The 54,000-nt window shown below is 63.6% G+C and carries 61 protein-coding genes (2 of these 61 running past the window's edge); 9 read left to right on the top strand and 52 right to left on the bottom strand.

What is annotated here, in order from left to right; all coding sequences use genetic code 11:
- Positions 1 to 664, top strand: the 3' portion of a protein-coding gene (gene ahcY, locus QZ647_RS12460; protein ID WP_291272478.1) for an adenosylhomocysteinase. It extends 734 nt beyond the left edge of the window; the window shows 664 of its 1,398 coding nt (coding positions 735–1,398); its start codon lies off the left edge, out of view; it ends in the stop codon at positions 662 to 664.
- Between the two features lie 71 nt (positions 665 to 735).
- Here the strand turns inward: ahcY and QZ647_RS12455 are convergent, their stop codons facing one another.
- Complete coding sequence (locus QZ647_RS12455) at positions 736 to 1,614, bottom strand: caspase family protein (protein WP_291272477.1); 879 nt, start codon at positions 1,612 to 1,614, stop codon at positions 736 to 738.
- A gap of 210 nt (positions 1,615 to 1,824) precedes the next feature.
- Between QZ647_RS12455 and QZ647_RS12450 the strand changes: the two genes are divergently transcribed.
- Positions 1,825 to 2,355, top strand: coding sequence for a DUF4337 domain-containing protein (locus tag QZ647_RS12450; RefSeq protein WP_291272476.1), 531 nt, complete (start codon positions 1,825 to 1,827; stop codon positions 2,353 to 2,355).
- A complete protein-coding gene (locus QZ647_RS12445) occupies positions 2,355 to 2,798 on the top strand; it encodes an NUDIX hydrolase (RefSeq protein ID WP_291272475.1) in 444 nt (147 codons plus the stop codon). The genes QZ647_RS12450 and QZ647_RS12445 overlap by 1 nt, the downstream gene beginning before the upstream one ends.
- 4 nt (positions 2,799 to 2,802) lie before the next feature.
- On the opposite strand, the gene QZ647_RS12440 is transcribed toward QZ647_RS12445, so the two are convergent.
- Positions 2,803 to 3,324 carry a DUF4199 domain-containing protein gene (locus QZ647_RS12440; protein WP_291272474.1) on the bottom strand — a complete coding sequence of 174 codons (522 nt, stop codon included), beginning with the start codon at positions 3,322 to 3,324 and terminating at the stop codon, positions 2,803 to 2,805.
- Entirely contained in the window at positions 3,321 to 3,824 is a 504-nt protein-coding gene (locus QZ647_RS12435) for a DinB family protein (protein WP_291272473.1), read from the bottom strand. The genes QZ647_RS12440 and QZ647_RS12435 overlap by 4 nt, the downstream gene beginning before the upstream one ends.
- A 42-nt stretch (positions 3,825 to 3,866) precedes the next feature.
- Here QZ647_RS12435 and QZ647_RS12430 point away from each other — a divergent pair, with 42 nt between their 5' ends.
- Positions 3,867 to 4,778 carry a glutaminase gene (locus QZ647_RS12430; protein WP_291272472.1) on the top strand — a complete coding sequence of 304 codons (912 nt, stop codon included), beginning with the start codon at positions 3,867 to 3,869 and terminating at the stop codon, positions 4,776 to 4,778.
- 13 nt (positions 4,779 to 4,791) lie between these two features.
- Here QZ647_RS12430 and QZ647_RS12425 read toward each other — a convergent pair whose 3' ends face one another.
- From QZ647_RS12425 to QZ647_RS12255, 35 genes are all read right to left on the bottom strand, one after another.
- Positions 4,792 to 5,115, bottom strand: coding sequence for a hypothetical protein (locus QZ647_RS12425; protein ID WP_291272471.1), 324 nt, complete (start codon positions 5,113 to 5,115; stop codon positions 4,792 to 4,794).
- Between the two features lie 69 nt (positions 5,116 to 5,184).
- Positions 5,185 to 5,571: a hypothetical protein gene (locus QZ647_RS12420; protein WP_291272470.1), complete on the bottom strand. Its 387-nt coding sequence runs from the start codon at positions 5,569 to 5,571 to the stop codon at positions 5,185 to 5,187.
- Positions 5,572 to 5,620: 49 nt separating this feature from the next.
- Positions 5,621 to 6,604: a 23S rRNA (adenine(1618)-N(6))-methyltransferase RlmF gene (rlmF, locus tag QZ647_RS12415; RefSeq protein WP_291272469.1), complete on the bottom strand. Its 984-nt coding sequence runs from the start codon at positions 6,602 to 6,604 to the stop codon at positions 5,621 to 5,623.
- A gap of 28 nt (positions 6,605 to 6,632) precedes the next feature.
- Positions 6,633 to 7,034: a hypothetical protein gene (locus QZ647_RS12410; protein WP_291272468.1), complete on the bottom strand. Its 402-nt coding sequence runs from the start codon at positions 7,032 to 7,034 to the stop codon at positions 6,633 to 6,635.
- A gap of 102 nt (positions 7,035 to 7,136) precedes the next feature.
- A complete protein-coding gene (locus tag QZ647_RS12405; protein WP_291272467.1) occupies positions 7,137 to 7,706 on the bottom strand; it encodes a hypothetical protein in 570 nt (189 codons plus the stop codon).
- A gap of 9 nt (positions 7,707 to 7,715) precedes the next feature.
- A complete protein-coding gene (locus QZ647_RS12400) occupies positions 7,716 to 8,264 on the bottom strand; it encodes a dihydrofolate reductase family protein (RefSeq protein ID WP_291272466.1) in 549 nt (182 codons plus the stop codon).
- 31 nt (positions 8,265 to 8,295) lie between these two features.
- Complete coding sequence (locus QZ647_RS12395) at positions 8,296 to 8,826, bottom strand: GNAT family N-acetyltransferase (protein WP_291272465.1); 531 nt, start codon at positions 8,824 to 8,826, stop codon at positions 8,296 to 8,298.
- A gap of 28 nt (positions 8,827 to 8,854) precedes the next feature.
- Positions 8,855 to 9,406: a GNAT family N-acetyltransferase gene (locus tag QZ647_RS12390; RefSeq protein ID WP_291272464.1), complete on the bottom strand. Its 552-nt coding sequence runs from the start codon at positions 9,404 to 9,406 to the stop codon at positions 8,855 to 8,857.
- A gap of 135 nt (positions 9,407 to 9,541) precedes the next feature.
- A complete protein-coding gene (locus QZ647_RS12385; RefSeq protein WP_291272463.1) occupies positions 9,542 to 10,075 on the bottom strand; it encodes a flavin reductase family protein in 534 nt (177 codons plus the stop codon).
- Positions 10,076 to 10,081: 6 nt separating this feature from the next.
- A complete protein-coding gene (locus tag QZ647_RS12380) occupies positions 10,082 to 10,621 on the bottom strand; it encodes a hypothetical protein (protein WP_291272462.1) in 540 nt (179 codons plus the stop codon).
- A 53-nt stretch (positions 10,622 to 10,674) separates the two neighbouring features.
- Positions 10,675 to 11,076, bottom strand: coding sequence for a hypothetical protein (locus QZ647_RS12375; protein ID WP_291272461.1), 402 nt, complete (start codon positions 11,074 to 11,076; stop codon positions 10,675 to 10,677).
- 21 nt (positions 11,077 to 11,097) lie between these two features.
- Positions 11,098 to 11,577 carry a hypothetical protein gene (locus QZ647_RS12370; protein ID WP_291272460.1) on the bottom strand — a complete coding sequence of 160 codons (480 nt, stop codon included), beginning with the start codon at positions 11,575 to 11,577 and terminating at the stop codon, positions 11,098 to 11,100.
- Between the two features lie 86 nt (positions 11,578 to 11,663).
- Entirely contained in the window at positions 11,664 to 12,182 is a 519-nt protein-coding gene (locus QZ647_RS12365) for a CarD family transcriptional regulator (protein ID WP_291272459.1), read from the bottom strand.
- Positions 12,183 to 12,360: 178 nt separating this feature from the next.
- Positions 12,361 to 12,747: a VOC family protein gene (locus QZ647_RS12360; protein ID WP_291272458.1), complete on the bottom strand. Its 387-nt coding sequence runs from the start codon at positions 12,745 to 12,747 to the stop codon at positions 12,361 to 12,363.
- Between the two features lie 84 nt (positions 12,748 to 12,831).
- Positions 12,832 to 13,239, bottom strand: a complete 408-nt coding sequence (locus QZ647_RS12355; RefSeq protein WP_291272457.1) for a DUF3788 family protein — start codon at positions 13,237 to 13,239, stop codon at positions 12,832 to 12,834.
- A gap of 720 nt (positions 13,240 to 13,959) precedes the next feature.
- Positions 13,960 to 14,556 carry a hypothetical protein gene (locus QZ647_RS12350; protein ID WP_291272456.1) on the bottom strand — a complete coding sequence of 199 codons (597 nt, stop codon included), beginning with the start codon at positions 14,554 to 14,556 and terminating at the stop codon, positions 13,960 to 13,962.
- 161 nt (positions 14,557 to 14,717) lie between these two features.
- Positions 14,718 to 15,923 (bottom strand): kelch repeat-containing protein, encoded by a 1,206-nt coding sequence (locus tag QZ647_RS12345; protein ID WP_291272455.1) that lies wholly within the window; start codon positions 15,921 to 15,923, stop codon positions 14,718 to 14,720.
- A 261-nt stretch (positions 15,924 to 16,184) separates the two neighbouring features.
- Positions 16,185 to 16,760, bottom strand: a complete 576-nt coding sequence (locus tag QZ647_RS12340) for a DinB family protein (protein WP_291272454.1) — start codon at positions 16,758 to 16,760, stop codon at positions 16,185 to 16,187.
- Between the two features lie 95 nt (positions 16,761 to 16,855).
- A complete protein-coding gene (locus QZ647_RS12335) occupies positions 16,856 to 17,386 on the bottom strand; it encodes a DUF664 domain-containing protein (protein ID WP_291272453.1) in 531 nt (176 codons plus the stop codon).
- 180 nt (positions 17,387 to 17,566) lie between these two features.
- The gene (locus tag QZ647_RS12330; RefSeq protein WP_291272452.1) at positions 17,567 to 17,887 is read right to left on the bottom strand and encodes a DsrE family protein; all 321 of its coding nucleotides are present in this window, start codon (positions 17,885 to 17,887) and stop codon (positions 17,567 to 17,569) included.
- 201 nt (positions 17,888 to 18,088) lie between these two features.
- A complete protein-coding gene (locus QZ647_RS12325) occupies positions 18,089 to 18,442 on the bottom strand; it encodes a DUF1801 domain-containing protein (protein WP_291272451.1) in 354 nt (117 codons plus the stop codon).
- A gap of 214 nt (positions 18,443 to 18,656) precedes the next feature.
- Entirely contained in the window at positions 18,657 to 19,520 is an 864-nt protein-coding gene (locus QZ647_RS12320) for a methyltransferase domain-containing protein (RefSeq protein ID WP_291272450.1), read from the bottom strand.
- A 139-nt stretch (positions 19,521 to 19,659) separates the two neighbouring features.
- Positions 19,660 to 19,962: a hypothetical protein gene (locus tag QZ647_RS12315; RefSeq protein WP_291272449.1), complete on the bottom strand. Its 303-nt coding sequence runs from the start codon at positions 19,960 to 19,962 to the stop codon at positions 19,660 to 19,662.
- A 127-nt stretch (positions 19,963 to 20,089) separates the two neighbouring features.
- Positions 20,090 to 20,836 (bottom strand): class I SAM-dependent methyltransferase, encoded by a 747-nt coding sequence (locus QZ647_RS12310; protein WP_291272448.1) that lies wholly within the window; start codon positions 20,834 to 20,836, stop codon positions 20,090 to 20,092.
- Positions 20,837 to 21,020: 184 nt separating this feature from the next.
- A complete protein-coding gene (locus QZ647_RS12305; protein ID WP_291272447.1) occupies positions 21,021 to 21,362 on the bottom strand; it encodes a hypothetical protein in 342 nt (113 codons plus the stop codon).
- Positions 21,363 to 21,556: 194 nt separating this feature from the next.
- Positions 21,557 to 22,132, bottom strand: coding sequence for a PAS domain-containing protein (locus QZ647_RS12300; RefSeq protein WP_291272446.1), 576 nt, complete (start codon positions 22,130 to 22,132; stop codon positions 21,557 to 21,559).
- A gap of 192 nt (positions 22,133 to 22,324) precedes the next feature.
- Positions 22,325 to 22,834 carry an isochorismatase family protein gene (locus QZ647_RS12295; protein WP_291272445.1) on the bottom strand — a complete coding sequence of 170 codons (510 nt, stop codon included), beginning with the start codon at positions 22,832 to 22,834 and terminating at the stop codon, positions 22,325 to 22,327.
- 360 nt (positions 22,835 to 23,194) lie between these two features.
- A complete protein-coding gene (locus QZ647_RS12290; protein WP_291272444.1) occupies positions 23,195 to 23,899 on the bottom strand; it encodes a hypothetical protein in 705 nt (234 codons plus the stop codon).
- A 772-nt stretch (positions 23,900 to 24,671) separates the two neighbouring features.
- On the bottom strand, positions 24,672 to 25,508 hold the full coding sequence (locus tag QZ647_RS12285; protein WP_291272443.1) for a hypothetical protein: 837 nt from the start codon (positions 25,506 to 25,508) through the stop codon (positions 24,672 to 24,674).
- Between the two features lie 176 nt (positions 25,509 to 25,684).
- Positions 25,685 to 26,158 (bottom strand): hypothetical protein, encoded by a 474-nt coding sequence (locus QZ647_RS12280; protein ID WP_291272442.1) that lies wholly within the window; start codon positions 26,156 to 26,158, stop codon positions 25,685 to 25,687.
- 1,168 nt (positions 26,159 to 27,326) lie between these two features.
- On the bottom strand, positions 27,327 to 27,764 hold the full coding sequence (locus QZ647_RS12275; protein ID WP_291272441.1) for a hypothetical protein: 438 nt from the start codon (positions 27,762 to 27,764) through the stop codon (positions 27,327 to 27,329).
- Positions 27,765 to 28,165: 401 nt separating this feature from the next.
- The gene (locus QZ647_RS12270) at positions 28,166 to 28,549 is read right to left on the bottom strand and encodes a hypothetical protein (RefSeq protein WP_291272440.1); all 384 of its coding nucleotides are present in this window, start codon (positions 28,547 to 28,549) and stop codon (positions 28,166 to 28,168) included.
- A gap of 170 nt (positions 28,550 to 28,719) precedes the next feature.
- On the bottom strand, positions 28,720 to 29,175 hold the full coding sequence (locus tag QZ647_RS12265) for a hypothetical protein (protein WP_291272439.1): 456 nt from the start codon (positions 29,173 to 29,175) through the stop codon (positions 28,720 to 28,722).
- 625 nt (positions 29,176 to 29,800) lie between these two features.
- Entirely contained in the window at positions 29,801 to 30,187 is a 387-nt protein-coding gene (locus QZ647_RS12260) for a hypothetical protein (protein ID WP_291272438.1), read from the bottom strand.
- A gap of 160 nt (positions 30,188 to 30,347) precedes the next feature.
- Positions 30,348 to 30,926: a hypothetical protein gene (locus QZ647_RS12255; RefSeq protein ID WP_291272437.1), complete on the bottom strand. Its 579-nt coding sequence runs from the start codon at positions 30,924 to 30,926 to the stop codon at positions 30,348 to 30,350.
- A 270-nt stretch (positions 30,927 to 31,196) separates the two neighbouring features.
- Here QZ647_RS12255 and QZ647_RS12250 point away from each other — a divergent pair, with 270 nt between their 5' ends.
- From QZ647_RS12250 to QZ647_RS12240, 3 genes are all read left to right on the top strand, one after another.
- Positions 31,197 to 32,207 (top strand): integron integrase, encoded by a 1,011-nt coding sequence (locus tag QZ647_RS12250; protein WP_291272436.1) that lies wholly within the window; start codon positions 31,197 to 31,199, stop codon positions 32,205 to 32,207.
- A gap of 118 nt (positions 32,208 to 32,325) precedes the next feature.
- Complete coding sequence (locus QZ647_RS12245; RefSeq protein ID WP_291272435.1) at positions 32,326 to 32,697, top strand: metallopeptidase family protein; 372 nt, start codon at positions 32,326 to 32,328, stop codon at positions 32,695 to 32,697.
- A gap of 100 nt (positions 32,698 to 32,797) precedes the next feature.
- Complete coding sequence (locus QZ647_RS12240) at positions 32,798 to 33,685, top strand: acyltransferase (RefSeq protein ID WP_291272434.1); 888 nt, start codon at positions 32,798 to 32,800, stop codon at positions 33,683 to 33,685.
- Between the two features lie 28 nt (positions 33,686 to 33,713).
- Here the strand turns inward: QZ647_RS12240 and QZ647_RS12235 are convergent, their stop codons facing one another.
- The 9 genes from QZ647_RS12235 to QZ647_RS12195 form a co-directional block, all read right to left on the bottom strand.
- Complete coding sequence (locus QZ647_RS12235) at positions 33,714 to 35,408, bottom strand: hypothetical protein (RefSeq protein ID WP_291272433.1); 1,695 nt, start codon at positions 35,406 to 35,408, stop codon at positions 33,714 to 33,716.
- Positions 35,409 to 35,573: 165 nt separating this feature from the next.
- Positions 35,574 to 36,674, bottom strand: coding sequence for a 3-phosphoserine/phosphohydroxythreonine transaminase (gene serC / locus QZ647_RS12230; protein WP_291272432.1), 1,101 nt, complete (start codon positions 36,672 to 36,674; stop codon positions 35,574 to 35,576).
- A gap of 11 nt (positions 36,675 to 36,685) precedes the next feature.
- Positions 36,686 to 37,558 (bottom strand): D-isomer specific 2-hydroxyacid dehydrogenase family protein, encoded by an 873-nt coding sequence (locus tag QZ647_RS12225; protein ID WP_291272431.1) that lies wholly within the window; start codon positions 37,556 to 37,558, stop codon positions 36,686 to 36,688.
- A 12-nt stretch (positions 37,559 to 37,570) separates the two neighbouring features.
- Entirely contained in the window at positions 37,571 to 38,812 is a 1,242-nt protein-coding gene (locus tag QZ647_RS12220; RefSeq protein ID WP_291272430.1) for a DUF1015 family protein, read from the bottom strand.
- A 162-nt stretch (positions 38,813 to 38,974) separates the two neighbouring features.
- Entirely contained in the window at positions 38,975 to 39,706 is a 732-nt protein-coding gene (locus QZ647_RS12215) for a response regulator (RefSeq protein WP_291272429.1), read from the bottom strand.
- 21 nt (positions 39,707 to 39,727) lie between these two features.
- Entirely contained in the window at positions 39,728 to 40,987 is a 1,260-nt protein-coding gene (locus tag QZ647_RS12210) for a hypothetical protein (RefSeq protein ID WP_291272428.1), read from the bottom strand.
- A gap of 46 nt (positions 40,988 to 41,033) precedes the next feature.
- Positions 41,034 to 42,197 (bottom strand): hemolysin family protein, encoded by a 1,164-nt coding sequence (locus QZ647_RS12205; RefSeq protein WP_291272427.1) that lies wholly within the window; start codon positions 42,195 to 42,197, stop codon positions 41,034 to 41,036.
- Positions 42,198 to 42,291: 94 nt separating this feature from the next.
- On the bottom strand, positions 42,292 to 43,752 hold the full coding sequence (locus QZ647_RS12200) for a heparan-alpha-glucosaminide N-acetyltransferase domain-containing protein (protein WP_291272426.1): 1,461 nt from the start codon (positions 43,750 to 43,752) through the stop codon (positions 42,292 to 42,294).
- A 137-nt stretch (positions 43,753 to 43,889) separates the two neighbouring features.
- Positions 43,890 to 45,398, bottom strand: coding sequence for an amino acid permease (locus tag QZ647_RS12195; protein WP_291272425.1), 1,509 nt, complete (start codon positions 45,396 to 45,398; stop codon positions 43,890 to 43,892).
- A gap of 126 nt (positions 45,399 to 45,524) precedes the next feature.
- Here QZ647_RS12195 and QZ647_RS12190 point away from each other — a divergent pair, with 126 nt between their 5' ends.
- A complete protein-coding gene (locus tag QZ647_RS12190) occupies positions 45,525 to 46,256 on the top strand; it encodes a phosphoribosyltransferase family protein (RefSeq protein WP_291272424.1) in 732 nt (243 codons plus the stop codon).
- 18 nt (positions 46,257 to 46,274) lie between these two features.
- On the opposite strand, the gene QZ647_RS12185 is transcribed toward QZ647_RS12190, so the two are convergent.
- Both QZ647_RS12185 and QZ647_RS12180 read right to left on the bottom strand, forming a co-directional pair.
- On the bottom strand, positions 46,275 to 47,369 hold the full coding sequence (locus QZ647_RS12185) for an NADH:flavin oxidoreductase/NADH oxidase (RefSeq protein WP_291272423.1): 1,095 nt from the start codon (positions 47,367 to 47,369) through the stop codon (positions 46,275 to 46,277).
- 74 nt (positions 47,370 to 47,443) lie between these two features.
- The gene (locus tag QZ647_RS12180; protein ID WP_291272422.1) at positions 47,444 to 48,763 is read right to left on the bottom strand and encodes a cyclic 2,3-diphosphoglycerate synthase; all 1,320 of its coding nucleotides are present in this window, start codon (positions 48,761 to 48,763) and stop codon (positions 47,444 to 47,446) included.
- 154 nt (positions 48,764 to 48,917) lie between these two features.
- Between QZ647_RS12180 and QZ647_RS12175 the strand changes: the two genes are divergently transcribed.
- The gene (locus QZ647_RS12175; protein WP_291272421.1) at positions 48,918 to 51,785 is read left to right on the top strand and encodes a DUF748 domain-containing protein; all 2,868 of its coding nucleotides are present in this window, start codon (positions 48,918 to 48,920) and stop codon (positions 51,783 to 51,785) included.
- Here the strand turns inward: QZ647_RS12175 and QZ647_RS12170 are convergent.
- From QZ647_RS12170 to QZ647_RS12160, 3 genes are all read right to left on the bottom strand, one after another.
- Entirely contained in the window at positions 51,778 to 53,091 is a 1,314-nt protein-coding gene (locus QZ647_RS12170; protein ID WP_291272420.1) for an FAD-dependent oxidoreductase, read from the bottom strand. The two genes, QZ647_RS12175 and QZ647_RS12170, sit on opposite strands and share 8 nt — an antisense overlap.
- Positions 53,092 to 53,096: 5 nt before the next feature.
- Positions 53,097 to 53,708 carry a lysophospholipid acyltransferase family protein gene (locus tag QZ647_RS12165; protein ID WP_291272419.1) on the bottom strand — a complete coding sequence of 204 codons (612 nt, stop codon included), beginning with the start codon at positions 53,706 to 53,708 and terminating at the stop codon, positions 53,097 to 53,099.
- Between the two features lie 95 nt (positions 53,709 to 53,803).
- Positions 53,804 to 54,000 carry the 3' portion of a peroxiredoxin gene (locus QZ647_RS12160; RefSeq protein WP_291272418.1) on the bottom strand. 385 nt of this gene lie beyond the right edge of the window, so the window shows 197 of its 582 coding nt (coding positions 386–582); the start codon falls outside the window, past its right edge — the gene reads right to left on this strand; it ends in the stop codon at positions 53,804 to 53,806.

Below are 54,000 nucleotides of genomic sequence, written 5' to 3'. Positions count from 1 at the left end.
GGTCGCCGGCAAGGTCGCCGTGGTCTGCGGCTACGGCGATGTCGGCAAGGGCAGCGCCCAGGCCCTGCGCGCACTGTCGGCCCAGGTGTGGGTCACCGAGATCGATCCCATCTGCGCCCTGCAGGCGGCCATGGAGGGCTACCGCGTGGTCACCATGGACGAAGCCTGCGACAAGGCCGACATCTTCGTGACCGCCACGGGCAACTTCCATGTGATCACCCACGACCACATGGCCCGCATGAAGCACAACGCCATCGTCTGCAACATCGGCCACTTCGACAGCGAGATCGATGTCGCGGGCATCGAGAAGTACCAGTGGGAGGAGATCAAGCCCCAGGTGGACCATGTGATCTTCCCCGACGGCCACCGCATCATCCTGCTGGCCAAGGGCCGCCTGGTGAACCTGGGCTGCGGCACGGGCCACCCCAGCTATGTGATGAGCAGCAGCTTCGCCAACCAGACCCTGGCCCAGATCGAGCTGTGGACGAAGAAGAGCGACTACCCCGTGGGCGTCTACACCCTGCCCAAGCACCTGGACGAGCAGGTGGCGCGCCTGCAGCTGCAGACGCTGAACGCCCGGCTCTCGACCCTGCGCCCCGACCAGGCCAAGTACATCGGGGTGCCGGTCGAAGGCCCGTACAAGGCTGACCACTACCGGTACTAGGCTGAAGCGCTGCGCGTTTCCGCAAACAGGGCGCCGAAAGGCGCCCTGTTCATGTCAGGTGGGAATCCCGGTCAGGTCGGCATGTCCGTGGGCAGGGGCGCCACATTGGCAGGCACTGCTTCGGCCTTCATGACGGCGTGACGGGTGACGGCCTCGCAGTCCAGCTGCGGCGTCTGCGTGAAGTGGGCGACGCCGAGGTCCGAGCGGATCTTGGCGAGCACCTTGGCACGGGAGAGGTGGTTGCCGCTGGCCCGGGCCTCCCGGCAGAAGTGGTAGGTGAAGGCGCCGTGCCAGGCCCCGTCGAGGAAGGCATCCGCGGCGGTCTGGTTCTGCTTGCAGGCGGTCCAGAGGATGTGGTGCGACAGGCCCTTTTCCAGCAGCTTCTGGTGGGCGGGACGGGCGTGGCGGTATTCGATGTCTCGGAAGGCTTCAATAGACGGCGGCGGCAGGTAGCGGGGCCGGCGGTCCATCAGCAGATCCGCGGCCCGGAGCCCCGTGCCGCTGTGGCAGGTGTCGAGCAGCACCTCGAGGATCACGGTCGAGGGCAGCTGCACGAACAGGTCGTGGAGCTCGTCATCCACGATGAGGTGATCGCGGTCCCACTGGGGCCCGCTCGGGGCCAGGTCGTGCGGGCAGAAGGCCTCGTCCGCCCGGTCGAATTCATCGAGATTCAGGTCGGGCACCTGCGTGCCATGACCGGAGAAGGTGAAGACCAGATGGTCGTACCGGCCGGCCAGCGCGCCCTCCACCATGCGCTTCAGCTCGTGCATGATGTTGGCCTTCGTGGCGGCTTGATCGGACAGCCGGGTGATGTCGGAATCCTCGAAGCCCAGCAGATCCTTCAGCAGCGACGCCATGTCCTGGGCATCGTTGACGCAGCCGCTCAGAGTGGCCGAGGGGAAGTGCTGATACTGGTTGATCCCGATGCAAAGCGCTGTGCGGTGGAGCATGGAAACCTCCTTGGCTTCGCCCGGGGCGCATGGGGCACGGGGAACTTGCTCGTCGTGGCAACGGAGGGCACGCGCCGGATCAGGGGAGGACTGCGGCACACCACGCACATCCCAGATGGCTCCAGCACCTACGATAGGCCGCACGGGAGCTGGGGCAAGCGCCGGGTCGCGGTTCCATGGAATGATGAAGCCTTGTTGCGGCGGAGTCCCATGAGCGATGAGAAGAAGGAACCCTGGCTGAACCTGTTGGCCCTGACCACGGTGGTGCTGGCCGTCTGCGCGACCCTGGCGACCTTCAAGGGGGGCGGCTATTCCACCCGCGCCGTGCTGAGTCAGAGCCAAGCGTCGGATCAGTGGGCCTACTACCAGGCCAAGGGCATCAAGGGGAACCTCTATGAGCTGGAGGCCCTCCGGCTCAGGCGCGAGCTGCAGTTGGCACCGAAGGCGGCCCTGCCGCTGCTGGAGCAGAGCCTCGCGGATGTGGAGAAGAAGACGGCGAAATACGAAGGCGAGAAGGCGGAGATCCAGAAGGAGGCTCGGCGCTTCGAGGCGGTGAAGACTGAGGCGCAGGGCCACGGCACGGCCTTCGGTCTGGCGGTGATCTTCCTTCAGATCGCCATCCTCCTCTCCTCCATCGCTGCCCTCCTGAAGCAGAAGCCGGTCTACTACCTGGGCCTCGCCGTGGGGGTCGTGGGCCTCGTCTACTTCATCAACGGCTTCTTCCTCTTCCTCCCCGCCTGATGTGGGCCCTCACGGTCGCCGCCGTCATCGAACGGGAGGGGCGCTTCCTCTTCGTCGAGGAGCCTGACAAAGTCACGGGCCTGCCCGTGATCAACCAGCCGGCGGGCCATGTGGAGCCGGGTGAAGCGCTCCTTGACGCCGTGCGCCGGGAAGTGCGCGAGGAGACGGGCCTGGCCTTCACGCCCCAGGCCATCGTGGGCCTCTATCCGCTGAAGGCGGCCAACGGGAAGGACTACTTCCGGGTGTGCTTCATCGGCACGGTGCCCGCTGGATGCGAGGCCGCGCCCGAAGATCCCGACATCCTCCGCTGCCACTGGCTCACCCGTGCGGAACTGGCCGCCGCTCCGCTGCGTTCGGGCTGGGTGCTGCGCTGCCTGGACGACGCCCTTGCGGGCCGGCGCTTCCCGCTCGATCTCGTGGCGGCGATCCGGAACGAACGCTGAGGCCCTAGCGCTTCCGGTACCAGGCCGCGGCCACCAGGGAGGTGAAGAGGCCCGTGATCCAGGTGCCCAGGGCGCCCGCGAAGGCGCTGCCCAGGGGCTTCTGCATGGGGGCCTGGGCCTTCACCACGGCCTCGATCTGCTCGGGGCTCAGACCCTGCTTCGCCATCTGGATCCGGCCCAAGGCCTCCAGTTCGGCGAAGTAGCTGGGGAACACCACCATCGTGAAGAGGAGGCTGGCCATGAAGATGATCATCGAGGCGATGACCGAGGCCCCCACGCCGTTCTGCACCTGGCGCAGGTAGCCCGCGGTGGGGGCCGTCTTGCGGAGCATCCACACCAGCACCACGATCTGGAGGGGGATGACCAACCAGAAGAGGAAGAGCAGGTTGGGGTGCCGGTACCAGCCCGTGAAGCCCATGGTGAAGGTCCACAGGGCCACCAGGACGCCCAGCAGGGCACCGGCCCGGAGGGGGGTCAGCAGCGCTTCGTCGGGAGCGGGTGTGGGGGTGCTGCGCGGATCGGTCATCGCTGCTCCAGCAGGTCGGCCACGGCCATGGCTCCGGCGCTGGCCGGATCGCCCGTGAGGGCACGGCGCAGGTAGCCTGCCTGGCCCAGATGAAAGGCCAGGTGTGTGGCCAGGTGCATCAGGAAGATCCCCGTGGGGGGGTGGTGGGGGCCCACCGGGACCGGGAAGGGGGCCGCCTGGACATCTGGGGTCAGGGCCGTCAGGCCCGCCTCCACCGCGGCGAGGGCGGCTTCCAGCTCCGCGACGACGGATGCCCGGGTGCCCTCCCGCTGGGCGAATTCCCGTTCGCGCTGGCGGGCGTAGCCCGTTCCGCCCAGCACGGCGCCCACGAAGTGCTGCAGGTTGCCTGAGAGGTGGAGGGCCAGGTTGCCCGCGCTATTGGCGATGCCCGGCACCGTGCGCCAGAGCGCCGCGTCGTCGGGGAACAGCCCGACCTCGCGGATGAAGCAGCGCAGGTCGCGGCGGAACAGGGGCAGGAGGTCGGTGGCGAGGGGCGTCATGGGGACCATCCTAAACCCGAAGGCCTGTGGGATTCTGGGGGCATGGATCTTCAAGCCCTCCTCGATGACCTGGCCGCCGAGGCCGCGCCGTTTGCGGCGCAAGGCAAGGTGGCGGACTACATTCCGGCCCTCGCGGCGGTGGATCCCGCGCGGTTCGGGATCGCCCTGGCCACGGTGGACGGGCAGCTCCTCGGCAGCGGTGACTGGCGCGCGCCCTTCTCCATCCAGAGCGTGTCCAAGGCCTTCTCGCTGGCCCTGGTGCTGGCCGGAGATGGCGAGGCCCTGTGGAGGCGCGTGGGCCGCGAGCCTTCGGGCAACCCCTTCAATTCACTGGTGCAGCTGGAATACGAGAAGGGGATCCCGCGCAATCCCTTCATCAACGCCGGTGCCCTCATCCTCATCGACCGCCTGCTCTCGCAAACGGGTGATTCCCTGGGCACCCTGCGAGCCTTCCTGCGCGCCGAGAGCGGCAACCCGGGGGTGGACCTGGATCCCGAGGTGGCCGCGTCCGAAGCTGCCCACGGCCACCGGAACGCGGCCCTGGCGCACTTCATGGCCAGCTGCGGCAACCTGGAGAACCCGGTGGAGCGCGTGCTCGACCACTATGTCCGGCAGTGCGCCCTCACCATGAGCTGCGCGGATCTTGCCAAGGCGGGCCTCTTCCTGGCCAACCACGGCCTGCGGGCCGACGGTTCGCGCCTGCTCACGCGCAGCGAAGCCAAGCGCATCAACGCGATCATGCTCACCTGCGGAACCTACGACGCGGCCGGCGACTTCGCCTACCGCGTGGGCCTGCCCGGCAAGAGCGGCGTGGGCGGCGGCATCCTGGCGGTGCTGCCCGAGCGCGGCGTCCTGTGCGCCTGGAGCCCCGCCCTCGACCACCACGGCAACAGCGTGGCCGGGGTGGAAGCCCTGGACCGCTTCACCACCCGCACGGGCTGGTCGGTCTTCTAACTTCCAGGCGCGCTCAGTCATTCCTGCTGCGCAGCAGCCACGCCGACCAGGCAGTGAAGAGGGCCACGGCGCCCAGGATGATGGCCAGGCGCAGCCACGGCGCCCCGTGGGCCAGGCGCTCGTCCACCCGCATCCAGGCCGTGCCCAGCCAGGCGACGGCGCCCAGCCAGAGCCCTGCGGACAGCGCGGCCTGGATCGCCGCCTTGGCGATGAAGAGCAGCACCAGGGCCGCCAGGGTCAGCGGCAGGGCCAGGGGGAAGGGCAGGTCCAGGCGCAGGGACAGGGCCCCCAGCATCAGGAGGGCGAGGCAGGCGGGAAGGCGGCGAAGGACGAACACGGAAGACCTCCGGCGGCGGATGAATCGGGCGGACTCGGCTTGAGCACTCGAGCCCGGGGCGGTCAGGCTCTAGGTGGCCGACTGGTCCAAGCTGGTCGTACCCAGGCCGGGGGTTCCAAACCGGTGCTGGTCCGCCTTCCGGGCGCTCCAGACCAGCCAGGCCGACCAGGCGGTGAACAGGGTCACGCCCATGAGGATCCCGGCCAGGCGGGACCAGGGCTCGCCGTAGGCCAGGCGCTCCTGCACCCGCAGCCAGGTCATGAACGCCCAGAGGAGCGAGCAGAACCCCATGACGCCCGCCATCAGGGCCCGGGCCTCGGCCCAGGGCACCAGGAGCCCCAGCATGAGCAGCACGGTCATGGGGACGATCATGATCAGCGGGAAGCCCAGGCGCATGAAGAGAGCGGCCAGCAGCAGCAGGGCGACCTGGGCGGGGAGGATGCGAAGGAAGGACATGGAAGCTCCGGCAATCCATAAATCATACTGAGTTGTCCGAAATATTGGATCACAACCCTTCCCACCCGCTTTGCCAAGCTTCCCGGGCCTCCGGGGACAGGAAGGTCCAGGCCACGAAGCGGCTCTGCTTCTGGCCCTGGGCCATGGGGACGGTGCGGATCTCCTGCGCTCCCGCCTGCCGCAGCGCCCGGTGGACGGCGGGCAGGCTGGCGGAGCTGGAGAGCAGGGTGGTGAACCAGAGCACCTGGGTGCCGAAGGCCCGGCTTTCTGCGACCATGCGTCGGGCGAAGCCCGCCTCGCCGCCCTCGCACCAGAGCTCGACCCCTTGGCCCCCGAAGTTGAGCAGGGGTTTGGTGGAGGTGCCGCGCCCCAGGTTGCGCCATTTCCGCTGGGTACCCTCCCGGGCCTCCCGCAGCGACCCGTGGAAGGGCGGGTTGCAGAGCGTCAGGTCGAAGCGCTCTCCGGAGCCCAGCACGCCTGCGAAGATGGCCCCCCGGTCCGGTTGCCGCCGCAGCGTGATGGCGGTCTCCAGGCCGGGATTGGCCGCCAGGATGCGCGTGGCCGAGGCCAGGGCGGCTTCGTCGATGTCCGAGCCCACAAAGGCCCAGCCATATTCGCCGTGGCCCACCAGGGGGTAGATGACATTGGCGCCCACGCCCACATCCAGGACGCGCACGCCCGGGCCCCGGGGGATCACGCTCCCGTTGGAGGCCGCCAGCAGGTCCGCTAGATGGTGCAGGTAGTCCGCGCGGCCCGGCACGGGCGGGCACAGGTAACCCGGGGGCAACTCCCAGCCGCGGATGCCATAGGCCTGGAGGAGCAGGGCCCGGTTCAGGGCCTTCACCGCCGCCGGATCTGCAAAGTCGATGGAGGGGCCGCCATGGACGGCGCGGACCACGAAGGGCGCCAGGTCTGGAGAAATCTTCACCAGCTGTGGGAAGTCATACCCCCCGGCGTGTCGATTGCGGGGGTGCAGCCCGGGCTTGGCGGGCCAGGGCGGGCTGGGGGCGGGCTTCGGGGCGCGGGATCGCATCCGGTCAGTGTCCGCCGGCGGGGGCGATTCAGGGAAGGGCCGGGGCAGTCCTGGGCGAGGGTGGGAGCGATGGCAGGGGCTCCTTGAATTCCACGAGGATCACATGGGTGTCGCTGGCGCCGATGTTCTCGCCGACGTGGATCTGCCCCTCCAGGAACACGACATCGCCCTTTTTGAAGGTCCGGGTCATGGATCTCCCGTCCGGAAAGGTCAGGCGACGGGCGAAGTCGCTGAGGGCGTAGAGCACCGAATCCGGGTGGCGATGTGCGTGGGTCCGGTCGCCGGGATGGTCCCGGAACTCCAGCACCCGCGTCCGCGCATTCTCGAGGATCACGATGTACTTCCCGGGATCGGTCTTGGCCGGGTCCTGGGCGGGGGCCGGGGAGGTGGCGAGGCAGAGGCTGATCACCAGGGCGGGAGCATGAGTCATGGGTTCTCCTCCGGACCCCTTTCGGGGTGAAGGGCTCCAACATGATCCCCCTTGGCGGCCCGTCAAGGAGGTTGGGGACCCGCGGCAGGCCCCTGGGGATCATCAGGGCTCGGCTTCGGTTTCAGGAAGGGCGCGGGTGGCCAGAAACCAGAAGGCGAAGGCCAGAAGGACCGTCAGCGTGGCCACGGTGTAGGCCAGCTTCCGCCCCTGCCACAGCCCGTCGAACCAGCGCCGGAACTCAGTGGCCAGCACATTCGCCTTCCCGCCGTAGAGCTCCAGGTCGCGCAGGTACCGCTTGGTGTCCTCGGGCTCGTAGCCGAGGGGGTTGGGCCGCCGGGGCGGGGCGGTGAGGTAGATGGCGACCGCGCTGCCCAGGCCCCCGGCCAGCAGGAGGCTGGTGATGCCGCGGATGCGGGCGAAACGGGCTTTGCGGTTCGTTCCGAGCAGGCCGGCGTGCTCCCAGCCCGAGGCTGCCGCCCGATTCGTGTCACGCTGCGTGAGGCTGGCCCGGATCCGTGCTTGGTCCTCCGCACTGACGGGGTGGCCCCGCCGGCCGAGCTCCGCCAGGGCAGCCTCCACCGCATCCGTGCGGTAGTCCGAGGGATGCTCCAGGATCCGCCGCAGGTCGGCGTCCGCGAGGGTGGGAAGGCGCGTATGGAAGGTGTCGGTCATGGGGTTGGGTCAGAGCTGGGTGGCGATCCGGTATTCACTCTGGACCAGACCGCTGGGAAAGGCTCGGGTCGCGATGTGGGTCAGCCGCACATCTCGGGGCAGGCTGCCGAAGAGGGGGATGCCCTCGCCGAGAAGCACCGGGACGCGCGTGAGGATCAGGCGGTGGATGAGTCCGGCGCGCAGGAAGGCCTGGAGGGTGATCCCGCCATCGATGTACAGGTGATGGGCACCGCTCGCGGCAAGCCTGGAGACGACCTCGGCCGGAGTGCCGGCCATGTGCTCCACGATGGCCTCGGCGCCCTCTGCACTCCTGGTGGCCGCGGCCCCATCGACAGGCCGGCTGCTCAGGACCACCACGCGCTTGTTCCCATAGGGCCATGCGCCGAAGGTCAGGACCTTCTCGAAGGTGTGACGGCCCATGACCAGCGCATCCACGCTGGCCATGAACTCGTCGTACCCGTGGGATTCGCCCCCGTCCGCCGGCAACCAGTCGAGGTCCCCGTTGGGGCGGGCGATGAAGCCATCCACGCTGGCGCCAATGAAGATCGATGCGGTCATCGGAACCTCCTTCTTTGGGTGGGCCGGGCCCTCAGCCGCCGAGGTTGCGGTAGAAGACCGTCGTGCTGCAAGGCCCGCCCTGCGGAAACAAGGCGTACCCGGGGATCTCTCCCACGCGCACCCAGCCCAGGCTTGCGTACAGCCGGGCGGCCTCGCCCCCGGTGACGGCGTCGAGCACCAGCAGCGTCCGGCCGCAGTCCCGGGCCGTGCGCTCGGCGGCTCGCATCAAGGCGGCGCCCAAGCCCTGACGGCGGGCCCGTCGATGCACCAGCATCTTCGCCAGATCGGCGCGGTGCGGCTGGTTCTCGGGCTGGTCGAGCACCAGCTGCACGGTGCCGCAGATGCCCTCGGCATCCTCGGCGATCAGCAGCGCGCGCTCTCCTGCCGCCACGCCCCGAGCGATGCGGCGCCAGAAGGCCGAGGCACGGTCCCGGGTCAGCGGCTGCATGAAGCCCACCGAGGCTCCGCCTTCGACGCAGTCGATCAGCAGGCTGGCGAGGCCGTCGATCTGCGCCTCGTCGACCGAGGTCAGGCGTCGCAGGGACCAGGCAGGTGGGGGCATGGGCGTGGCCTGAGGGAAAGGGGTGGCGTCAGGGTGTCACCCACGGAGCATCATCCACGGACACCAGGGGGAGCCTGAATCCGAAGACGGGAAGGTCCTGCTGCGAGAAGTCCAGGTCCTCCGACCGCACGAAGCCCAGCCGCTCGTAGAGCTGCCAGGCGATCCGCATCGCCTGCGTCGTGTGCAGGATGACCTGGGCGTGCCCCTTCTCCCGGGCCAGCTGGATGCAGGTCTGGGTCAAGGCCTTGCCCACGCCGAGGTTTCGGGACTTGGGGCTGACGCCGAGCAGGCGTATGCCGGAAGCATCCTTGACGGTGGTGGCCGTTCCGCCGGAGCCGTATTCGGCCATGTCGCCGAAATAGACGACACCGCCCACCAGCTCCTCCCCGGCCAGCGCCACGAGCACCCTGGCCTCCTTTTTCTGGGCAAAGCTGCCGATGTTGGCGAGCAGCTCGTAGTAGCGGGGCTGCTCGTCCGGCGTGGGGAAGCCCTCGAGGTTCGAGTACACCTCGACCATGAGCCTGCCCAGGGCATCGGCCTCGGCCTGGCGAAGGTCCCGGATGGTGAGCTGCGGGATCATGCCTGCTCCTTGCGTGATCGAAGGGTGCGCCAAGCGGTGCCCGCGTGTGGCCCCAGCCTGACGGAAGGTCCGCTCAGGTTACTGCGATCCCTGGGCGTGGATGGATGGAAAGGACCAGGACCCCCGCGGCCCTCCCTACTTCATCTTCGACTTGAGCTTGAGGTGCTCGCCCGAGACCTCGAACTCGCCCCGCCCGAGGTGGTGGATGGTGTGCGAGGGCAGGGTGGCATCCCTCCAAGCCGCAACGACTTCCAGGATGAAAAAACAATACTTGGACACCAGCCGGGTATCGACCACTCGGCACTCGAGGTTGGCGAAGCATTCGACGATGAGGGGCGCGCCGACGCGCGAAGCGGGCTTGGCTGTGAGGCCGAACCGGGCGAACTTGTCCACCCGCCGACCGGAGGTGTTGCCGCAGCCCACCACCTGCTCTGCCAGGTCTACGGAGGGAAGGTTGAGGACGCATTCCCGGGTCGCCTTCAGCAGGTCGAAGGAGTGGTTGCGATGGCTGACGACGCAGCCGACCAGCGGCGGCTCGAACTCCATCATGGTGTGCCAGGACAGGGCCATGATGTCGCGGTGCCCGTCGTGCGCGGTCGTGAGCAGCACCACGGGCCCGGGCTCGAGCAAGCCGTAGACCTTCGAGAGGGAAAGGGCTCGTCGGGCCATGGGCGATCAGGGTTGGCGGCGCTTGAAATGGTTGCGGCTGTAGACCGCAAAGGGCTTGCCGGCCTGCGACAGCTCGAAGGTCTCGGTGAACTCGTCGGCCGAGATCAGGTCGTAGGTCTCGCGGGCTTTCCAGGAGCTGGGGATGTTCTCGACCTGCTCGCTGTCGAAGACAAGCCTGGAAGGGGTGCTCAGGGCCGGGTTGAGCGCGTAGGTGACGACGAAGCTCTCCTGGTGGAACTGCCGGAAGAGGATGGTCTTCCGCTTTTTGTCGTGGCTGAAGAGGCTCCAGTGCTCATGGACCTCGCCCGCCTTGTTCTTGTCCTGGGGCGGGAAGGTGGAGGTGTTGCGCTCATGCACGAACTGGCCGCCCAGGATGAATTCGTAATGGCGGACGACCGTCCCCGTCCCGGGCTCGCCCGAGGCGGTGCCCTGCCAGTCCCCGACCATGAACCGCATCGGCGCCCAGGCATCGGGTTTCGGAGCCTGGACCTGGGCCCACGCGGGCCATCCGAGGAGGCAGAGCAGGGCGGCGGCGGCTTTGGTCATGGTGTCCCCAGGCGGTGGCTAGAGGTGGCGGCGGAAGGTGAGGTCAGCCGAATTCAGTGGATCCGGATCAGCGATCCGACCACGGCCGAGAGGATCTGTTCCGAGGTGGTCCGGAAAGTGATGCGGGCCCTGAACATCCGATCGCCGGAAGTGATCTGCAGCTCATAGGGCTGGATGCTCACGGCCTGGAGGTGGTCCTTGCCCAGCTTCCATCGAAGGCGGGTGAAACCTGGAGTGGCCTCCATGATCAGATCTTCCGGCTGACCGCCCATGAAGGTGACCATCCAGGGCGGGTCTCCGGCGGTGGAGGAAATCAGAACCTTCACATAGGTGGACCCGCCCTCCTTGGCGCACTCCCCCGTGATGTGAAGGTCCTTTTCCTGGTGGTATCCGGTGACGAGCGGCGTGCAACCCGCTCCCAGCAGGGCCAGGGTACCCAGGGGTGCGATTCGCATGGGCGCTCCTGCGGCAGGGTGTCAGAGGCGATAGGTGAGCGCATAGGTGAAGGGTTTCGGAAGCGCGGCCGCCTTGACCGTCACCCGCAAGGTCAGTACCCCGTGATCGACGCGAAAGACCCTCTTCCTCATCCCATCCTCGCCCATGAGAGTCTGAATCAGGTCAGCCCCTTCCATGCGGGCGGAGATCAGATACTTCTGGCCATCCGCACCGGTCCAGGGCAAGGCCAGGGCGCTGTCAGGCATGCGCTGAGGCCGGTGATCATCGCATCCAATCGTGATGTATCCGGCCGCGTGGGCAATGGTGATCCGTCGGCACACCGGATTGTTTTTCTTCAACTGGTCGCGCGCGCGGGCGCGTGCGGCGGGCCTCATGGTCGCCGTGGCCTGCTCGATGAGGGCCGGTAGATCAGGCTGAGAGGTCAGTTTCCAGGTTCCAGTCACCTGTGCCGCGAGGGGAACTCCGAGCAGGAAGGTGAAGAGAAGGGAGCGGACAGCCATGGAGGCGCCTCTGGAATGGAAGAAAGCTCAGCGTGCAACAGCAATGAACCGGTTTTTTGGGGCAGCAAGAGCGCCTGCTGGTTGAGTCAACTCGCCTGTTGGGCACTCTGGGGGATTCTGTCCCGGATATAGGAAACCACTTCTTTTGGATCAATACCCAGAACAAAGGCAAATTCTTCATAGAGCAACTTCTCGGCAATGCTCATGATCTTGGCATCAGATGTGTTTAATCGCTTGGATTTACTATTTATATTTTTCTCGATGTATAGCGTTTTAATTATTTTAATTAATTGACGGCTATCACAGGATTGTATCTTGGCAAGATAATCCTTGCAGCGATCACGGTCATTGCTGATCCAGATACTTTCTTCCTGAGGCATCATGTGAATCAAAAGGGAAACGGCCTCTTGGGTCAAGACGGGGCGAATATCGCCCTGCACTTCATCGTTCATGACGGGAATATATAAACAGGAGGATGGATCGGCCACAGGCTTGAACACATAGCATTCTTGCTCTTCCATGGTTCCAAATTTGACCGCTTGAATGCCTGTTATACGGCAAACTCCTGTTCCGCTGAAAAAAATGGGATCGTTAATTTCGAACATATCGTTACCTCCCCCTGTTTTGACAAGGGTAAACATGACTGTGAATACAGGCGGCCCGCCCGTCTTAGGGTATCAACAGGCCAGGATTTGCTGTAAGTAACATTTTGGGCCTGACCTGAGGGAACCCATGGCGATCAACGGTTCCGCGTGACGAGCCGCGGAGGCTTGGCTGCCCGGGTCATTGGCCGGCGGGCGGCTCCCAGAGCTCGACCTTGTTGCCCTCGGGATCCATGACCCAGGCGAACTTCCCGTACTCGGATTCGTCCATCGGCTCGAGCACATGGCAGCCCTCTTCCTTCAGGGCCTTGATCAGACCATGAAGGTCTTCCACCCGGTAGTTGACCATGAAGGGAGCGGTGCTCGGGGCAAAGTGGTCGCTTTCTTGCGGATCGATCAACCAGGCCGTGGTGCCCGCCACCGGCTGGCCCCCGGCGTCGGTCCAATCGAAGGCAGCCCCGCCCCAGGCCTGGACATCGATCCCCAAGTGCCGCTTGTACCAGGCCCGCAGGGCTGGAGCGTCTTTGGCCTTGAAGAAGACGCCGCCGATGCCAGTGACTCGTTTCATGGAACCTCCGATGGGGGGGTGAGAGGTGTGTGTCAGCGGCGGTCTGGGGACTGGGGCTGGTACTGAGCGGAAGGTCCGGTCGGTTTACGAGCGGGTGGTTTTGATTTCAAGCAGTGTAACGATCGATGCAAGCTCATCCGGAGAATGGATCGCGAAACGGATCCCGCGACCTTCTGCATAGGGTCTGGCCTCGAGAAGCAGCTTCTTGATCCCGTCTGGAAGCGAACTGGCGAGGGCGAGCTGGAAGGCGCGTTCACCCAGAACGACCGCCACCCAGATCCGGCCCTGGTCGGGCGTGAGGTAGAGCAGGGTTCGCTTCTTCTGCTGGAGCAGGCACATGCGGCCGAACCCCACTTTCGAAGGCTTCCAGGTCTCGGCAAGGGGCGCATGGGTTGCCTGGGCATGGCCGATGATCTTGTTCCAAGCCACCAGAGCGGGGCCCAGCACGCCCTCAAGCTCGGCCGCGCTGGGAGGGTTGGGGTTCACGGTCATACGGGGGCCTAAGGAAGGAAGCTGACCGGCCGCGCCTGGGGCGGCACAAGGGGTGGACGAGGTGGCCTCCGAGGGAGGCGGGGGGCAGGTTCGCGAAGGGCCATCAAAGTGGGATGACCTTAGCAGCCCTTTCGACCATGAGGAGGCCATCATTCAGGGTCGAAAGGGGGCCGACCCCGGATTCATGTCAATGGCGGCTCTTGACGCAAACCCCGCAACCTCTGGTTTGCAGGTCCTGGATGCGGCCTAACCTCCGTGTTGGAGCCCCATTCCCAAGTGACGATATGAAAAGGCGAGACAGCAACAGCCAATGAGGACTGTACCTAGACAGAAGAGAAGCCAAAGCCATCGATGTTGATGCGGCGATGCGAATCCACCGCCCCGAAGGGGAAGCGCCCAGTCAAAAACGAAAGAAAATAATCCAAAGAGCCCCCAGAACAGGCCAAAAGAAAAGCCAACAAGCGAGCCCAAGCTCTGGCGCCAAGCGGGGAGGACCATGGCGATCAGCAAGACAAAGGCAAGCAATGCAAGGGCGCTCAGTAGGCGCGCAGCCCAAACGGGTGATTCGAAAACTTTGTGCTGGGATTCCATGAAACGCCCCAACGAATGAAGTTGACTCCGCTGGCATCGAGGCGCTGAACGGAGCTGAGAAAGAAAGAAGGGAGAGGACGGAAGGACAGGCAGGCGGCATTCGAGTTGAGCGAGGAACTGGCGCAGGGTTTAAAGAAGGGAGCTGATCGCCTGTTTAGGCTTGGGGCTTCGTGAGGCCAGCAGCGCAAGAACGCCGTTGAGAAGGAAGACATAGACTACGAAAGTCGTGTTCTCAATGTTATGGATTTGAATCGACAGGAGGCTGATTCCAAAACCGAATGCGCTGACCGCATAGGCCACCCAGCTCTCGGAATGAGGATGTCGATACGACTTGATGAGGGTCGGTACGCCCGCCAGCATATCCGCCATCAATGAGAACAGCAGGGCCAGGTTCGGCTGGTCGGTCATGACCCAGAGGAGGATGCCGAGGATCGCCGCGGCCATCAGGTAGTAGTCGCGGGGCTTGCTTTTCCAATAGGCTTTCGGGTTGAAGAAAGAGGCGATGACGATGAGCAGCGGCGTCAATCCGGCGGCAAATGACACCCAGGACACACCCGCGACGCCCTGCGCCCTTTGCGCAACGAAGATGACCATCGGGAAGATTCCCCAAAGCAGCCAGGTGATGCGGTTGGGTTGGGCTTTGCCGAGGAGGGTCTCGTATAGGTAATAGAAGCCGCCGAGTGAGCCGATGATGGCGCCGATAATCGCGAAATGGTCGGGAAGCATGGACGGCCTAACGAAGGAAGCTCAGTTGACCGGGCCTGCGCCGAGATGAAAGCGGGGCCGAGGAAGCGGGAAACAGTGAGAGAGCGGAAGGCAAAGCCGGTTGGGTTCGAGTTGAGCGCAGGGTTAGGGGTGATCATGCCAACCCATAGAAACCACACTTACTACTTGATATCGAACTTGAGGATCTCGTTGCGAGCGGTCCCCTCTCCAAGCCCACCGATGGAATAGAAGATCCCGTCATTGGATAGGACGGTTGCGTGGAAAAATCGTGGCGGAACGGCCCCTTGCACCAACGAAAAACGATTGGTGGCCGGGTCAAAGATTTCATCGACCGTCACATTCTTCGCGCGGAGCGAACCGGTTTGGAGGTTGATTTGAGAAGACTCACCTCCAGAGATGTAAACTCGACCATCCGGCAGGGGCGTCGCGCGGAAATTGTGACGAGCCACACTCAAGAGTGGACCGGGGCTGACGGTTCCATTGCGGGGATCATAGAGTTCTGTGGTGTTGAGTGAGCTTCGCGATACCCCATCGAAACCAACACCTCCCATGACAAGGATTCTTCCATCTGGCAGAAGGGTGCTTGCGTGAGAGTACCGAGGCGTCATGAGAGGCGTAGCCACCGTGGTCCTCTTCATCAGAGGGTCATATACCTCGACGATGTCCACAGGAGCAAGATAGGGCGTATCTTCGCGGCTTCCAAATCCACCAAGCAGAAGGACGCTTCCGTCCGAGAGGAGATGGGATGTCATCAGAGATCTATTCGTGACCGTACTTCTGACTTGTGTATGGAGCCACCCGACCGTTTCTGTTGTATTGGTGGATGGGTCAAAGACCTCACAGGTATCGTTCTGGTCCCCTGACCCTCCTGCCAAGAAAATTTTGCCATCTCGCAGGAGTGTCGCCGTGTGCTCCCAGCGGACTGTGAAGGTGTGGCCAGCCAGAACAAAATCATTGAGCGCCGGGTCAAAGTACTCGACATGTGTGAGGCGGCTGTCGACGGTACCCCCGAAAATATAGACTCGGCCGTTGGCAATTCGAGTGGCGGTATGGGTAGACCTTGCGAGATACATGGTTGGCAGAGCCATTGACTGATTGGTGGAGGGATTGAAGGTCTCGGCAGATCCCAAGTAGTCAAAAGAAGAAACTGAAGTGGTCGAATTCCCACCTGCCAGCAATATTCGGCCATCCAAGAGGGTGGTTGCAGTATGGGAATGCCTTGGCGAAAGCATCTGACCAGCAAGAATCAGGCTGGGAACTGGAGCCGGCTGGACACCTGATGGTTGGGTGCCTGAACCACCGCCCCCGCAGGCGAGCTGGGCAGCGAGCATGATGCCGCTAAAGAAAAGGGATAAGAATGACTTCATCTCACACACCTGCTTTCATGCTTGATCGGAACCAATTATGGCAAATCTGGGTTCGGGGCCATTGGGAATCGGTAAGGCCCCATCTGCCGGAGCGCCAGCCAGAGTGACTGCGGCTAAAGCGTCTTGCTCCGAGAGAAAGGGTTCCCCTGCCGTGTCATGGTTCCGCCGGGCGGTCTCGGTTTTTCGAAGCAACATGCTGCTGCCTAACGAAGGGGCCTCAGCGGATCGGGACCTGGCGCCTGGATCTGCTGTCGCGAGGGATCAGGCCTTGTTCGCCCCAGCCTGATTGGAAACAGACTCGTGCCGGCGATCCTTCAAGATCGAGAGATACTGCTCCCAGGGACCGACCGCATGGGCGTGAACCTTTGCCAGTGTTCGAGCGATTTGACCGAGATGGTCGAGATCGTGCACGGCCCAGGTGGCGAGCAGTTGACCCAAAGTGACTTCACCGAGTTCTGGATGCTGTCCCACGCGGTTGAAGTCTGCCTCCGTAAGGTTCATTCCCGCGAGAGCGGCCAGATTGTCCCGCCTGAGCACTTCAAATGTCTTGAGCAGCTCTGATAGCGGCTTGCCCTGGCTCTGGGTGAATTGGGCCGTTCGATCAAACGGATCGAAGGGACGGGGCTCACCCTCCAGGATGTGCCGCGCACGCGGGAGCCAATTGACGCGCTCGCCGTTGATGAGGTGGCCGATCACATCATAGGGAGACCAGGTCTTGTCGCCTTCGGTCGCGGTCACCAGGGCCTGAGGCAGGCCTTCAAGCATGGCCGACAGGCTGGCGGGGGTGCGCGCCAGAATGGCCACGATGTCATCAAGGGAGGGCTCGTGTGGGGTCATGAGGGCATTCTACTGCCGCAGCCTCTGGACGAACCCTTCGGAGAAGGCCACCGGGGTGGCAGGTGATGTGGGCGGAGCCTGCATGACACCGAGGGTTAGCTGGCCGAGGCGCCAGGATTTTGAGGCAGGCGCGCGCGCAACCAACGGATTTGAGCGCAGTGACCGATCTCATCCTCGATCACATGAAACCAGGCCCAGTGGGCGTTCCAGTCTGGTTTAGCCGCCAATTTGCTTTCGAGCCACTGATCGTCTTGCTTGGCCAGCGAGGCGAGTGTCGTTTGTCGCGTCCGAGATAATTCATCCAAATAGAACAGAAGCTCCCGGCCCCGGATCTCCCGCCGACCCCTCTCGCCGAGATCCAGAGCGGGCAGCCGGTCGGCGATGTCGTCATCCGAAGGTTCGTACCCCTCGAATGTGAGGATCTGAAACCAATGTTCGACCGCTGCGGCATGAGCCAGGAGGGCCCCGATCGAGTTGCTTTCCGGATCGTGAAGGTGGTCGAATTCTGCAGGCGAAAGGCCCCCGACTGCTGAAAGGAGGGTGTGCCGAACATGGGTGAGCATGCAGACCAGCCGGCCTAGGCCGGGGGTGTAGCCGGGAGTAGGGGCGATGATATTCGGAATCATGGGCCGATCCTGATGCCGCATGGGTGGGGGCCGCCTAGCGGGTAAAGCCCCGATCCGCCTTCACCGAGGTGATGAGAGGGGGCTGGGAGGCCGCGAGCTGAGAGAGAGTGGCAGGTCATGCGGGCGGGGTTCAAGTTGCGGGGAGGATCAGGCCGAGGCTGAGGCCATGAGGTTTCCATCTTAAAATGTGACAACCTTATCGGCCCAAACGACCATGTCGAGGCAATCGACCATCGTGGAAATCGGGCAAACCTCGGATTCGGCCTGGTTTCGACCCTTGATGCAAGTGCCGCAGGCCAGGATGGCCCCCTTGTTTTCAGCGAAGTCATGGAGCTGATGGCGCACATTGTAAGTTTCATGGGTGATGGATTCGGCTTCAACGCCGGCACTCATCAGGAACAGCTTGACCTCATGGCCCTGCTTTAATGCGGTATTGGCGAATCGGACGCCATTCCAGGCCTTTTCGGGTTCGTTGGTTTCGAGGATGATCCCGATCTTCATGTTGGAACTCCGTCGGAGGGGGTGTGGCTTTCTTTGGAATCGGCCTGGCGAATGAAGCTAACCGGATCCGCCTCCATCGAGGCGCTGAGCGAAGCCGAACACGCGGGAAGACGGGGGCGGGAGGAAGATCCTGTGGGCGGAGTCCGAGGTGAGGGGAGGCTTCGGCCGTCCTGGAGGGCGCGGTGGAATGGGGCCTTTGAATCATACATAGGCAATCCATTGCTGGATGATGCTCACGAAGGCCTTTCGTTTGCGGTTGAAATCCGTCCTATCCCTGAAGACGATGGTCGCGCGGTCCTTCGCAAGCCACTTGAGCAACCCGTCGGCATCGTGGATGGCTAACCCGTCCGAGCTCGACTTCCGGACCTTTGCGCCGAGGTGAAGGATGATGCCGATCCCCGTCTTCTCGCGCAGGTTGGTCGTGGCGAAGTAGTCCGTGGTTCGGAAGCTGGGTGCATTCCACTTGATGCCCTCGGCAATGGTCGGATCGGCACTGAGAATCGCGAGTCGAATCTCCTGGATCTCGGATGGGTGTGCGTGATCCAGGTTGCGCATGAACTCATCGACGGCCTTGGTCGTATCGGCTTGGCTGTGGTGCCGCTTGGGGCCCGAGTTCTCCGTTGTCACGCGCAGCCCCCTTTTTCGTGAGTGGTCTGAGGAAAGATAACCGGACCCGCCTGCACCATGGCATTGGGCGCGGTCGAAGAAGGGAAGCGATGAGAGAGAGACGGTGGCCGATCAGGAGAAATTCGAGTTGGGCCAGGGGCGATCACTTCGTGGCTGCACCGACAAGGCATTCCCCCGGTGCCTCGAACCCGCCCGGCGATTCAAAAGGGCGCAGGGAGCTTTCGACTTCGTTCCACACGGACTCGCGCTCTTGGGGAGGCAGATGGGCCATCATGGCATTGAACGCACCGAAGGCTTCCCGGGCGACCCGCACATACTCAGCCGAACTGGCCATTCGATGGGGAACCGGCACGGCGCGAACCTCGGGATCGGTAAATCCGGCTTGGCGGAAGACGCCTTCGAGCACCCCCGGGGCGCCCAGACTGAAGGGGCCCGGTTGTCCCGGAACGGGTGGCGGGAGCTGCGCTCGCCGACGGATGGTGGAAGCGGGCAGGGCCCCCCAGCTGTTGCGGTCCGGCGTCGAAAAGACCGCGACGGCAACCCGACCACCCGGCTTCAGCGCGCGGCGCCACTCGCGTAACGCGGTCACCGGGTGGGGCATATACATCAGGCCCAGCCGGCACAGCACCGCATCAAAGGACGCGTCCGGGAGATCCAGGCTCTCGCCGTCCATTGCGCGCGTCTCCATCTGCCTGAGCCCTCGTTCACGGGCGACCTGGAGCGCCAGCTCGGCGATCCCTTCCGCGATGTCCGTCGCCAGCACATAGCCATCAGGGCCGACCCGCTCCGCGGCACTGACCGCGGGTTCCCCCGCCCCGGTTGCGATGTCCAGGATGCGCTGGCCTGGCTGAATCCGGGCGAGGTCGAGCATTTGACTGGTGACCACCCCGTACCAACGATCCAGGATGGGATTCCAGTGCCGCCACGCCGCACCGTCCTTGTTCCATTGCTCCCGCTGTGCGTGCTTGTACTTCGCTGCGTCGAATGAGGGTTGCTGTTCCGCCATAGGAAAGCCACCTCCCGGTTGAGACACTGATGTTGGTTCGTCGTACGGGACTCAGTCTGCCAACAAATGAAGCGACCTGGTTTGGCCTGTACCGAGGCGCTGAGCCAAGGCGGTGCAGGCGGGGTCCGACTTGAGCGGGTCAGGCGCTCGGTGTGAACGAGTGAAAAAGACCAACGGCCAATTCGATCCAAACGATGGCCAGTGCCAGAGCAATGAGGGCAATCAAGAGCCCGCGGTAGAAGCGGCTGGAGACACGCTTGAAAACAATAACCATGGATGAGCCGGCCCCAAGCAAGAGGGCGGCGGCAGTTCCAAAATCCAGAACGGTCCATGCAACCCCGGGGGTGAATTGCATGGCCAGTAAAGGGATGAGGAGCCCTATCGCCGTGATGAGCACGACGGATAGCAACGGTTTGCCTAGGGAATGGGCGTGGGGGTTCATAGCGCCTAATGTCTGGAGTCAACCGGCGATGCCGCCTCCCGGATGATAGGGGAAAAGGAGAAATCGGAATGCACGAGGGTGAAGGTGGGAAGTGGCTGCAGCGGCCGGGTTGAACGATGGGTTAGGTTCATCGCGGCATCAGAGCGAATACACCCCAGCCCAGGTATTCGCGCGTGTAAGCGGCGTAGCGCCCGGGTTCCGAGGTCAGTTTGGCTCGAACCTCTTCCGCGGACTCGTCATCGGGATTGGTTTCAAGCCATCGGCGCATGGTGAGCCATTTGGCCGCCTCATACCTGTCCCAGTCGTCTTGGTCAGCCAGAACCATTTCAACGATGTCGCAGCCAAGGCGGTCGAAAGACGCGAGAAGTTCAGGCAGCAGGAGAAAGTCGGAGATTGAGTTGGCAAGACATCCCTTGGCAACCTCTTTCGTCGGCGGCAACTGCCGCCAGTAAGGCTCGCCGATGAGGATGATCCCTCCGGTCCGCAGGCTCTGCGCCAGAAGCTCGACGGTGCCGGCGACTCCCCCGGCAATCCAAGTGGCGCCGACACAGGCGGCCACATCGACCCCTTCATCCGAGACATAGCCGGTGGCATCGCCGTGGATGAACTTGACTTGATCGGCGACGCCCAGTTCTTCAGCACGGCGTTTCGCCTGCTCGGTGAACAACCGGCTCATGTCGATGCCGGTGCCGACGACTCCGTGATCGTGTGCCCAGGTGCATAGCATCTCCCCCGAACCGCTACCGAGGTCGAGGACTCGAGCCCCCGATTCCAGGCGCAGCGCCACGCCGAGGGTGGCCAGCTTGCCTGGTGTCAACGGGTTATGAATGCGATGAGCACTTTCGGCAATGTTGAAGATCCTTGGGATGTCCATTCCGGGAATCTCCTCATGGATGTGAGTCGATATGGTCACGGCCTAACGAATGAAACCAAGCGGCCCCGCCTGCACCGAGGCGATGAGCGGAATTGAAATAGCGGGAAGTTGAGAGGGAACGGAAGGCAATGCAGGCAGGGTCAGAGTTGAGCTGAGGGTTGGGCCTATATCTGGGTCTGCGGCCTCAGGACCGCGGGTCGAACCCAAAGACGCGCAACTCTTGGTCACAGCGGCAGGCCTTCGCGATGCGTGCAGCCCACGCGACGGCCTCTTGGCGCGAGGGCAGCTCGAGCACGGTGAACCCGCCATTGAGCTTGGGCGCCCACGGGTAACCACCCATGGCGACCGAGCCATCGGCCGAAACAAGCACTGGCGGAACATCTTCGTCGATGCCACCGCCGAAGATGTAAACGCCAGCGGCCTTCGCCTCTTCAATCACGGCATGCGCATCGCGGCCCACTGCCTCCAACTCACCGGAGGGAACGACCATCGCGGCACTGGGGAAGGAGATCAGGTATTTAGCCATGGTGCCCTATACCTTGGTTGATGCTGGTTTCGCGGTTTGCGGGAGGCCTAACGAATGAAGCTAACCGGACCCGCCTGCACCGAGACGCTGAGCGGAGTCGAGGAAGCGAGAGGATGAGAGAGAACGGGAGACAGTGCGGGCGGGGCCGAGTTGAGCTGAGGGTCAAGATCCGATTGGCACAACGAGGAGCTCGGTCATTCTTTTAGCTTTCCACTACAGTCCGGGCAGATTCCATGGGTGAATTCTGCTTTTGAGTGGTCTTTCACATATTCTTCAAATTGGAGCCAGTAACCGTCGTCGTCTTTAACTTTTCTGCACCATGCACACACCGGCAGGAGCCCAGTCAGTTCTCTGACTTGGGCAAGGACCTCTTCCTTCTCTCGTACGACCTGCTCCAATGCTGCTTCGCGTTCGCGAAGTAGCGTTACATCAGCCACGAGAACGGAAAAGCCGAGAACTTCTCCATCAACGATGTCCGGCGTGTATGTGGCAATGGTATCTCGATGGTTACCTTGAGGTAGTGGGATTCGCCGCTCAAACACCTGTTTTTGGCCATTGAGCGCCGCAAGTATGTAGGGAAGGTTCTTTTCGTAGATGGGGCCTAGCAATTCTTTCATGGTCATTCCAACCATTTGCTCTGGCGTCTTTCCGAACCATTCGAGGTAAGCGTTATTGGAAAAGACGCATCTTTGACTACGATCCCAATAGGCCACCATTGCGGGGATGTGATTTACGACTCGTAGTGCGATCTGTGAAAGCGTTTGTACCATCCCAAGAACTCCTCATTCACTTATGCCGACCGAATAGTATTTTATCATTCGAATGCAAATAGGTGCAGTTCCCTGTCCGAATTGACGGGGTGGCTGGATGGCGTTGTAACGATGGGAGTTGACCGGCGCTGCCCGAGCGGCGCGGAAGGGCGAACAGCGCCCCGCAGCGGCAGCGTTCAAGTTGAACGAAGGCTAGGCGAAATGGATGTGCTCGCTTTTAACAGCAGAAACCGAGCCCTTCCCTGCCGAGAAATGCCGAAGGGTCCAATTGTGGTGCGCGATGATTTGCTCCGCATTTAGATCATGGTGCGGGAAGGTGGAGTGTGCATCACTTGCGAGTTGGACGGTGTATCCAAGTGAAGCAGCTCGTCTGCAGGTAGTATCAATACAGTAATCAGTTTGTAACCCTGCGATCACCAGGTGCTTGATGCCTCGTATTTGTAATTCTTCATCCAGTGGAGTATCGAGAAAAGAATCGCAGAAATGTTTTGTTATATGAAGGTCACCTGATATGGTTTGCATCCGTGGGTGCAGGGACATATTGGGTTCAACGCGGTGATCCACCACAAATACAACAAGAACCGAATTCAGGCGGGCAAGTTCAATCAGTTTCTCTACTTTGCTCATTAGGGCTTCGGAGTTCCACGGCCCCTCATCGATGAGGCTGATTTGCATGTCAACTACGAGTAGCGCGGTTTTCATTTACACCTTTGGTCTTTGAGGGTTCGACGCCTAACGAGTGAGCTAACCGGGCCTGCCTGCGCCAAGGCAATGAGCGAAGTCGAGATGGCCAGAGCAAGAAAGAGAGCGCCTGGCAATGCAGGCGGGACTCGGGTTGAGCGGAGGGTTAGGCCAGGTCAAGCAGAACGGCCGAACAGGCGAATTGACCAGCCGAACGGAGTTCTGACGAGCCTGTTATTCGAGGCCTAACGAATGGAGCTAACCGGCCCCGCCTGCACCGAGGCGATGAACGAAGCCGAGGAAGCGAGAAGTTGAGAGAGAGCGGAAGACATTGCAGGCGGGGTCCGAGTTGAGCGGAGGGTTAGGCCGAAGAACCAAAGATCAGATTCGATTGAGACGTTCTTGGACGAGAGTTTCGATTTGATTCATTAAATTTTTCAACGATTCCATCGCCTTTACCCACTGTTCATAGAATTGCATGTACTGTCCTGGGAAGGAGCCAGCCTCTTTTGCTATTTTTCGACTAGACATTGCCGCCCAACATTCTTCATCGGCCTTTTTGAATAGATCTTTCAATGAGGGAGAGAAAAAGATGGAATTGAACATTATAAATTTCGCATAGTCGCTGTACGCATTACGAGCTGAGTTGTACTCGCGCCAAAAGGTGATTTCTTGGTGATATTTATTTCTATCAGGTGCAATTCTCAGCTCGGTTTTCTGAAAATCTGCCATATCACTTTGGGTTACAAATTCTTCAAATTGGGGATCTGACATACTCTTCAGATCCGGTGATTCTTTATAGGAAGCTACAAATCTTGATACATGAAGTTGGAGAAGGACTAATAACTCCCAGGCTTTCGGTAAAACTTCATATTCCCTTTGGTTCAATTTGTTGAGCCGATCGAGAGAAGAATTTGTAGAAATCTTAAATGTTTCAAGTTCCTGACGTTGCTGATGACGGAGCTTTTCGATTGAGGCTTGGAATTTCGACTCGAGCCATTTTGTACCGAAGAATTTATAGAATCCGAATGCAACGGCTGCGCCTCCACCACCAGCTGAAAGTAAGGACGCCAAGTCAAACGGCATGGCTTCTCTCCTAAATGTGAGGCCTAACGAATGAAGCTAACCGGACCCGCCTGCACCGAGGCGCTGAGCGGAGCCGAGGAAGCGTGAAACTGAGAGAGAACGGAAGGCAATGCAGGCGGGGTCCGAGTTGAGCGCAGGGTTAGGGCGACCAGGGCGATTGCAAGTGAAGAAGGAATTTCTAGGGGCGAACGGGTGGGACACTAAAAGCCTCGACTAGAACTGAAGACTTGGTTTGGCAGTCTATCCGTACCTTGAATGGACGATCCTTACTTCGGCCAAGCACGAAGTAAGGCGCCTTGTTCCATTTACCAATCCGCCCCTCGGCTACCACCCATCTGACAGTGACTTGGTCTGGTTGGTATTCAATATTCAGACCTTGTGGGGTCTCTTCCTGGAATTGGACGGAATCTGCATCGACGGACCCGAAAATTCGAAGTTCGGCCAAGACCCGCGAGTTTTCCTCTCGGCTGTAGCCCTGAGCACGAACATAGCCCCCGGAAACATGTGAGCGAACCACGACTGGCCCTGTGCAAGCACAAAGAGAGAGAAGGCCTAAAAGGATTGGTGTGATGCGCCAACTGGTCATGTTGAATTCTCCGTTGAAAGGAGCCCTAACGGATGAGGCTAACCGGACCCGCCTGCACCGAGGCGCTGAGCGGAGCCGGGATAGCGAAATGCTGAGAGAGAGCGGAAGGCAAGACAGGCGGGGTCCGAGTTGAGCCGAGGGTTAGGCGGCTGTGGATAACAAACATCCTATTACCACAATACAAGTTCAGTCCCAGGCCGATAAACGATCGAATTCAGCGGCTTTGAACTCATATGTGTCCAGGCCGTTTGTGATTGTGGCCCCTATCAATCCGAAGTCATTGTGCATGCGTCGAAGAGCCTGCACGTCGGTAAGGCTTGGTGCGAGTGCACCACCTACATCGGTTCGTGAATCCTCAGTGGTATAGAGGCGATCTCCTGGTTGGCGGTCGAACATGAAAGGATGATTGTGCAAGTGAGTGATGAGGTCCATACCCGCCTTTACGTCAAGGGCGACCCTTTCTGTGACCTCATGCCTTAGCTTTGTACCGATGGTATCGCCACCGGACATGTAGACATGGATTCGGCCGTTTCCTCTGAGGATGTATGCAGAGAATTCGGTTGGGTGCTCAATCATGGGATATCGGTTCGCCTGGTGTTGGAATAGCAACCATTCCAAAGCGTTGACAGGCCTTTGCTTTCCAATCTGCCCATCGAGCACGAGGCGGCCATTTTCGGATTCCCGCCTTGAAGGTTTTCCCACTTGGGCAGCGTACAAAGCGTACTGCCGTTCCAGTAGACCTCGTTGAAGGAGCCCACCTTCACCTAGACGCTTTGCCAGGGAGGCCTGGTATTCCAATCTAGCCTTGCACATCTGGACTGGTCGAAACCACTCGGTAGAATCCGCGAGGTCAAAGTACTCGTTCTTCTCTCCTGGCCTTGGGTTCTGAACATGGATGAGGGTTGACTTGCCTTCAATAACTACTGGCGTTTCCATCAACCCCGAAGGCTGTGAGTAAAGAAACCCGATGGAATTTGTGCCTATACATAACTCTAGCCATAGAAGTGCGAGGGGAGAACTCATAGGGACCTCTAGAAGAGCCGCCTAACGAATGAAGCTAACCGGGCCCCGCCTGCACCGAGGCGACGAACGAAGCCGAGGAAGAGGAATGAAGAGAAAGAGCGGAAGGCAATGCAGGCGGGGTCCGAGTTGAGCGGAGGGTTAGGCAGGCCTGAATACAGTAATGGTGTGCGTTATTCTTACTCGTGATCATACGAGATCTCGATTTCGATTAGGCGCCCCCGAGTGAACCGCATGGTGAGGAAACACATTTCAAAACTGAGTTCGTACTCGAATGAATCTTCTTTGGTGATTGCAGCTGGTCCCAGGATTTTCAGAACCTTCTCCTTGCTGTCACCGAGCGCCAATCCAAGTGGGAGCGGAATCGTTGGATCTGTAATGACGACGCTACCCAGTTCATCTTTGGTGTAGCGATCGCCTCGAATGAATTCGAATCGGAAGCCGCGATGTAGTTCCGTGTGCCATTCACCATCAAGCTCTGAATTCGAGTTGTGGTATTTCTCCATCCAATGACGAAGGACAGATCCCCGATGGCTTTTGAAAAAGTCTCTTCCGAATGGGATGAACTTGTTGATCGGAGAATGCTCATCGTATTTAACAGGTGGTGCTTGCGACCTCAGTGAAACTGGGGCCGCGATGAGAATGGCTGCCATCGAAGTTCGGAGAATCATCGAAGCCTGCCTAACGAATGAAGCTAAGCGGCCGCGCCTGCACCGAGACGATGAGCGGAGCCGAGATAGCGAAGTGTTGAGAGAGAGCGGGAGGCCGTGCAGGCGGGGTCCGACTTGAGCGAAAGGTTAGGAGCGTGCGTGGGCCCGTTTGTATGCACCACACTCTTCACGAAGCGGACAAGCTAAATCGGGTTCATTGTTGAACCATGAATAAGCGGTGCAAGTGCCCATTGATTGAGTCGGTGGTTGTTCTGGGATAGCCGTCCTAGAATATACTCTACCCTTATAAATTCCACAGAATTGAGTGGTATCAGATGGGTCTAGCTGGTTGTACAGTTGCTGAAAAATGGAATAAATCAGATTTAGAGTTCCTGATGCGAAAGCATTGATTTCAGAATGAATATTGTCAATTATGTATGCTCTATAGCCGTCTCCGAGGCCCTCGTGAATATACCTGATTTGAGTGCTTACTTTGTCTTTGTGGCACGAACCAGTACCGCCATGTGTGAGCTCAGTTCTTAATTTACGGAGCTTTGGGAACCAATCGTCCGCAGCCTGAGATAGGAGGAGTCTGATTGTTTCCGGAAATCCGACTCCATAGGAGGAAGAGATGGCCTTATCGAACAATTTTTTGGTAGAGCTGTTTTGTATTCCTTGTACATTTCTGTATATGTGATAAAGAGTTGTTCTTAGGCAATCTAAAGCGGCATATAGCTCGCATGCAAGAGTTTCGACTACAGCTGAGTACTCGTTGCTCCGGGCGTTGCTTGTGTACCCATTCTCCTTCAATTCGGCCAGATCCTCGTCGATGCCTGGGTATAGACGATTTGCTAGATTTGCCAATATTTTGAATTTCCTAATGTGGCTATCACATGAGCGAACCGAATGTGATAGAGGTCTGTTGACAGGGAATGGTGGGCCCATGAATCGGATGAATTGTTCTAGGGGCGTCCATTGCTCTGGAGTGAACATCAATAAAAATCGGTCGTTCCCAGCTGATGCCATGAGGCGAAAGCTCCTAACGAATGAAGCTAAGCGGCCACGCCTGCACCGAAGCGATGAGCGGAGCCGGGATAGCGAAATGCTGAGAGAGAACGGAAGGCAATGCAGGCGGGGTCCGACTTGAGCGGAGGGTTAGGCGGTTCGCCATTCAAAAGGATGGTTGGCTTTCATTCTGCCAGGCGGGTAAAGCCAGCCCGAAGAGGCGCTCGTGGATGGTGGGCTTGTATTGACGAAGAGCAAGGAGCAATGGGTTGTAGACAATAGCCATTCCTGGAGTTGAAAGGAAAATGTCGTAGGGGAACTTGTAAGCCCCGGATTCAGTTCCGAGATGCGGGTGGGAAAGAAATTGGTTCAACCGGCATAGGGTTTCGGACCAATTGGGGCCGGAGTAGTGGAATGGCAAGGTTTTGAACAACTCGTGTCTTGAAGGGACGACACCACCATTTTCATTACATAGTTCAAGGTAGTGGTCGCCGTCTTCCCATCCCTGAACATAGAGTGAGACCTTGCTTTCACCGGCGAATTTCGTTTCGGCCAGTTCGAGGAATTGGCTAGTTTGGATGTTCTGCTGGTAATCAGAGGCCATCGATGCGACGCCTAACGAATGGAGCTAACCGGACCCGCCTGCACCGAGGCGCTGAGCGGAGCCGAGGAAGCGAGAAGCTGAGAGAGAGCGGAAGGCAATGCAGGCGGGGTCCGAGTTGAGCTGAAGGTTAGGCCGAGACGCCAGGTTTGCCGAGGCATGGACCGAGACGACGAGGAAACCGAGCGGACGATTGAAAGAACGAAAGAATTGCGAGACGAGTGGGAAATGCGAAGTGCCTTAAAGCGATGTGAGGTGTGGCTTTTCGAGGCCTAACGAATAAAGCTAAGCGGCCCGACCTGCAGCCGAAAAGCTGAACGAAGTTGAGAAGGACGAATGAAGAGAGAGGAAAGCAGGCCGTGCAGGTTGGGTCCGACTTGAGCGAAGGGTTAGGCATGCACGGATTACTTTAGAAATTTTATAGCCTTCCCTCGTGCGATGAATTCAATGTAACCATTCTTATCCGGAGTCGTGGATTTGGTGGAGATACCAATAAATATTAGAGCATCGGCCTTTAGTTTCCATGCCTGGTACCGAAGACCAGCTACAGCACTGGCCTTCTCTAAGGTTTCGCCGGTTCTCTTTGGCCAAACATTTTCAAGATCTTGGATCACTGAGTACCTGCGCCCATTGAGCGCCGATTCATCTTGGATAACGGGGAGGGAATTAGCGACCGATTCATTAAATTCGGTAATTTGCTGCCCTCTATAGGCAGAGGTGCGTTCAGATGAAGGCTGTTGGCAGTTCATTGCGAAAAGAAGCGTACAGAAAGTCGCGAGAAGGAACATGGTTCGAATCCTATTGTTCATTTTGATTCCTATGATGCACGCCTAACGAATGGAGCTAACCGGACCCGCCTGCACCGAAGCGCTGAGCGGAGCCGAGGAAGCGAGAAGCTGAGAGAGAGCGGAAGGCAATGCAGGCGGGGTCCGAGTTGAGCTAAGGGTTAGGGCGAAGGTTATCTCGCAAAAAGTTTGGCGGGTGAATAAAATTCGATAATTACACTTGATTGGCCAACAGGAGGGACAACCACCTCTCTAGATTCAGAATTCAAATCCTTTGGATCGAACTTCAACTTAATGCCGGTGGTTTCTTCTGGAATGACTTCTGTGAATACGATGGGTGATACAGGATCTGATTTTGATGGCCTTGGTTTAATGAATTTGATTTTAGGCTGTGAGGCCGGCGCAAAGGGCTGCGTTTCACCGAAGAGGGTAACGGGCCAATTGCCCCGGGGTAAGAAGGCATAAGAAAGATGCGTCCTGTCAGGCCTTGAGATGAGAAGGACAGCCCCAGCCCCACCGGTCGAAGAAATTTTGGCTTCCAGTCGGATGGCTGAATCCCGCATTTCAGGATTTACTAATGATTGTTGACTCTGGTTCAGCACGAGCAAAGCGAAAATGGGAATGAACATGAATGACACCGTGTTGGAATGAAATTGGGGATGAGCCCTAACGAATGAAGCTAAGCGGCCACGCCTGCACCGAGGCGACGAGCGGAGCCGAGATAGCGAGATGCTGAGAGAGAGCGGAAGGCAATGCAGGCGGGGTCCGACTTGAGCGGAGGGTTAGGCCGAGACGCCAGGTTTGCCGCGGCATGGACCGAGACGACCAGGAAACCGAGCAGACGATTGAAGGAACAAAAGAATTGCGAGACAAGTGGGAAATGTGAAGTGCCTGAAGCGATGTGAAGTGTGGCTCTTCGAGGCCTAACTAAACTTGGACGGCGAGGACGAAGATGTTCGTAATCCGCCTAATCCGGTTTGAGATGGATGTAATTGCTGATTTTACCGCGGAGCTATTGAACGAGGCAATTTGAATGGGCAGACCAAAAAAACGCGGATGGAGCGGGTTTTGGAAGAACTGAGGCCTAACGATTCGATGCAGGCCTAAAATTTAGAGCGTACTCCGCTGGTTGGGCGGCCTAACGAATGAAGCTAACCGGCCCCGCCTGCACCGAGGCGCTGAGCGGAGCCGAGGAAGCGAGAAGATGAGAGAGAACGGAAGGCAATGCGGGCGGGGTCCGAGTTGAGCGGAGGGTTAGGCCGCGCGTGGGATCTCGCCAAGTTTCTGCCCCTGACGGACCGTGAGCCAAAGTGGAAGCATGAAGAAGGGCATACCGTACCAAACGGCCCTATCTAGCGACGGCATTGATTTGTTGTGCGTTTGCTTCAGGGCGATGATGGCCTGTACGACCATTGGAATCAATATGCCCACCTGCCCAAGCCAAGCAACGGGGAGCATGACAAGGAAGAAACTACCAAGGCCGAGAAACATTCCTTTGTAGTAAGCGGATTTAGTCGCAAACCAAAACCAATCATTTTTGAGAACTGGCCAGCAGAGTTTGAAGATTTGAAAGGCGGTGTAGAAGGTGAACAACCCCCACGCGAGGTAAGCCAAGGTTCCGAGTATTTCGAGAGCGATCATGGTGCGGCCTAACGAATGGAACTAACCGGCCACGCCTGCACCGAGGCGCCGAACGAAGCCGAGGTAGCGAGAAGTTGAGAGAGAGCGAAAGGCAATGCAGGCGGGGTCCGAGTTGAGCTAAGGGTTAGGCTGGGTGTTTATGTCACAAATATATAAAAATTTATTGCTCGTGGCTCGAATGGTTCAACCTATTTTCGATCAATGATTTCAAGTGCTCAATTCGATATTGTAAAATTTTATTACTTATTTTGGACGGCGCAAATAAGCCTAAAGTTCCCCCACCCATAATTATTAAAGTCCCGAAACCAGGGCCAATTTTTTCGTAAATCAATTCTGCCGGAATAAAAATAATATAGAACGAAATAAATGACAACCAGCTTAAAATAATAGTATGAGATGTTGAAAACAGAAATTTCAAATTTTTATTTGTGAAGAAAAATTGGCAAGATAATAACACTACAAACAACATATCCTGAAGCAATCTATCTAGTGAATGATGTTTTAATATAAGTAAAAATGAAAATATCGAAATGAATACCCCGTATGTGAGCCAATTGATGGTAGCAAAATTTGATTCATTCGGAATTTCAGGAAAATTACTGCGTAACTCGGACCATTGTCCATTAGCTTTAAGTGACATTGTATTGCCATCTGCAAGCGTATTTAATATCCCACTTAGAGTTGTTTCATAGGGTTTGCTTTTGATGGTGCAATTTTCTACTACAAATTTGATTGCCAAGTTGACCCCCTCCTTTTGTCGATCAATGAATAGGAATTGTCGATGCTGCCTAACTTTGAATTGGACGGTGGGGTTGGGGGGTGGGTGAGTACGCTTCGGGCCGGAAACCTGGGGGTGGGGGGAAGCCGTGCTTGGGGGAATGGGCGTACTGACGGGTGGACTTGACGGGCGAAAAAAAGGCGATAAATTGGGCGCAGTCCAGCAAGTTGAAGTCGGGAATCGGGGGTCAGGTTAGCGCAATAGGCGGCCTGGGACGATCGGAGCGGGGTCATGTCTGACGGGAATAGGCAGACCGGCGAAGGGCGGAACGCGGGGGTGGGGACCGCGCCCCGATTCCTGGATCGGCTTCGCGAAAGCCTTCGGGTCCGGCACTACAGCCTGCGGACCGAGGACGCGTATTTGGACTGGGTGCGGCGGTTCATTCTCTTTCATGGCAAGCGGCATCCGAAGGACATGGGGGCGCCGGAGGTCCAGGCATTCCTGAGCCACTTGGCGGTGGATCGGCGGGTGGCGCCGTCGACGCAGAACCAGGCCAAGGCGGCCCTGCTCTTCCTCTACCGCCACTTGCTGGAGGTGGACTTGCCATGGCTGGGTGAGGTGGTCCAGGCCCGCCGACAGCCACGCCTGCCCGTGGTGCTCACGCCGGGAGAGGTGCGGGCGGTGCTGGATCAGATGGAGGGCGGCATGGCCCTGGTGGCGCAGGTGCTCTACGGTACGGGGATGCGGCTGATGGAGGGGTTGCGCCTCCGGGTGAAGGATGTGGAATTTGAACGCCGGGAGATCGTGGTGAGAGATGGAAAGGGAGGCAAGGACCGGGTCACCATGCTGCCGGATCGCCTGGTGGGGCCCCTCCTCGCGCACCTGGAGCGGGTGCGCGCCCTCCATGGCCGGGACTTGGCGGAAGGCTTCGGGGAGGTCGGGCTGCCGGATGCGCTGGCGGAGAAGTTCAGGGCTGCGCCCCGCGCCTGGGGCTGGCAGTGGGTCTTCCCCTCGGCGCAGCGCTCGGTGGACCCCCGCTCCGGCCTGGTGCGCCGCCATCACCTCCATCCCGAGAGCGTGCAGAAGGCCGTGCGGCTGGCAGCCCGGGCCGCAGAGCTGGTCAAGCCCGTCACGCCCCATGTGCTGCGCCACAGCTTCGCCACCCACCTGCTGGCCTCGGGCCACGACATCCGCACCGTGCAGGAGCTGCTGGGCCACAAGGATGTGGCCACCACGATGATCTACACCCATGTGCTGAACCGCGGCGGCCGCGGTGTGGCGAGCCCGCTGGACGGGTTGTGAGGGGCTGGTCGCGGAAGGAAACGAGGGTACGGGGTGTCTTCTTCGGGGCTTCCATATGATTCCCCCCTTCTGTGATCCGCCCTCCTCCCCCTGGCGGCAGGGGCAGTAGGATCGTCCCATGCGCATGTCTGACCTCCCCTTCCGGCGCCTGGTGGACGAGGCGCTGGCGCTGGTGCCGGCGGAGTTCCGCCCCTACCTTGCGGGCGTCCCGGTGGTCATCGAGGACTGGGCGCCGGACGCCCTGCTGGATGACCTGGGCGTGCCCGAGGACGAGACGCTCTACGGCCTCTATTCGGGTCGGGCCCTGACCGAGGGCCGCGCGGAATCCGGCGAGCTGCCCCCCCGCATCACCATTTACCGAGGGCCATTGCTGGAGGATTGCCGGGACGAGGACGAGCTGCGGGACGAGATCGCCACCACGGTCATCCATGAGATCGCCCACCACTTCGGCATCAGCGAGGAACGGCTGGAGGAACTGGGCTGGGGTTAGCCTGAGACGGGTGGGTTCTAGGCCGATTTTTCCCGACCGCGGGCCTTCGGATCCTCCGATATTCTGGTCCACCGGGTCGGCCCGGAAGATGAGGAGCCGCATGTTCAACCGCCTGTGGTCCACCCTCAAAGGCGCCTGGGCCAGCGTTGTGCTGGCGGTCAATGCGGTGGGCATCTTCTCGGGGATGATCCCTGTGGCCCTGGTGAAGCTGGCCCTCCCGGTCGGCTTCATCCGGCGCGGGGCGGACCGCCTGCTCAACGGCCTGGCCGAGGGCTGGATCGCCGTGAACGGCTGGTGGATGGCCCTGGTGCAGCGCACGCGCTGGGATGTGACGGGCCTGGAGGGCCTGCGGCGAAAGGGCTGGTACCTGGTGAGCAGCAACCACCAGAGCTGGGTGGACATCCTGGTGCTGCAGAAGGTCTTCCACCGGAAGGTGCCCTTCCTGAAGTTCTTCCTCAAGCGGCAGCTGCTCTTCGTGCCGGTGATGGGCCTGGCCTGGTGGGCCCTGGATTTCCCCTTCATGCGGCGGCGCAGCGGCAGCCGGTCCCAGGACCTGGCCACGGCCCGCAAGGCCTGCGAGAAGTTCCGCCAGATCCCCACCTCGGTGATGAACTTCCTGGAAGGGAGCCGCTTCAGTCGGGCCAAACACGACCAGCAGCAATCGCCCTACCGGCACCTGCTCAAGCCCAAGGTGGGCGGGCTCGCCACGGCCCTCAGCGCCATGGGCGAGCGCTTCGATGCCCTGCTTGATGTCACCATCGTCTATCCCGAGGGTGTGCCCAGCTTCTGGGACCTGCTGTCAGGCCAGGTGAAGCGGGTGGTGGTGCGGGTGCGGGAGCTGAAGATCCCGACGGATCTGCTGACCGGCGACTATGAGGGTGATCCCGTCTTCCGCGCGCGCCTGCAGGCCTGGGTGCAGGAGCTGTGGGCGGAGAAGGACGCGCGCATCGAGGAGATCGTGCTGCAGGGGCAGTCGGCCCAGGCCTGATGGGGCCGCTCCGCGATCCGGCGGCCGGTCAAATCAACATCAGCGTCCCGAAGGGTGATCCCAGCAGGGGCGGCCGGCCGGGAAGGCGCTCCTCGTAGAGGCCCGCCAGGCCCACATCGGCGTGGTACAGGCTCTTCGGGGGCAGGGACAGGCCCCGGAAGCAGACCAGGGCGGACAGGTTGGCGGCGAGGGCGGCCTCGTCGCCAGCCTTGATCTGGGCCGTGCTGAAGGCGCGGGAGGCGGCCTTGTGGTGCCGGAGCCGCTTGCGGATCCGCTCGAAGAGCACGGCGTAGTCCTCCAGGGGCATGGGCGCCCCCAGGCGCTCCAGGCGATCGAGGGTGGCGAAGGCGTGCAGCAGCACCTGGACCGAGACGCGGGTGGGGGAATCGTCGCCGCGGAACCGGGCGTGGATGGCAGCGAAGGCCTGCAGGGGGCCCTGGAGCCGCGCCTTGGTGAAGCCCGCGGCATGAGCCAGGTGGGTGCCGAAGATCAGGGAGGTGCCCCGGTCGCCCAGGTCGTAGGGAGCGGTCTGGGCGGCCTCCATCACGGCTTCGAGGCCCTGGCGGACGAAGCGATCCATGAGGATGCCCGGCGCGAAGTTGCGGACCCGGGCCCCGTGGGCGAGGACCAGGGCCAGGCGGAAGAACTGGCCGTCCCGGATGCGGATGTCCTGCAGCAGCTCCGTCTGGATGCGGTGGACGGCCTCGAAGAGGCGGATCCGCTGCTCGGCCTGCTCCTCGTCGTCGGATCGGCCGCCGTCGACGAGGAAGAGATCCGCCGCGTAAGGCAGACGCCAGCCGGAGGCGGCCACGGTGGGGGGCAGCACGGCGCGCATGCGATGCGTGGCGGCATTCAGGCGCTCGCGGTTGCACCAGAGGTAGGCCCGCTTGGGCTCATCCCGGGAGGCCCGCAGGAGGCGCACGAGGAAGGCGATCTTGGCGCGGAGGGGCTGCAGGTCGGCGAGGGTGGGCACCCGGTCGAAGGCTTCCAGCAGATCCTCGTACTCGCTGACGACCGCGGAGGGCCGGTCGCCGGCGGCCATGCGATCCACGAGGAAGGAAAGGAGCCCCGAGGGATCCTCCTTGAAGTGGGCATAGCTTCCGCCCCGGAGGCTGGAGCCGAAGGCGGTCTGGAGGGAGGCGTCGAGCAGCTCCATCACGGGGGCCTCGGGCAGGGCGGCCTCGCCGGCCGCCGTGAGCCGGAAATAGCCCTCGCCCTCCACCTGGGTGCCCGGGGCGGCCTGCTTCTGGGCCTGGTCGATCTCCCGGTCCGTGGTGGCCAGGCGATCCAGGCACTCGCGCCCTTCTACTTGCAGGTAGTCCAGGATGCGCTCCAGGTTCGGCAGCACATCCTGGGAGCCCTTCACGCCCCGCACCTGGAGCTTCAGGAGCTCCAGCAGGTCGACGAGCTGGACGGCATCGGGATCGTCCGGCCTCGGCCCAGCGGGAGCGCCCATGGGAAACAGGCCCGCCAGGCGGGACTTGGGTGCCAGGCGTCGCTGGAGGCGGTCCGCGCAGCCCTTGGCCTCGACGATCTGCCGGTGGGTCTCCTGCAGGGCCTCGTACCGGCCCTCCAGGCTGGCCTGCAGAGGACGCTGGTCCTTCTGGATGAGCCCCTGGGCGAGGAGGTCGGCCAATCCCTCGCGGCCGATGGCGTCCAGGCGCAGCGTTTCGGCGGCGGCCAGCAGCTTGAGGCGATCGAGCGTGAGGGGGGGCGTTTCCATGGGCGGTCGGGCAACTTCCAGGCGGGCGGGTGGATACCCACAAGTCATCGGTTCTGAGGCGGGGTCACCCAAGAATAGGATGGCTTGGCTTTCCCGACACCGAAAGGGGCACCGTTTCCGGTGCCCCCTGGCGGAAGATCGGCCTGGCGGGAGGCCGGCCTGGTTCTACCCGTTCGTCTTGACGAACTGTTCCATGAAGTCCACGAGGGTCTTCACATGATCCACGGTGACGGCGTTGTAGGTGCTGACGCGGATGCCGCCGATGTCGCGGTAGCCCTTGAGGCCCACCATGCCGGCCTTCTTGGCCTCCTTCACGAACTGGTCGTCCAGCTCGGGGGTGGGCAGGAAGAAGTCCACATTCATGACGCTGCGGTGGGCCTTCTCGGTCACGAAGCCCTTGTAGAAGCCGCTGTGCTTGTCGACGCACCCGTAGAGCAGCTCGGCCTTCTTCTTGTTGCTGGCCTCGATGGCCTTCAGGCCGCCGATGCTCTTGTTGTAGGCCAGGACATTCCGCAGGATGTAGATGCCAAAGGTCGGCGGGGTGTTGTAGAGCGAGTTCTTCTCGGCGTGGATCTTGTAACGCAGGTAGCTGGGCAGGTCCTGGGCCTCGCACATCTCGAGGAAGTCCTCGCGGATGATGGTGAGGGTCACGCCGCTGGGGCCGAGGTTCTTCTGGGCGCCGCCATAGATGAGGCCGAAGGGGCTCACATCAAACGGACGCCACATGAAGTCCGAGCTCATGTCGCAGATGTAGGGCACCTTCCCGACCTGGGGGAACTCGTGCCACTGGGTGCCTTCGACCGTGTTGTTGGAGGTGAAGTGCACGAAGGCGCTGTCGGGGCCGACCTTGATCTCGTCGGCGTGGGGCAGGCGGCTGAACTTCTGCTCCTTGGTGCTGGCGGCCACGCGCACGCGGTCGCCGGCCACGAGCTTGGCCTCCTTGGTGGCCTTCTCGGCCCAGTTGCCGGTGACGATGTAGTCGGCCTTCTTGTCGTTGCGGAGCAGGTTCAGGGGGATCATGCCGAAGCTGAGGTGGGCGCCGCCCTGGAGCAGCAGCACCTTGTAGTTGGAGGGCAGGCCCATCAGCTCCTTGGTGAGGGCGATGGCCTCCTCGTGCACCGCGTCGTATTCCTTCGAGCGGTGGCTGACCTCCATGACGGACATGCCGGTGCCGGCGAAGTCCAGCAGCTCTTCCTGGGCGCGCTCGAGGGCGGGCAGCGGCAGGCCCGCCGGGCCAGCGTAGAAGTTGATCACGCGATGGGTCATGAGGGCTCCTTTTACGCTTTGAAATCCTGAAGAATCTGAACCACCTCGTCGCCGATGCGGCCGAGGTTCTCCTTGGAGCTGGCACCCAGGTGCGGGGCCATGAAGACATTGGGGGCGGTGAGCAGGGGGCAGTCCGCGGGCGGCGGGTCGCTGGGCCACACATCGGTGCCGTAGGCGCGGAGTTTCCCGCTCTGCAGGGCGGCGGCGAGGTCGGCCTCGACCACGCACTTGCCGCGGCCGGTGTTGATGAGGATGGCGCCGTCCTTCATCTTGGCAAGGAAGGCAGCGTTGATCATGCCCTTGGTGTCATCGGTCAGGGGCGTGTGCAGGCTGATGACATCGGCCTTGGCGGCCAGCTCGTCCAGGCTCACCATGCGGGCGATGGGATGCTCCTTGAGGAAGGGATCGAAGGCGATCACTTCCATGCCGAAGGCCTGGGCGCGCTTGGCGACCTCGGTGGCGATGTTTCCGGCGCCGACGAGGCCCAGCGTCTTCTTGAAGAGCTCGGTGCGCTTCAGCTCGCTCTTGAGGAACTTGCCCTCCTTCATGGAGGTGTGGGCCTCGATCAGGCGGGCGGGGATGGCCACCATGAAGGCCATGGCCATCTCCGCCACGGCCACGCTGCTGGCCCTGGGGGTGTTGACGGCCCGGATGCCCTTCTCGGCGCAGAGCTTCTTGTCCACATTGTCCATGCCCACGCCGCCGCGGATGACGAGCTTGAGGCTGGGGGCCTGGGCGAGAAGGTCGGCGTTCACCTTGGTCTTGGAGCGGACGAGGAGGACATGGGCCTGCCCGAGGGCGGCCATGTCGGAACTGACCTGCCCGAAGGGGGACAGGCGCTCGGGGAGCTTGGCGTCAAAGGCGTCGGCGATGAGGATCTGCATGGGGGCTCCCTTTTAACCTTCGTACATCCGGACCAGCAGTCCGGAGCGCAGCTTGGGTTCGAACCAGGTGGACTTGGGGGGCATGACCTCGCCGGCGTCGGCGACGCTCATGAGCTGGGTGAGCGAGGTCGGGTACACGGAGAAGGCCACGGCGCAGCCTTCCTTCACGCGGCGCTCCAGTTCGTCCATGCCGCGGATGCCGCCCACGAAGTCGATGCGGGTGTTGGTGCGGGGATCATCGATGCCGAGGATCGGGTTGAGCAGGTTCTCCTGCAGGATGCTCACATCGAGGCCGCGGACGGGATCGGCGGCGGGGAAGCTGCCGGGCTTGGCCTTCAGCTCGTACCAGGTGCCGCCCAGGTACATCCCGAAGGTGGTGGGGGCCTGGGGTGCGCGGTGGGCGGAGACGGCCACCTCGAACTTGTCCTTCACCTTGGCGAGGAAGGCGTCCTGGGTCAGGCCGTTGAGATCCTTCACCACGCGGTTGTAATCCATGATCTTGAGCTGGTCGTGGGGGAAGACCACGGCCATGAAGCTCTCGAAGGGCTCGTCCCCGGTGGCGCTGGCGCCGGCGGCGGCGCGGCGGGCCTGGGCGTAGCGGATGGCGGCGGCGGTGCGGTGGTGGCCGTCGGCGATGTAGAGGGCGGGCACGCCGTTGAAGAGGTTCACCAGCTCGTAGACCACGGTCTCGCCGGAGACGACCCACACGGTGTGGCCGATGCCATCGGGCGTGACCACATCGTAGACCGGCGGCTGCTTCCGGATGTCGTTGACGATGTGATCAATGTAGGGCACGGCCTTGTAGGTGAGGAACACGGGCTCGGCGTTGGCGCCCTGCTCGGTGACATGGCGGGTGCGGTCATCCTCCTTGTCCTTGCGCGTGAATTCGTGGCGCTTGATGGTGCCGTTCTCGTACTCCTCCACGGAGCAGAGACCCACCAGGCCCGCCTGGACATGGTCACCCATGCGCTGCTGATAGACATAGAGGCAGGGCGTGTTCTCCTGGAACAGGGTGCCGTTCTCGATCAGGCCGCGGAGGTTGGCCACGCCCTTGGCATAGACCTCGTCGGCATGGATGTCGATGCCCGCGGGCAGGTCGATCTCGGGGCGGCCCACATGGAGGAAGGAGTGGGGGTTGCCCTTGGCCAGCTCGGCGGCCTCCTGGGTGTTCACCACATCGTAGGGCACGGCGGCCACCTGGGCGGCGAGTTCAGGCCGGGGGCGGTGGGCGCGGAACGGCTTCAGCTGGGACATGGGCACCTGCCTGGGAAGGGGGCCCCCGTGGGGCCGCACACGCGCCATTATTCCCCGGCAGGTGCCCTTTGGTGGCCCAGTTCAGCCCTCTTTTGACGAAAGTCCCATACTTGCCCCCAGGCGGGCCCAAACCGTCAAACTCGTGGGCCTTCCGCAGACGGGTCAGACCTCGTCGGACGCGGGTCTCCGCTGGTCGGTGATCAGGGCGGCGTTCATCAGGAGCTCGGTCAGGGGGAGGTCGATGGTCCGCTCCACCCGGCAGGTCTCCACGAACTCGATGTCCGGGCGATCCCAGCAGAGGATCTCGTAGGCGGCGGGGAGGCTCTCCTGGTCCTGGAAGGCGGCGTGGATGACCTCGCCCCGCTTGAGGTAGAGCAGCCCCATGCCCGCCCCGGACTTCACGGTGAGGGTGCAGGACTTCTGCTCCCAGTTGAGGAGCTGGAGGATGCTGTTGAGGCTGATGCCCCGGATCATGCCCGCGGGCTCGAACTGGGCCGCGGCCCGGATGGCGTCCATGAGGATGGTGAGGCGCGGGGGCTTGGTGAGGATGCGGACCGCCCCTAGCTGCAAGGGGGTGTTCAGGTGCTGGGTCGCATCCAGGCCGGTCATGACGATGACGGGCACCTGGGGGTAGAAGCGGCTCACCTTGGCGATGAGGTTGAAGCCGTCCATCACCGGCATGTTCAGATCCGTGACCAGCACATTCACCGCTTCCTGGCGCAGCACCTCCAGGGCCTGGGCCCCGTTCTGGGCCATGAGGATCCGGAAGCCCTGGAGGCCCTTCAGCCCGGCGCGGTAGAGGCTCAGGGTGGCGCGGTCATCCTCCACCACCAGCAGCGTCTTGGTGGGGAGCTCGGGCTGGGGCAGGGGGCGGGGACGGGCAGGCAGGTTCATGGGGTCCATGGTCGATTATCGTCAGCGGGCTTCGCCCTTGGGAATTTTGCGCGCCGGGGCGGGCTCCTTCGCCAGGGCGGCCAGGGCTTCGGCGGCGTCCCGGGGGTGGCGGGCTTCCCAGTCCACCACCCAGGGGGGCAGCTCGGCGTCCTCATAGTCCCGGAGCTTCCGGTGCCAGCTCACGAGGGTCTGCACCACGGCCTCGTGGATGTTCTCGGCCTTGGGGGGGATGTGCCCCTCCCAGATGGGCTCGTGGAAGTACTTCCGCAGGGTGGCCTCCGCGGGCTTGCCCCACACGGCGTAGGTGCGGTCCTCGGGGCCGCCGACGGGCTTCTGGTTCAGGTTCTCGCCGTAGAGGTAGTAGAACACCGCGTCCCCGTCGCTCCAGTGGCGCAGCACGCCGAAAGCACCCTTCAGGAGGTGGTCCTGGAGGGCCAGATCCAGGGGCTTATCCGTGCGGAAGTCCCAGGGCCCCACATGGGCGTGGGCCACGCTGGGGTAGCCCACTTCGGTGATCATGACGGGGCGCTGGAACCGCGCCGTGAGGGTGCGGGCCTTGTAGACGACCCACCACCAGGCGTCGCGGATCTGGTCGGCGCTGGGGTAGTCGTCGTACTTGGCGATGGGGTCGTAGGTGTTGATGCCGATGACATCGAGGCAGTCGCCGAAGGTGAAGCTGTCATGGCTGTCGAAGTTCACGCTGTAGACCAGCTTGCCCTTGAAGACCGTGCGCACCTCGGTGGCCAGGCGCCGCCACTGGTCGGGGAAGGGGTGGGTGGAGGCCATCTCCGTGCCCAGCGAGTACCACTCCACGCCACCTTCCTGGGCCAGGGCCGCCAGGCGCAGGTTGAAGTCCGTGTAGTTCCGCCACCAGAGGTCCCAGTCCGAAGGCTGGATGTTGCCCCGCCACCAGTCGGCGTTGTCGGCTTCGTCCCGCAGGTTGATGGTGGGGAAGAACATCATGCGCAGCCCACGGACCTTGGCCTGCCGGAAGGTGCGGCGCAGGCTCTCTTCCGTGGGGCTGGAGGTGGGGTGGCGGCGGATCTCGGTGCTATGGCCCGTGTCCATGCGGTAGATGGCCTGCAGGCTGACGCAGGTGGCGCCGGTGGCGGCGATGCGGTCCAGTTCTTCCGCATAGTCGTAGTCGGGCACGCCGGCGTAGAGGCCGAGCACCATGCCCCGCGGTTGGGGCACCAGGGCCTTCCGGTGCATGCGGCGCACGAACCAGAGGGTGAGGGGGAGAATGAGGATGGTCAGGGCGACGAGGATGCGACGGGGCATGCGGACGGGCTCCAGGGTTCAGCCTAACGGCTGAATCTCGCGGAACCTAGATCCGTTCGACCCGGACCTGCACGATGCGGGTGCCGTCCATGCGGAGGACGGTGAGGCGGGCGCCTTCGACCTCCACGGATTCCTGGGGCCGGGGCACGCGGCCCAGGCGGGCCAGGACGAGGCCGGCCAGGGTGTCGAAGCCGTCCCGCTCCCAGGTCATGTCGAGGCGCTGGGCCACATCCTCCACATGGGCATGGCCGGAGACGAGGTAGACGCCGGGGGCCTGCTCCACCAGGCCTGCGGGGGCCTCGTGCTCGTCCTGGATTTCGCCGAAGACCTCTTCCAGCAGGTCCTCCATGGTGACGAGCCCCGACACGCCGCCGAACTCGTCCACGACCAGGGCCAGCTGGGTGCGGGCGCGCTGGAGATCGCGGAGGAGGTCCGCCACGGGTTTGCTCTCCGGTACGAAGTGGGGCGGTTTCATCAGCGTGGCCAGGGCGGGTTTGGCGCCGTCCGGCAGCTGCATCAGGTCCTTGAGGAGCAGCACGCCGCGGATGTGGTCGATGCCGCCTTCATAGAGCGGCAGGCGGGAGTGGCGGCTGCTGGTGAAGGCCTTCCAGGCCTCTTCGACGCTGGCCTCCAGGGGCAGGGCGACGATGCGGGTGCGGGGCATCATGACCTCGCGCACCAGCGTGTCCCCGAAGGTGACGACATTGCGGATGAGCTCGCGGTCCTCGGCCTCCAGAATGCCCTCGGCCTCGCCTTCCTCCAGCAGGGCCGTGACGGCCTCCTCGGTGGCTTCTTCGGGTTCGGATTCTTTCGCCCGCTCCTGGGTGCGGCGCTCGATGAGCCGGACCACGGGATCCACCAGGACCGCCAGCACCGGCTGCACCGGGGCATACAGGGGGAAGAGGCGGATCAGCCAGTCGGCCGCATCGCGGGAGGTGAGGAGGACCGGCAGGGCCAGATCGAGCGTCCAGAGGGCCGCCAGCACGAGGATGCCCAGGGTCCACGCCCCGCCGGGCAGGGCGAGGTGGAAGGGCCAGAGCAGCCCCAGGAGGATCAGCAGCAGCACCTGGTTCCAGAACTCGAGACCCATGCCCAGGGTGCGGGGCCGCTCCAGGAGCGTGGCGAGCCGCGGATCTTCGACGCTGCCCTCCTCCAGCAGGCGCCGCCGCTGGACGGAGGGCATGGCGTGGAAGGCCGAAAGGAGGGCCATCGTCGCGCCCCGGTAGGTCAGAACCACCAGTGCGGCGAGCAGGAGCCAGGATGGGGGGGCATTGCTGCCTAAATCAGCCATTGTCAGGAACAGTCTAGCGGCTTTCCCGGGCGCGGATCTGCCGGGCCAGGTCGGCGCGGGCCTCGGGGCCGAGCTTCAGCCGGAGGCGGTCGGCCTCGCGGAAGTATTCCTCGGGGTCGCGGCAGAGGCCATCCGGCGTGGGGGGCAGGCCCTTGCGGGCCCGGGCGGCGTTCAGGAAGCCGTAGGGCTCCTTGGCCAGCTCCGGGCTCTGCAGGAAGTGGCGGAAGGTCCACCAGCCACCCAGCACGAACCAGATGCCCAGCGCGGCCACGGCCCGGTGCTGGAGCAGGCGCATGCGATCCGGCGTCCGGCGCACCTTCTGCCAGGCCACGCCGGCCCAGAGGTTCAGGCCGATGATGGCCGCGGTCATCAGGAGGGTGCCGGTCCAGCCGAGGCTGCCCCAGCCCCAGCCCGTGACGGCGATGACGGCGGGCGCCAGCAGCACGCTGAAGATCAGGTTGAGGTGCAGCATGTAGAGGAGCAGCGACTCCCGGCTGGCGGCATCGATGGGGTTGGAGCCCTTCCAGCGGGGCCGGAGGAGGTCCACGGCTCCCATGAGCGTGCCGCCCAGGAGGATCCAGCCGAGGCGGGCGGCCACGCTGGGCAGGGTCGTGTTCGAGAGGGCGCCCAGCTCGCTGTAGGTGAAGGCGCCCGAGGGGCTGTGGAGCAGCCACACGCCGTTCTGCTGGAGCCACCGGCCGCCCCAGAGCCAGGCGTGTTGGGCGGAGGCGCCCCAGGCCAGCAGAAGGGCGCCGAGGATCCCGAGCCCCAAGAGATAGCGGGCTTCGCTCCAGCGGGCCTTCCCCTCGAGGGGTTCGACCCGCAGGTGCCGGTAGAGGCCGCCCAGGAAGGCGCCGAAGGCCGGGAAGGCGAGCCAGGGGAAGAGTGGGAAGAGGGCCTGGACGCCGCGGTCGGGGTTGCCGTTGAAGAGGCCGCGGATGGGGAGCCACAGGCCGTCGGCCACGCCCGTGGCCCAGAGGTGCGGCGAGATCACCGGCACGAAGACCGCGATGGCCAGGGCCAGACCCGTGAAGACGCGCGGGTTCCGCACCAGGCGCGCCAAGCCCTGGAGGATCAGCAGGGAGTAGACGATGCACTGGAGCACATCGATCTTGAACAGCTCCCGGGCCTTCTGCGTGGTGTTGAGCACCGTCCAGTCCGCCGCCGTGATGCCGGGGGCGTGCAGGGCGTAGGCGCAGAGGAGGATGAAGCCCAGGCGCCGGGCCGTGTCGGGCCAGAAGGGGCGCAGGGTGCCGTCGGTGCGGAAGGTGGAGATCGTCAGGCTGTAGCCGGCCGCCATGGTGAAGCTCGGGGCCACCAGGCCGTTCAGGTAGTTGAGCCAGTCCGGGCGGAGTCCAGACTGCAGCCAGACATTCACCACATGCACTTCGATCATCACGATCACCGCCCAGCCCCGCAGCTGGTCGATCCAGTCGCAGCGCTTGGAAGGGGTCAGGTCAGTCCAGATCGACATCGAAACATCTCAAGGGAATGATCACCACGAAGACGCGAAGGCACGAAGAAAGGAAGCAGGCAGGCCTTCTCGCAAGCGGCTTTCGCGTCTTTGGGTCTTCGGGGTGGATCAGTGGCTGTTCGAGAAAAGGAGCCGGATCAGGCGTTCTGCTTCCGCATGACGCTGTGCTTCTTGCCGTAGAAGAAGTAGATGACGAAGCCCAGGGCGAGCCAGGCGATGAGGCGCCACCAGTTGGCCACGGGCAGGGAGAACATGAGCATGAGGCAGCTGAGCACGCCCATGACGGGCACGAAGGGCACCCAGGGGCAGCGGAAGGGGCGCTCGGCTTCAGGGTGCTTCTTCCGCATGATCAGAACGGCGGCGCAGACGATGACGAAGGCGAGCAGGGTGCCGATGTTGGCCAGGTGCAGCAGGGCGTCGATGGGCAGGAAGCCGGCCAGGATGCCCACGAAACAGCCGACCAGCATGGTGGACTTCCAGGGGGTGCGGAACTTGGGGTGCACATCGCCGAAGGTGGCCTTGGGGAGCAGACCGTCCCGGGCCATGGCCAGGAACACGCGGGGGCCGCTGAGCATCATGACCAGCAGCACGGAGGTGATGCCGGCCACGCCCGCCGTGGCGATGAGCCCCTCGGCCCAGGGCATGCCGTTCTGGCGGAAGGCGATGGAGACCGGCGCGTTGATGTCCAGGTGGTCGAACTTGACCATGCCCGTGAGGACGGCCACCACGGCGATGTAGAGGAAGGTGCAGACCACCAGGGACACGATGATGCCGATGGGCACATCGCGCTGGGGGTTCTTGGCCTCTTCCGCGTGGGTGGAAACGGAATCGAAGCCGATGTACGCGAAGAAGATGATGGCCGCGCCGGCCATGGTGCCGATGGGCGCGCCGCCGCCATCCACCTGGCCCGCCACATGGTGGCCGAAGAAGCTGATGCCGGTCCAGCCGAAGGGCGCGAAGGGGTGCCAGTTGGTGGTGTTGATGAAGAAGGCGCCCACCCCGATGACGAAGAGCACGGCGGCCACCTTGATGGCCACCATGACGCCGTTGAAGGTGGCGCTCTCCTGGATGCCCTTCACGAGGATGGCGGTGATGATGGCCACGATGATGAGCGCGGGCAGGTTCATCACGGCGCCCGTGGAGGCGAAGTGCCCCGTGGCCGGGTCGTATTTCCAGGGGGATTCGCTCACCAGCTTGGGAATGTGGATGCCGATGTTGCTGACGGCGCTCTGGAAGTAGGCGCTCCATCCTGTGGCGACCGCGGCGCTGGACACGCCGTATTCGAGGATGAGGTCCCAGCCGATGATCCAGGCGAACAGCTCACCGAGTGTGGCGTAGGCATAGGTGTAGGCCGATCCCGCCACGGGCACCATGGCGGCGAATTCCGCGTAGCAGAGCGCCGCGAAGATGCAGGTGATGCCGGCGATGACATAGGAGACCATCAGCGAGGGGCCGGCGATGTTGTGGGCCGCGGCGCCCGTGGCCACGAAGATACCCGCGCCGATGATGGCGCCCACGCCGAGCGCCGTGAGCTGCACGGGACCGAGCACGCGGCGGAGGCGGTTCTCACCCTTGGCTTCCTCGAGGAGGAGGGCCAGGGGTTTGCGCGCGAAAAGCGGGGATTCGGGACGCGGGTCGTTCGACATGAACACAACTCCATGCAATCCGGGATCGGGGGCCCGGAAGGGGATTCCAGGAGGATGGGCCAGGGGGCTTCCGGCGATCCTAGCAGATCGAGCCTGGGGGCCAACGGATGCTGGCTATGATGCCCCATGCTCCCGGTTGGATTCCTCACCCGCCTTGTCCAGGCGCGGCGTTCCCTGCTCCTCTGCCGGGGCTGCCTCGGTCCGGTGGGAGAGGGCTCCGAAGCGGGCCTCTGCGCCCGCTGCTGGGATGGCCTGGTTCCCCTGCCCGAGGGGCGCTGCCCGCGCTGTGCGCTGGTCCATGGGGGGGAGGCTTTTCACGGCGAGGATCCCGAGGCGGGTTGCCCTGAGGCGGTGGCCTGGGCCCTGGGGGACGCCCTCTGGGACTATCACGGTGGCCGCCCGCCCCTGGGGGCCCTGCTCCTGCCGGGCATCAAGCAGGGCGAAGCCGGCTGGCGGAAAGCCCTGCTGAACCGCCTGCCGCGAGTGCCGCTGCCGGCCTGGGCGGCCGAGGCGGACCGGGTGACTTCGGCGCCCAGCACCCTTCCCCGCCGCCTTCTCCGCGGGTTCGATTTCGGGGCGGAGGCCGCCCAGGTGATCGCGGCCCGGCTCGAGCGGCCCTTCGAGCCCCTGCTCGCCAAAGCCTGGCGCAGCGGTCGTCAGGCTTCCCGGACGGAAAGCGAGCGGCGGCGGCTGCCAAAGCGGGCCATCACCCTGAGCCGGGGGGCGACGCCGGCAGGTCGGGTGCTGCTGGTGGACGATGTCTGGACCACCGGCACCACCCTGCTGCGCTGTGCCCAGGCCCTGCTGGAGGGCGGGGCCGACGAGGTGCGTGTGCTGACGCTGTTCCGGGCGCTGTAGAGAGGGCCGCCGTTCCGCCTAGTGGAGCGGCTGCCTCGCGGGCACGGGGCCCCTGGCCGCGCGCAGGTAGGAGGCCGGCCAGGGCACCTCCACGCCCAGCCTCTTGGCGGCGTGCAGGGGCCAGCGGGGGTCGCGGAGGAGCTCGCGACCCAGCAGGACGAGGTCGGCGGATTCCTGGGCCAGGATGGCCTCGGCCTGCTCAGCGTCGGTGATGAGGCCCACGGCGCCGGTGGGGAGGCCCGCCTCGGCGCGGATCCGGGCGGCGAAGGGCACCTGGTAGCCCGGACCCAGGGGGATTTCGGCGCGGGGGGCCAGGCCGCCCGAGGAGCAGTCCACCAGGTCCACCCCCAGGGCCTTGAGTTCCTTCGCAAGGGCCACGGACTGGTCGAGGTTCCAGCCGCCTTCCACCCAATCTGTGGCGGAGATCCGGGCAAGGAGGGGCAGTTCGTCGGGCAGGATGTTGCGCAAGGCGCCCACCACCTCGCGAACCAGGCGCGTGCGGTTCTCGAAGGAGCCGCCGTAGGCATCGGTGCGGTGGTTCGACAGGGGCGACAGGAACTGGTGCAGCAGGTACCCGTGGGCGGCATGGACCTCGATGACCCGGAAGCCCGCGGCCACGGCGCGGCGGGCCGCGTCCATGAAGGCCTCGATGACGGCCAGGATCCCAGGCTCGTCCAGGGCCGTGGGCACGGTCCAGCCCTCATCGAAGGCCAGGGGGCTGGGGGCCACCGGTGTCCAGCCGCCCGCCGTGGCGGGGAGGCTGCCGCTGCCCTTCCAGGGGGCCGGATTCGAGGCCTTGCGGCCGGCATGGGCCAGCTGAATGCCCGGCACGGCGCCCTGGGAGGCGATGAAGTGGGCGATGCGGGCGAGGCCCTCGGCCTGGGCGTTGTTCCAGAGGCCCAGATCGTCCGGGCTGATGCGGCCTTCGGGCACCACCGCCGTGGCCTCCGTGATCACCAGCCCCGCGCCGCCTTGGGCCAAGCCGCCCAGGTGGACCAGGTGCCAGTCATTGGTGAAGCCGTCCTGGGCCTGGTACTGGCACATGGGCGACACCGCGATGCGGTTGGGCAGCGTGAGGCCGCGGAGGGTGAGGGGCTGGAACAGGCGTGGCATGGGGACTCCGACAAGGATGAGCGTACATGGAACGGGAGGGATCCGTGGACCCCTCCCGTTGGCGAAGGCTGGAATTACATGCGGAGGGCCTTCTTGACCTCTGCCTCCAGCACCCCCTCGCGGATCTCCGCCAGGTCGTAGCGGACGCGGGTCATGGGCTTGGTGACCTTCAGGACGCGGGTGAGGTCGATGGGTGTGCCGCTGAGGACCACATCGCAGGGGGTGGCCTCGATGGTGGCTTCGAGGTCCTTCACCTGCTGGTCGCCGTAGCCCATGGCGGGCAGGATGCCCTTGGCGTTGGGATACTTCCGATAGGTGGCGGCGAGGCTGGCCACGGCGTAGGGCGTGGGATCCACGATCTCATGGGCCCCCGCGGCCTTGGCCGCCACCACGCCGGCGCCGTAGGACATGGAGCCGTGGGTGAGCGTGGGGCCGTCCTCGATGACGAGGGCGCGCTTGCCCTTCACCATGTCGGGGCGGTCGCAGGTGACCGGGCTGTTGGCACGGATGACGCGGGCCTTCGGATTCACGGCGGCGGCGTTCTGCTCGATGGCGGCGATGTCGGCCTCCTTCGCGCTGTCGCACTTGTTGATGACGATGAGGTGGGCCATGCGGAAGTTGGCTTCGCCGGGGTGGTAGGCCATCTCGTGGCCCGAACGCAGAGGATCGGCGATGCAGATGTGGAGGTCGCTCTTGTAGAAGGGCAGGTCATTGTTGCCGCCGTCCCAGAGGATCACATCCGCCTCCTTCTCGGCGCTGCGGATGATCTGCTCGTAGTCCACGCCTGCGTAGACCACGAAGCCGTTGTCGATGTGCGGTTCGTATTCCTCCCGCTCCTCGATGGTGCATTCGTGCTTGTCGAGATCGCCGTAGTCGGCGAAGCGCTGGCAGGCCTGCTTGGCCAGATCGCCGTAGGGCATGGGGTGGCGGATGGCGACGACCTTCTTGCCGAGCTTCTTGAGGATGTTGCTGATGTAGCGCGTGGTCTGGCTCTTGCCCGCCCCCGTGCGCACGGCCGTGATGCCGATGACGGGCTTGGTGGAGGTGATCATGGTCTTGTCGGCGCCGAGCAGCTCGAAGTCGACGCCGTGGGCGATGCAGAGGCTGGCCAGGTGCATGACCGTGGCGTGGGTGACATCGGAGTAGGAGAACACCGCCGCATCCGGCTTCTCGCGCTGGATCAGGGCCACCAGCTCGGATTCGTCGAAGATGGGGATGCCCTGGGGGTACAGCTTGCCGGCCAGCACGGCCGGGTAGCGGCGACCCGCGATGTCGGGGATCTGGGTGGCGGTGAAGGCCACCACCTGGTAGTCCGGATTGTCCCGGTAGACGGTATTGAAGTTGTGGAAGTCGCGTCCAGCGGCTCCCAGGATCACCACGCGTCGTGTCGCCATGACACCATGCCTCTCGGTCCAGCGGAGGGCCGACACGCTCGGGGGTGGCAGTCCTGGCCGTTCCGCGACTCAGGGAGGATAGCCACCTCGGGCGTGGCATGAGAACAGGGTTGTGGCTTGAATCACAGGTGCGGGAAGGGTCTATGCTTTTCCCATGCCCATTCCAGCCGCTCTCTTGGCCTTCTCCCGCCGCTGGCGACGCCTGATTGGGGCCCTGGCGGGCCTGTACGGGGCGTGGCTGCTGGCGGGGTTCTTCCTGGTGCCGGCCCTGGTGCGGCCCCGCATCGAGCGGGAGGCGACCAAGGCCCTGAAGCGGCCCGTCACGGTGGCGAAGCTCCGCTTCAACCCCTTCACCTTCGGCATCACGGTCGAAGGCGTGCGCGTCGCCGAGCGGGGGGGAGGCGACTGGATCACGCTCCGCCGCCTCTTCGTGAACTACGATGTCTGGCGCCTGTTGAGCCACACGGTGGGCCTGTCCACGGTGGAAGTCGAAGGCCTGACCTTCAGGACTGCGCTGGACGCCCAGGGGCGCCTGAACTTCCAAGATCTGCTGGAAGAGGACGGCAAGGCCTCGGAGGCCGCGCCCTCCAGCCCTTCCAAATGGGTGCTGGATGTCCGCCGCTTCCGGTTGCGGGAAGGCCGCGTCGAATTCAGCGATGGTTCGGCGTCGGCGCCCTTCCGGACCGTGGTGGGACCCATCGCGTTCACCCTGGAGGGGTTGCGGACGGAGGTGGGGAACCACAGCGGCGTGGTGCTGGAGGCCTGGACTGAGGCCAAGGAGCATGTGGCATGGAAGGGGGACCTGGGTTTCCAGCCTTTCACCTCCAGGGGCAGCCTCCTGCTGGAGAACCTCTCCCTCCCCAAGTACCGCCCCTATGAGCAGGAGCAGGTCTCCAGCGAGATCCGCAGCGGCACGGCGGCTGTGCGGGCGCAGTATCGCGTCGAGTGGGGCGGGGGCCGCCGGGTGGTGGAGCTGACGGACCTGGGGCTCACCCTGAAGGATGTGAAGGTCGCCGAACGCGGCGCCGCCCAGCCTGCCATCGAGCTGCCCCTCCTGGACATCCGCGGCGGAAAGGCGGACCTGCTGGCGCCCTCACTGGAGCTGGAGTCCATCACCGCAGAAGGGGGTGTGCTGCGCGTGCAGATGGCGAAGGACGGGGGCCTCAACCTGGCCCGCCTGGTGGCGCCACCCAAACCCCGGGCCAAGCATCCCGACGAGAAACCCCTTCAATGGCGGATCCGCGACCTCGCCCTCAAGGGCTTCCGTGTGGGCTGGGAGGACCTGGGCCCCGCCCGCCCGGTCCAGGCGGAGGCCACGGACCTGAACCTGCACGGGCAGGATCTCTCGGCGGATCCCGCCGCCACGAGCCCGATGTCGTTGGACCTGAAGCTCGGGGGCGGCTCCCTGAAAGCCGAGGGACGCGTGGCACCCCTGAAGGGGACCGGAGACCTTCAGCTGAAGGTGGAGGGACTGGAGCTGGCACCTTGGGATCCCTACCTCGACGCGGCCCTGGACCTGCGCATCGCCTCGGGCAGGTTGGGGGCCGAGGGCCGCGTGCGCTTCGTCTTCGAAGGACGCAAGACCGATGGCGTCACCTATCGGGGTGCCGCCTCGGTGCAGGGTTTCGAGGTGCGGGACGCGGCCCTGAACGAGCCCTTCCTGCGCTGGAAGCAGTTGCGCCTGGCGGGAGCGGACCTCCGCTCGGCCCCCCTGTCCATGACCATCCAGACCGTCGACTGGACGGATCCTGAAGGCCGCGTGGTGGTGCAGCCCGACGGCAGCACCAATGTGGCCCGGGCCCTGCGGCTGGCCCCGGAAGGCAAGCCCGCCGCCCCGACCGCCGCTGTGCTGCCCGCCACGCCCGCCGGCGCCCCGGACCTGACCATCGTGACCTTCGGCATCACCGGCGGCCGACTCAGCTACATCGACCGTTCCCTGCAGCCGAACGCGGCGTTGGTGCTCAGCGACCTGGAAGGGAGTTACCTGGGCCTCTCCAGCCGTCCCGATGTCTCGTCGAAGGTCGATTTCAAGGGCCGTGCCGGCGGACTCGCACCCATCACCATCACGGGTCACGCGATGCCCCTCCGCAGCGACCTGGATACCGATGTGATCCTGAAGATCCAGGGCGCCGACCTCACGGACTTCACGCCCTACACCGGCAAGTATCTGGGCTACACCGTGCAGAAGGGCAAGCTGGATGTGGATGCCCACCTGCGCATCGACCACCGGAACCTGAAGGCCGACAACGCCGTGAAGCTCGACCAGTTCTACCTGGGCGAGAAGGTGCAAAGCCCCGATGCCACAGGCCTGCCCGTGAAGCTGGGGCTGGCCATCCTGCGGGACCGCAAGGGCGTCATCGCCTTCGACCTGCCCATCGAGGGCAACCTGGACGATCCCGATGTGAAGTACGGCAAGCTCGTGTGGAAGGCCGTCTTCAACCTGCTGGGGAAGATCGCCACCTCGCCCTTCACCTTGATCGGCAAGCTCTTCGGCAGCGATGCGGGGGACCTCAGCAGCCTGGCCTTCGCTCCGGGCTCCAGCGCCCTGGAGGCGGCCGCCACGCCCAAGCTGCAGGCTCTGGCCAAGGCGCTGCACGAGCGGCCGGAGCTGCGCCTGGAGGCCGAAGGCGCGGTGGATCCGGAGCAGGATGGGGCGGCCCTGCGCAAGGCCAGCCTGGAAGCGCTCCTGCGGCGGACGCGGGCCAAGGCCCTGAAGCAGGTCGAGGCGGGGCCCGTGCCCGCCGCCGAGCGCGAACGCTGGCTGAGGGTCGCCTACGAGGGGGCCTTCCCGCCCGCCAAGGATGTCAAACCGGCCCCGCCGCCCCCGCCTCCTGCGGAGATGGAGCAGCGCCTGCTCTCCGCCCAGGGGGTGGATCCTTCGGAACTCATCCACCTGGCCGATGCCCGGGGGAAGGCGGTCATCGGCTGGCTCCAGGACACGGCGAAGGCCGATCCCGCCCGAATCTTTCCCGTGCGGACCGGCCAGGCCAAAGGCGCGGCCGTGGTCTTCACCCTCAAATAGCCGCGCTTGCCGCCCAGGCTTCGGTGCCCTCAGCGAGATCGGGGACGCCCGGGCCGAACCGCGCGGCGCCGAGCCAGTGGAGTCCCCGCGGAAGGCCCGCAGCCAGGCGGGCCGCCCGGGCCCGGTGGCCGGGTTCCAGAAGAGGGAAGGCCCCGGGGCAGGCCTCCTCGCGCACCTGAAGGGGCTCGGTGAGTTCCGGCAGCCAGCGGCGCAGCTCCTGGAACACGCCGGGCCAGGCCTCCAGCCCGGGGGCCACCGGATGGGCACCTCCGACATAGGAGCGGACCTGGAGCAGCCCCGGCACGCCGCGCGGATCGTCCGCCGCGAAGGAGACGGACCCCAGGAGGCCGTGGCCCTCCGGGGGGTGGATGAGGAGCCCGAAGCCGCGTTCCCAACCGGCGCTGCCGCCACCGAGAGGAAGGGCGTGGCGGCTGTGCCAGACGCGGAGGTCCAGGCGGGGGATCGCCTCGAGGAGGGCCGAGGGCTCGGGCGCCACGGGCCTCAGGAGGCCCGCCGCCACCTGCGCAGGAAGGGCCAGGACCACGGCGTCCGCCGCCTGGCTCAGGCCCTCTCCGTGGACCTGCCAGCGCCCCTCCGGCAGGGGCTCCAGGGTCCGGGCGGCGCGGTTCGTCCTCACGCACCCGAGGCGAGCGGCCAGCGCCTGGGCCAGGGCGCCGGTTCCGCCCGCCGGAAGGCCCGTGCGCTCCAGGCCGACCCGCAGGCCGCCCAGCAGGAGGCCCCCCTTTTCGTCCAGGCGCCGCAGGCGTGGGAGCGCGTCCGCGCTGAGGCGCTCGGGCGGGGCCGCGAGCACGCCGGCCACCAGCGCGGGCAGCAACTCCCGGGCGAACCCTTCGCCCAGGCGTCGGGCGAAGAAGGCGCGCAGGGTCTCTTCCGCTCCATCTCCCGGCGGGATGAGGGGTTCCGCCAGCAGCCGCAGCTTCTCCCCGAGGCTGAGCCCCGGCGCCCGCACCAGGCCCGCGAGCGAGGCCGGGCTGGGATGTCGGCGCCCCCCCTTGCCCAGCCAGCGGGGGCCCTTGGGCCCGGGGGGGCGCAGCTCGAGGTCCAGGTCGCGGAGCAGGCGCTCCAGGGCCCCGCCCCGGCCCACCCGGAGCGATTGCGGGCCCCGTTCGAGAAAGCCCGCCTCACCGTGCGGCCCAGGCCAGGCCAGCGTCTGTGCCCAGCCGCCCACGGCGGAGGAAGCCTCCCACACTTCGATGGCCCGGTCCAGCCGGCGCAGCTGCCAGGCGGCCAGCAGCCCAGAGAGGCCGCCGCCGAGGATGAGGATGCGGGTCCGGGGGGCGTCCACGGGGCTCAGCCCTTCGGGCCTTCCGTGGGGCGTTCGCGCAGGCCGTGAACCTGATCGAACAGGGCCTGGATCCGGGGGATGTCCTGCTCCCGGTCGCCGCTGGGCCTGAACAGGGGCATCAGGCGGATCACATGGTTCCGGTAGTCGAAGCCCACGGGCAGGATGGGCACCCCGGCCTCGGAGGCGATCTGATAGAAGCCCGTCTTCCACTGGCTCACGCCCTTGCGGGTGCCCTCCGGCGCCAGGGCCAGCAGGAGGGCGGGGGCGGCCTCGAAGGCCTTCACACAGGCGCCGACCACGCCGTGGCTGGCCCGGCGATCCACGGGAATGCCGCCCAGCGACCGGAGCAATCGCCTGAACGGGGCCTTGAACAGCGCGTGCTTGCCGAGCCAGGACACGCGCAGTCCGGCCGCGAACATGAACGCCACGCCCAGGGTGAAATCCCAGTTCGAGGTGTGGGGGGCCACCACGGCCACGCACTTGGGGACCTCCGGGAATGCGCCCTCGACCCGCCAGCCCGCCAGCCGCAGGTAGGCCCGTCCGAGCGCAGGCCAGATCCGGCTCCGGACCTGACGGAGGCCCTCGGGAGGGTGGGGGCATTCCAGGGGCTGCTTCAACCGGTTCCTCGCAAGACGGGCCCCCAGATTAACCCGGCTTCCCCCACAAACACCGCGGGCGCCTTTCGGCGCCCGCTGCGTGTGATCTCTTCCAATTACTTGGAGGCTACATAGGCCTTCAATCCGTCGGAGGTCGGCTTCATGGCCTTCTCGCCCTTGTGCCAGTTGGCGGGGCAGACTTCGCCGTGCTCTTCGGTGAAGTCGATGGCGTCGAGGAGGCGGAGGACTTCCTCCACGCTGCGGCCCAGGTCGTTGTGGTTCACGGTGATGTGCTTCAGCTCACCCTTGGTGT

This window comes from Geothrix sp., assembly GCF_020622065.1.
GTDB lineage: Bacteria > Acidobacteriota > Holophagae > Holophagales > Holophagaceae > Geothrix.
Note: the sequence above shows the minus strand (reverse complement) of the source record. Positions and strands in the feature narration are given on the sequence as shown.

Coding starts and splice junctions, on each gene's coding strand:
- QZ647_RS12455 (WP_291272477.1), bottom strand. CDS start 1,614: ATGCTCCACCGCACAGCGCTTTGCATCGGGATCAACCAGTATCAGCAC.
- QZ647_RS12450 (WP_291272476.1), top strand. CDS start 1,825: ATGAGCGATGAGAAGAAGGAACCCTGGCTGAACCTGTTGGCCCTGACC.
- QZ647_RS12445 (WP_291272475.1), top strand. CDS start 2,355: ATGTGGGCCCTCACGGTCGCCGCCGTCATCGAACGGGAGGGGCGCTTC.
- QZ647_RS12440 (WP_291272474.1), bottom strand. CDS start 3,324: ATGACCGATCCGCGCAGCACCCCCACACCCGCTCCCGACGAAGCGCTG.
- QZ647_RS12435 (WP_291272473.1), bottom strand. CDS start 3,824: ATGACGCCCCTCGCCACCGACCTCCTGCCCCTGTTCCGCCGCGACCTG.
- QZ647_RS12430 (WP_291272472.1), top strand. CDS start 3,867: ATGGATCTTCAAGCCCTCCTCGATGACCTGGCCGCCGAGGCCGCGCCG.
- QZ647_RS12420 (WP_291272470.1), bottom strand. CDS start 5,571: ATGTCCTTCCTTCGCATCCTCCCCGCCCAGGTCGCCCTGCTGCTGCTG.
- rlmF (WP_291272469.1), bottom strand. CDS start 6,604: ATGCGATCCCGCGCCCCGAAGCCCGCCCCCAGCCCGCCCTGGCCCGCC.
- QZ647_RS12410 (WP_291272468.1), bottom strand. CDS start 7,034: ATGACTCATGCTCCCGCCCTGGTGATCAGCCTCTGCCTCGCCACCTCC.
- QZ647_RS12405 (WP_291272467.1), bottom strand. CDS start 7,706: ATGACCGACACCTTCCATACGCGCCTTCCCACCCTCGCGGACGCCGAC.
- QZ647_RS12400 (WP_291272466.1), bottom strand. CDS start 8,264: ATGACCGCATCGATCTTCATTGGCGCCAGCGTGGATGGCTTCATCGCC.
- QZ647_RS12395 (WP_291272465.1), bottom strand. CDS start 8,826: ATGCCCCCACCTGCCTGGTCCCTGCGACGCCTGACCTCGGTCGACGAG.
- QZ647_RS12390 (WP_291272464.1), bottom strand. CDS start 9,406: ATGATCCCGCAGCTCACCATCCGGGACCTTCGCCAGGCCGAGGCCGAT.
- QZ647_RS12385 (WP_291272463.1), bottom strand. CDS start 10,075: ATGGCCCGACGAGCCCTTTCCCTCTCGAAGGTCTACGGCTTGCTCGAG.
- QZ647_RS12380 (WP_291272462.1), bottom strand. CDS start 10,621: ATGACCAAAGCCGCCGCCGCCCTGCTCTGCCTCCTCGGATGGCCCGCG.
- QZ647_RS12375 (WP_291272461.1), bottom strand. CDS start 11,076: ATGCGAATCGCACCCCTGGGTACCCTGGCCCTGCTGGGAGCGGGTTGC.
- QZ647_RS12370 (WP_291272460.1), bottom strand. CDS start 11,577: ATGGCTGTCCGCTCCCTTCTCTTCACCTTCCTGCTCGGAGTTCCCCTC.
- QZ647_RS12365 (WP_291272459.1), bottom strand. CDS start 12,182: ATGTTCGAAATTAACGATCCCATTTTTTTCAGCGGAACAGGAGTTTGC.
- QZ647_RS12360 (WP_291272458.1), bottom strand. CDS start 12,747: ATGAAACGAGTCACTGGCATCGGCGGCGTCTTCTTCAAGGCCAAAGAC.
- QZ647_RS12355 (WP_291272457.1), bottom strand. CDS start 13,239: ATGACCGTGAACCCCAACCCTCCCAGCGCGGCCGAGCTTGAGGGCGTG.
- QZ647_RS12350 (WP_291272456.1), bottom strand. CDS start 14,556: ATGCTTCCCGACCATTTCGCGATTATCGGCGCCATCATCGGCTCACTC.
- QZ647_RS12345 (WP_291272455.1), bottom strand. CDS start 15,923: ATGAAGTCATTCTTATCCCTTTTCTTTAGCGGCATCATGCTCGCTGCC.
- QZ647_RS12340 (WP_291272454.1), bottom strand. CDS start 16,760: ATGACCCCACACGAGCCCTCCCTTGATGACATCGTGGCCATTCTGGCG.
- QZ647_RS12335 (WP_291272453.1), bottom strand. CDS start 17,386: ATGATTCCGAATATCATCGCCCCTACTCCCGGCTACACCCCCGGCCTA.
- QZ647_RS12330 (WP_291272452.1), bottom strand. CDS start 17,887: ATGAAGATCGGGATCATCCTCGAAACCAACGAACCCGAAAAGGCCTGG.
- QZ647_RS12325 (WP_291272451.1), bottom strand. CDS start 18,442: ATGCGCAACCTGGATCACGCACACCCATCCGAGATCCAGGAGATTCGA.
- QZ647_RS12320 (WP_291272450.1), bottom strand. CDS start 19,520: ATGGCGGAACAGCAACCCTCATTCGACGCAGCGAAGTACAAGCACGCA.
- QZ647_RS12315 (WP_291272449.1), bottom strand. CDS start 19,962: ATGAACCCCCACGCCCATTCCCTAGGCAAACCGTTGCTATCCGTCGTG.
- QZ647_RS12310 (WP_291272448.1), bottom strand. CDS start 20,836: ATGGACATCCCAAGGATCTTCAACATTGCCGAAAGTGCTCATCGCATT.
- QZ647_RS12305 (WP_291272447.1), bottom strand. CDS start 21,362: ATGGCTAAATACCTGATCTCCTTCCCCAGTGCCGCGATGGTCGTTCCC.
- QZ647_RS12300 (WP_291272446.1), bottom strand. CDS start 22,132: ATGGTACAAACGCTTTCACAGATCGCACTACGAGTCGTAAATCACATC.
- QZ647_RS12295 (WP_291272445.1), bottom strand. CDS start 22,834: ATGAAAACCGCGCTACTCGTAGTTGACATGCAAATCAGCCTCATCGAT.
- QZ647_RS12290 (WP_291272444.1), bottom strand. CDS start 23,899: ATGCCGTTTGACTTGGCGTCCTTACTTTCAGCTGGTGGTGGAGGCGCA.
- QZ647_RS12285 (WP_291272443.1), bottom strand. CDS start 25,508: ATGAGTTCTCCCCTCGCACTTCTATGGCTAGAGTTATGTATAGGCACA.
- QZ647_RS12280 (WP_291272442.1), bottom strand. CDS start 26,158: ATGGCAGCCATTCTCATCGCGGCCCCAGTTTCACTGAGGTCGCAAGCA.
- QZ647_RS12275 (WP_291272441.1), bottom strand. CDS start 27,764: ATGGCCTCTGATTACCAGCAGAACATCCAAACTAGCCAATTCCTCGAA.
- QZ647_RS12270 (WP_291272440.1), bottom strand. CDS start 28,549: ATGTTCCTTCTCGCGACTTTCTGTACGCTTCTTTTCGCAATGAACTGC.
- QZ647_RS12265 (WP_291272439.1), bottom strand. CDS start 29,175: ATGTTCATTCCCATTTTCGCTTTGCTCGTGCTGAACCAGAGTCAACAA.
- QZ647_RS12260 (WP_291272438.1), bottom strand. CDS start 30,187: ATGATCGCTCTCGAAATACTCGGAACCTTGGCTTACCTCGCGTGGGGG.
- QZ647_RS12250 (WP_291272436.1), top strand. CDS start 31,197: ATGTCTGACGGGAATAGGCAGACCGGCGAAGGGCGGAACGCGGGGGTG.
- QZ647_RS12245 (WP_291272435.1), top strand. CDS start 32,326: ATGCGCATGTCTGACCTCCCCTTCCGGCGCCTGGTGGACGAGGCGCTG.
- QZ647_RS12240 (WP_291272434.1), top strand. CDS start 32,798: ATGTTCAACCGCCTGTGGTCCACCCTCAAAGGCGCCTGGGCCAGCGTT.
- QZ647_RS12235 (WP_291272433.1), bottom strand. CDS start 35,408: ATGGAAACGCCCCCCCTCACGCTCGATCGCCTCAAGCTGCTGGCCGCC.
- serC (WP_291272432.1), bottom strand. CDS start 36,674: ATGACCCATCGCGTGATCAACTTCTACGCTGGCCCGGCGGGCCTGCCG.
- QZ647_RS12225 (WP_291272431.1), bottom strand. CDS start 37,558: ATGCAGATCCTCATCGCCGACGCCTTTGACGCCAAGCTCCCCGAGCGC.
- QZ647_RS12220 (WP_291272430.1), bottom strand. CDS start 38,812: ATGTCCCAGCTGAAGCCGTTCCGCGCCCACCGCCCCCGGCCTGAACTC.
- QZ647_RS12215 (WP_291272429.1), bottom strand. CDS start 39,706: ATGAACCTGCCTGCCCGTCCCCGCCCCCTGCCCCAGCCCGAGCTCCCC.
- QZ647_RS12210 (WP_291272428.1), bottom strand. CDS start 40,987: ATGCCCCGTCGCATCCTCGTCGCCCTGACCATCCTCATTCTCCCCCTC.
- QZ647_RS12205 (WP_291272427.1), bottom strand. CDS start 42,197: ATGGCCCTCCTTTCGGCCTTCCACGCCATGCCCTCCGTCCAGCGGCGG.
- QZ647_RS12200 (WP_291272426.1), bottom strand. CDS start 43,752: ATGTCGATCTGGACTGACCTGACCCCTTCCAAGCGCTGCGACTGGATC.
- QZ647_RS12195 (WP_291272425.1), bottom strand. CDS start 45,398: ATGTCGAACGACCCGCGTCCCGAATCCCCGCTTTTCGCGCGCAAACCC.
- QZ647_RS12190 (WP_291272424.1), top strand. CDS start 45,525: ATGCTCCCGGTTGGATTCCTCACCCGCCTTGTCCAGGCGCGGCGTTCC.
- QZ647_RS12185 (WP_291272423.1), bottom strand. CDS start 47,369: ATGCCACGCCTGTTCCAGCCCCTCACCCTCCGCGGCCTCACGCTGCCC.
- QZ647_RS12180 (WP_291272422.1), bottom strand. CDS start 48,763: ATGGCGACACGACGCGTGGTGATCCTGGGAGCCGCTGGACGCGACTTC.
- QZ647_RS12175 (WP_291272421.1), top strand. CDS start 48,918: ATGCCCATTCCAGCCGCTCTCTTGGCCTTCTCCCGCCGCTGGCGACGC.